The sequence below is a fragment of the Halodesulfovibrio sp. MK-HDV genome, from assembly GCF_009914765.1.
Classification (GTDB): domain Bacteria; phylum Desulfobacterota; class Desulfovibrionia; order Desulfovibrionales; family Desulfovibrionaceae; genus Halodesulfovibrio.
The window spans coordinates 230,687-288,003 of the sequence record NZ_WYDS01000003.1 but is presented as its reverse complement, the minus strand read 5'-3'; the positions used below and the strand labels follow the sequence as shown (position 1 = coordinate 288,003).

The following is a 57,317-nucleotide window of genomic DNA, read 5'->3' as shown; positions in this document are numbered from 1 at the left end:
TGTTGATGGCGTCTGTTACATGCATAAGCCGCGATTCGGATTCAGATTGGTCTTGCGTTCTCGGTGAAGCAATTTCGAGCAATGAGCCTTGCTGGTTGTGCTTTGATTCCAAGCCGGAAAGAAGGACACCAACTTTTTGATACTCATGCCCTTCCCGAAAAATTCTGCGAAGCATCTCTGAAGCATGGTGCACGAGCAATGGTGTGTAGTCTGTAGGCTTATCCAGTGTGTGGTTAATATACTCTGCATGCTGATCACCGGGGCGATGCGTGCTTGTTTTAATGAAAACTGAAAGCGTGGAGGCAAGCAGCTCTTCGCGGCGCAGCTTTTCTGCGGCTCGTACCATGTAGGCTACGGCTGCTTCCTGTGCATCTTTTTTCTCAGTGACAGGTGAACCAAACGAACGAGACGAACGGATGCTTCGACGGGTTGCTGGTGCGTCGTCTAAAGCGATAGAAGAAATACCGCGCAGCTCGAATGCTGTGTATAGCCCTGTTACGGTGAGCATTTTTTGTAGCCATGCATTATCTCTGTCCCGCAATTGCCTTGCGCTGGTAATGCCGTAATTGAAGAGCTTTTCAGAGGACTTGCGCCCTATTCCCCAAATGTCACCTACGGGTACTGTTTCCAATAAGGCATTTATCTGCGATTTGTTTTCCCATTGTTCATTCATGTTGTAGACACCTGAAGAGGAGGGAGTTTTTTTACAGATATGACTGGCTATTTTTGCAAGCGTTTTAGTGGGTGCTATGCCTATTGATACGGGAACACCTGTCCATTTGTAGACAGTATTACGGATATGCTGTGCGTATTCAGTAAGATTGTATGTAGTAAACCCATCAAGACGTAGAAAGGCTTCATCGATAGAATAAATTTCCATGTCAGGGCAAAATGTTCTCAGCGTCTTCATAACGCGTTCAGATAAATCACCATAGAGAGGGTAGTTCGAAGAAAATACCGTAACGTTATTCCGCTGAAGAAACCGCTTCTGCTTAAAATAGGGCGCAGCCATTTGCACGCCAAGTTTTTTTGCTTCGTTGGAGCGTGAAATGATACAGCCATCATTGTTAGAAAGTACAATGATAGGCTTTCCGATGAGGTCAGGCCTAAACACCCGCTCGCAGGAACAGTAGAAATTATTACAATCTACCAATGCGTAAGCTGCAACGGTCACTTTTTCTTCCTGAGCGCATGGATAACGGACGTAGCAACGCCCCACACTTCAAAATTCTCGTTGTGTGTTACTTCTACTGGCTTGTATTCAGGATTATCCGGCATAAGCGCAACCCGCCCGTTTTTCTGCCATAGGCGCTTTACGGTTAATGTACCATTGAGCATAGCAACCACAATTGAGTTGTGTGTCGGCGACACCGAGCGATCTACCACGAGAAGGTCATCCGTATGGATTCCGGCACCATTCATGGAATCACCTTTTATACGCAGAAAAAAGGTCGCCGGTGGATTGTTCACGAGCAACTTGTTCAAATCGAGCGCACCTTCCAGATAGTCATCTGCCGGAGACGGAAACCCAACGTGTGCGCACGACGTATGACTAGGTTTGCCTCTATCTGAGCTCACGCTATTTTCTGGAAAATCAGTTGTCCTTTTCATATATCTACCTCTCTTCGCACACTGCAATTGCAGCCTGCCTCTATGTACCGTAGACTACGCTAGTGTTACGGGCTATGCGAGTGCAACGACGGCATATGTACATATTCACTTTTACTCAACCGTATTTATGAAAAATTTATCACTCAATTCATTTGATCCGCGCTTAAAAATCATCCTTGCTGCCGCTATCGGAATGCTCACGTGGCATGTTCCGGTGTACGCGCTTTGCATATATGCATTTGGTATTCTTATTCTTGGAATCAGCAATCGTGTGCACATCAATCTTGGTCAACGCGCTGTTGCAACATACATTTACTTTATTGTTACGTGGGCAGGAATTAAATTCGCACTGGATTGCACTCCCCTCCTCCAAGGCATAACGCCGGATTACCAAACAGCAGCACTGGAAGCAGGCACGCTGGCTCTGCGACTGACCATCCTTATTGGGATTGGGATTCTGCTTGCAACAACAAGCTCCGCTCGTCAGCTTGGGCTTGCCCTTTCGTGGTTTCTGCGCCCTATACTTGGTAAACGTAGTTGGGAACCGGCGTTAAGCTTAGCGCTTATGATTCACTTCATTCCGCTTATCCAACGCACGTTCACACAGGTACTACAGGCTATGGAGCTACGAAATCCCCCGCGTTCTAAATGGCAACGTTTCATCCTTGTTCCCCAAGCGGTGCTACGCATTTGTGCTCAAAAAACATGGACACAAACAGTTGCAGTTGCGGCACGTAAGCTGGATTCCCCTGAAGCCTGGGTTCCTCATTTTTCTGTATGTTATAGGGATATTATAATTTCTTTATGTATCCTTCTTGCTGCAACATCACCCCTTAGTTTGATCCAAATATAATTTGAGTTTTTTTCTATCCGCAACACTTTTTATCTGACACCTATTTTGTTCGTGATGAATTTTATTTGCGTATGATTTTATTTGACACAGTTTTTATTTGACACTCAAGTTTTTCGAGCGTAGTCCTTTTTTCAGAAAAAAAACAAAAGGACTTTCATATGCTGTTTGACTCTGTATTTGTTATGGCACTGCAAAGTGCCCTTGCACTTGGTTTTATTCATGGCATCAATCCGTGTGGCCATTCATGGCTGGTTCTTGCTCCATTTACATACGGAGCCAAAGACGGAAAGCATGTCTTTTCCATTACTTCTGGTTTTATTCTTGGCACCACCCTCGCGTGCATTGCCATAGGATTTTCCTTAGGTTCCATCTCACTCGCTATCCCTGCATCTTTTAAAACTGCTATTGATGTTATCACCGTCGGAGTTTTGATCGTACTTGGGCTCATCCTTATTATTAAGCCCCACCTGCTTCACAGTCATGATCATGAACATGATCACGGACATAATCACGACCACGGACATGACCACAATCATAGTCACGAACATGCTGAAGCCTGCTGCGGCACTCACCATCATCACGAAAAATTACAACCACTGACTTTCGGAAATGCAGCGCTTGCTACAGAACCTGCATACGTTCTCGGACAACCCGTCAGTGCTGCAACAATAAGTCAAAGTGAATTCGTGATGGGGCAGAAGGTAAGCACACAAAAAAAAGAGCAGACACACAGCCATCATCATGGTTGCGGTTGCTCAACAAGCAGTAAAATTACAAAAGTTACGTTTTGGGGGCTGACAGTCTTCGGCTTCCTCAATATGATCGTCCCCTGCCCGACCGTTGCGATAATGTACACATACGGTCTGGATTCAGGAAACATCCTGAAAAGCACACTGGTATTTTTAAGTTACGCTGTTGGCACAGGATTAACACTTTCCGCTGTCATTTTTGCAATTTACAAAGCAACAAACGCATTGAACGCACTCAATAAACCGTGGATTGAACCACTCGTTATGCGAACCGCAGGAGTGCTGACAATCGTATTTGCTGTATATTCATATTTAGCTGACACAAGTATGATCTAAAGGAGATCAGTGATGGAACTTGATGAGTTGAATCACGCCATAGTGGAGTTTTACGAAAAATTATCCTCTTGGGAACATGATGTTGTACGCGAAAAAGGGCTTACCCTTCCACAAATTCATGCTCTTGAGATTCTCGGTATACATGAATCCATGCGAATGAAAGAACTCGCAAATTGGATGGGTACGACCACAGGTACCCTTACAGTACTGATCGATCGACTCGAGAAAAAAGATTACGTGCGCCGTTGTCCGCATAAAACCGACCGTCGTTCGATCATTATTGAACTTACCGACACAGGCAGACAAATGTTTTTAGAGCATGATAAACTGCACATGCAGTTGACTGAAACCATGGTCTCCGACCTTTCACAGGAAGAACGAGATTGTCTGAAACAATGCTTTGAAAAAATGAATAAAGCTTTTTAATGCACTGGGCCGAACTCATTGCTATTTCAATTGCGCTTGCAGTTGACGCTTTCGCTGTAGCGATCGCTGCAGGTGTACGTTTAAAAGGTGCTAACGCACGTCAAACATTTCGGATGGCATGGCACTTTGGCTTTTTTCAGGCTGCGATGCTTATCGTGGGCTGGCTCGCTGGAGCCTCCATAAAATCCTACTTAGACGCCTACACTCATTGGATTGCCTTCGGGCTTTTACTTTGGGTTGGTATCAGGATGATTATGGGAGCCCTTAAGCACCCAACCAGAGAAGAAGCCGCTGAGCATTACGATCCAACCAAAGGCGCATCACTCATCATGCTTGCTATCGCAACATCTATTGATGCACTTGCTGTGGGATTGTCGCTTTCCGTTCTCAACCATCTAATATGGTTCCCTGCGTTTGTTATCGGTGTCACAGCAGCACTGTTTACACTGGCAGGTTTGCACATTGGAAAGCTTATCGGCAATACTTCATCGCTAGGTAAATATGCAGAAGTCGGCGGTGGGGTTGTTCTCATCCTCATTGGCATTGATGTCATAATGTAAAAAGAAAGGGTGGAGCTTAATGCTCCACCCTTTTTACTTATGCTTTCATTTCTTCAGTCAACGATCGTAACTCAAGTACCATCTCTTGTAGATCTTCTACAGCAACGATCGCAGCGCCAAGGGTTTGCACCCCTTCATCCGTAATCGTACTTATCTCTGAAGATGACTTACTTATCTGTTCTGAAGTTGCAGACTGCTCTTCCGTTGCAGTCGCAATGGCAGTGATTTCACCGAGAGCCTCATCCATCATTTCCTTGATGGAAACAAGTAACTCACCGGAAGCCTCTGCCTTAGCAGTACCTTCGCCCACTGCAGCGATAGCTTTTTCCACACCACCCGCAACGTTCAGTGTAGAACTCTGGATGCTGTTAACAGCTTCACCAACTTCACGGGTTGCCGTGGTGGTTTTTTCTGCAAGCTTGCGAACTTCATCAGCAACAACCGCAAAACCTTTACCGGCTTCACCGGCACGTGCCGCTTCAATAGCTGCGTTAAGCGCCAGCAGGTTTGTCTGATCAGCAATATCTGAAATTACACGAATAACATTCCCGATGTCATCCGCATGTTTTCCTAGATCAGCCATCTGTTCATTCAACTCTGCCGCTTCGTTATTCACTTTGCTAATCGCATGAATCGTTTCGTTCACAACAGATGAACCTTCATCCACACGATCGCTACAGACTCCTGTGCTGGAAGCCGCGTTACTTGCATTCTTCGCAACCTCTAAAACCGTAGCATTCATCTCTTCAACAGCAACAGCAGTCTCAGAGGCACGTTCCTGCTGAATATGTGCGCCGCTGGTCGTCTCGTTAATCTGACCCAGTAAATTACTCGCAGCAGATTCCAAGGAAACAGCCACAGCGTCGACCCGGTCAGCAACTTCAAGGGTAGCATTATGCTGTTCGGAAATACGCGCTTCTGTTGCGCGTATTTCTGTTAAGTCATAGTACAAACCAAACGCGCCAAGAATATTACCGGAAACATCGTAAATCGGTGTCACAGTGTAGTAAACAGTAAGTGTTTTCCCGTCCACACGCGTAATGACGCCCTCTTCCCGTGTTTCTCTTCCGTCCCGAACAGCCTGAAGCAATCTAGTTTCACTACTTGCGTCATCAAAGAAAACTTCACCGGAAGTCTTTCCTAGATATCCATCAGGAGTTCCGGTTCTACCAAATAACTCTACAAGCTCTTTGTTCATGAATGAGAAACAACCCTCTGTATCCACAACACCGCACGGAAAGTTAATCCCCTTCAGCACACCTTGTGACATACCAAGCTGTTCTTTCAATTCAACGGACATCTCGCGAAGATGTTCAGCCAGTATCTTTAATTCGTGTCGGAAGTTACCTTCCAGTTTTGCTTCAAAATCACCAGATGCAATTTCTTTGGAATATTCACCAAGAGCTGCCAGCGGTGTTGCAAAAACTTTGCGGATACCGAAAAGCAAAATTATGGATGCAGCCAGCAAAGTAAACACGCCTATACATATAATGATAAAACGCTGCCTATCCGCTGTTGCAACTAACTCTTTACGAGGGACAGTTGTGCTGATGTACCAACCAGTCTTTTCGTTTTTCACAAAACGCTGAGACTTTTCAGTTCCCTTATAGGTGTAACTAAAAAAGTTTTTTCCAGCGGCCTCTGTTTGAATAATTTTATCATAAACAGAAGAACGTTTAAAAATAACCTTATCATTCGGGTGCGCCACAATTGTGCCTGCGGCATCAATCAAATATGCATATCCTGATTTACCAAATGAAACCGGATCAATATATCGTTCACCAAAATTACCAACATCTGCAAAGACAACAACGCCACCGATAAGGGTGTTATCTACAAAATCATATAATCGAGCACCCATACCGAGCAGGCGACGCCCAATCACATCATCAGAAATAACATGTTGTGTTATGAATAATTCATCGCTTCCGTCCAAAAGCTTTGCTTTCCACAGTGCAGCCCGTTCCACATCGCCATTCAGCGAAGGGCCACTGCGGGTAACGCCGGAAGTAATTTCCCCTTTTGTATTAAAAACAAAAACGGCCTCCACATCACTATTCAGCTTCAGAATATTATCCAGAAGCTTACGCCCTTCTTCACCTTCCACCCATGCGCTGTTGATAACGTCTTCATGACCAGCAAGGTAGGTGACGAGTGAATTAATATTGGCAGTAAATTGCTTTAAGGAGGTATCTGCCAGCACCGTTTCTCTGTCCATTGCTTCAAGCTGAATATCTTCAACAATTTCGTTTGTTGAAGAGGAAACATACAGCACGATACATAAAACTGAGACTGAAACGATGAGTAAAACTGTTGCAACAAGTTCAGTAGCAATACTTTTTATGCGCACATTAAACCCCTATTTTACCGATAAAACTTAAACCCCACGTAAACGATTTCCATGACCATTTTTGATCCTGCACACTCGTATAGATTTTGAAAGAAAACGCACATTTTTTCTTTCGTACAACCATCCATAAGTATGTGTTATCACGCAGTTGGAGAACCGTATCGTTTCTCATCGGTTAAAAGAAGCAAAACTTTAAATAACAAAAGCAATCACCTACGCTATAAAAAGCATTCAATATCTATTTTTTAAAGTACGCTATGAACTCCTGATTACCCTTAGGCCCCTTGATGCTGGATGGAACAACCCCCAGCAATGTAAGCTTTAATTCATTTATGGCAAAACCTGTTACGTCATCTATTGCCTGTTGGTGCAAAGCAGGATCACGCACAACGCCTTTGTCGGTCATACCAGGTCCTAATTCAAACTGAGGCTTAATGAGCATAGCCACTTCACCACCATCACGAAGCAGAGCAACGCAAGGAGGAAGAACAAGCTTCAAGGAGATAAAAGACACATCACCTACAACGAGATCAAGCGGCTCTGGAATAATTGTGTCATTGAGATTACGCAGGTTCGTACGCTCGAGATTAATAACACGCTCGTCCTGACGCAGCTTTTCGTGCAATTGGCCGTAACCAACATCCACTGCATATACTTTTGTAGTACCATGCTGAAGCAGGCAATCAGAGAATCCACCCGTGGACGCACCGGCATCCAATGCCACCTTACCCGCAGGATCAATTCCAAAATGTTCAATCGCTGTAAGCAGTTTATAAGCACCGCGACTAACAAAGCGTTCAACGCCCTTAACTTCGAATAGAGATTCTAAATCCATTTTTTGACCCGGCTTTATAACCGGCTCTGGGTTACCGTTGCGAATAACGTACACTTGACCTGCCATAATAAGGCGTTTAGCCTTTTCACGGCTATCTGCCAGACCCGCATCAAAAACAAGTTGATCGGCTCGTTCTTTTTTTGCCATATTATTTGCCTTGACATTGAAGCAAGGGAGGCATACGCACTCCTTGCCGGTTATAATTACAAGATCGCGCGGGACATCTTAGACTGCGACGAGCCAGCTATGTATTTAAACCATAGCGTGTTCGGCTCGGTAAAAATTGCTTTGCACCTCGGTGAGATACGAAACAAATTCATTCACCCCGAGGCAGGCAGACTAGTTAAATGCAGTTTTATGATGCCACGCTTATAAACCAAAGCGAACTGTCAACTACATCATCGTTTGTGGAGACTCAATATATTTTTCTTGCCTTCCAAACGCAACTGACGTAAGAAAATCCGTTCTGCATCTTCGTGAGGAGTTTTATATGAAAAAAGATACCCATCCTAAAGTGTTCCAGGCAAAAATCTCTTGTGCATGCGGCTATGAATCCGTAGCACGTTCTACTAAAGGTGACGCAGTAGCAGTTGAAATTTGCTCTCAGTGCCACCCGTTCTACACTGGTAACCAGCGTTTCGTTGATACCGCAGGTCGTATTGACCGTTTCCGCAAGAAATACGCAAGTTTCCAGAAATAGCATTTTTCTCGCATTTTTTGAGGCCGTCGCCAGACCGGCGGCGAATCTTCCTCCCCTTAAAGGTTTGCTTTTTGGGGAGGAGTATTCTTTAGCTCGACTGCGAGGAACAGATGACTACTCTCCGCAAAAATTTCCGCTCTATTTTATCAGCCATACTTTCTGCAGCCCGATGCAATGTCGGTGGTCAGGCAGTTATGGAAGGCGTCATGATGCGCAATCAGGACCGATTAGCTATTGCAGTTCGCAAAGCTGACGGCTCGATTATTGTGGATCAACGCCCTTGGTTTACCTTTTCAAAGGCTGATTTTTTCAAGCGTCCTTTCGTACGCGGCTTTCCTATTCTTATTGAAACATTGGTCAACGGCATTAAGGCTCTCAATTTTTCCGCTACACAAGCTGTAGACGGCGAAGAGGAAGAAGAACTTAAACCGTGGCACCTCACCCTTACACTCATCTGTTCTGTTGGCATCGCACTGTTCCTTTTTGTTGTGCTGCCACACCTGTTCTCCATCGGGATGAACTACTTAGGGCTTGGTGGTGATGTTGACGGGCTTTCGTTTCAGATATGGGACGGCTTCTTCAAATTCAGCATCTTTTTGGGATACATCATTAGTATCTCATTCATCCCTGACATTAAGCGTGTTTTCCAGTACCATGGCGCCGAACATAAAGTAATCTGGGCGTTTGAAGACGGAAAAGCTGTAAGCCCCGGTTCTGCAATTCTGCATAGTAGATTGCACCCGCGCTGCGGCACCACCTTCATGCTCTTTGTTCTGTCCGTAGCCATCATTCTGCACACCATTCTGGTTCCAGCAATGCTTATGGTCTGGACACCTGAATCGACATACGTAAAACACGGTTTCATTATCTTCTTTAAGCTGTTGCTCATGGCGCCTATCAGCGCATTTGCATATGAACTCATTAAGTACAGCGCAAAGATTAATGACACATTTTTAGGCAAACTCCTCAGCGCTCCGGGTATGATGCTGCAAATGCTCACCACCCATGAACCAGATTCAAAGCAGCTTGAGGTTGCCATTGTTGCACTTAAGGAAGCTCTCGGCGACGAGGCTCCTGACGATATATATACCCCTGAGTATACAGTAGCGGAGAAAGAATAATGTTAGCCAAGTTAGAACATCTTGAGCGCAAATTCGAAGACCTTGAAATGCAGCTTAGCTCTCCTGAAGTCTTTGGTGACCAGGAACGCTACCGCAAGCTGACCAAGGCTCATTCAGATCTTAAAGACATCGTTGAAGCATTCCGTAAATACCGCATCATGCAAGAGTCTCTTTCTGAAAATAAAGAACTCATGGGTGACAGCGATCCGGAACTTGCCGAAATGGCAAAAGAAGAAGTTAAAGAACTTGAGCGCAATATTCCTGAAATGGAAGCTCACCTTACAGTTTTACTTCTTCCTAAAGATCCAATGGATGAAAAGAACACCATTCTGGAAATCCGTGCAGGTACCGGCGGCGACGAAGCAGCACTGTTTGCTGGTGACTTGTTCCGCATGTACTCCCGCTACGCTGAACGCATCGGCTGGAAAGTCGAACTACTCAGCACCAGCGAAACCGGAACCGGTGGCCTCAAAGAGGTTATCGCACTTGTTAAAGGTGACAAAGTATACAGCCGCCTCAAGTTCGAATCCGGCATCCACCGCGTGCAGCGAGTTCCTGCAACAGAAACTCAGGGTCGCGTTCACACTTCCGCTGCTACAGTCGCAATTATGCCTGAAGCAGAAGAGGTTGACGCAAACATTCGTAACGAAGACCTTCGATACGACGTTTTCCGTGCTTCCGGCCCTGGTGGTCAGTCCGTTAACACAACTGACTCCGCTATCCGCGTAACACACCTTCCAACTGGCCTTGTTGTTTCCTGTCAGGATGAAAAATCCCAGCACAAGAACAAAGCCAAAGCGCTTAAAATCCTCTCCTCCCGCTTATTGCAGAAGGTACAGCAGGAACAGCATGATGAACTTGCTGAACAGCGCAAATCTCAGGTTGGCTCCGGTGACCGCTCCGGTCGTATCCGTACATACAACTTCGGACAAGGTCGCTGTACAGACCACCGCATCAATCTGACCATGTACAAACTTGACGCCATCATGGATGGCGACATCAACGAGCTGATCGACGCTCTTATCACTGCAGATCAGGCTGAGAAGCTCAAATCTCAGGCTGACGCATAACACGAGGGCATTATGGCGGTACAAAAACCCGCACAGCTCACCATTCAGTCGATTATTACAGCCTTCTCGGAATACCTTTCCGGGAAGGCTGTTGATTCTCCAAGACTTTCGGCTGAACTAGTGCTCCGCAAAATTCTCGGCATCTCCCGTCTCGATATTCTTATCAACTCCAAACGTGAAGTTTCCACTGAAGCATACGCTGAAATGGAAAAGCTCATCCTCCGTCGAGGCACTGGTGAACCTGCCGCATACATCATGGGCGAACGTGAATTCTACGGGCGACCGTTTCATGTCAATTCACACACCCTTATTCCCAGACCGGAAACTGAACATCTCATCGAAGCCATTGTAGAGCGATTCTCCCATAAGGGTGCATTCCGTTTTGCAGATTTGGGCACTGGAAGCGGCTGCATTGCCACAACCATCGCCGCAGAATTACCTGAAGCATTCGGGGTTGCTGTCGACCTTTCTGAAGGGGCAATAACCACAGCAAAGCAGAATATTCATGACAATCAGGTTGCAGATAGAGTCACATGTATCCGTGCCGATTTCACCACACCGTTGTTCAAAAACAACACATTTGACCTAATTGCCACAAATCCGCCGTATGTTAGCCAGTCCGAATATATAACTCTGGATCGAGAAGTTCAGCAATTTGAACCATCTTCAGCACTCGTCCCTGGAACAAGTGGACTTGAACATGGGATACCACTTATTGAACTTGCTGCAACATGGCTTAAGCCTTCAGGATTTTTCATTATGGAAATGGGATTTTGGCAAGGCGCTGATTTAATGAAAGAATTTTCGAAAAACACTGACATATGGCGCGAAACAGCTGTCATAAAAGACCTATCTGGTCATGACCGATTCGTCTGCGGATATAAAGCGTAGTACTGTGCTAAAAAGTCACAGTGTGCTAAAAACACACAGTTAGCTGCACTAGCTTCAGTATAAAAAAGACAACAAATTCACAATACTAAACATAACACTCTCTCTGGCACACTCTTTGCTTATACAGGGCTGGAGGGAATATTTAATGCTACAGAAGACAATTAATAAATCTATCGGATGCTCAGGCGTCGGTGTGCATAGCGGTAAAATAGTAAAACTTACTCTTCACCCTGCCACTGAAGACACAGGCATCATTTTTCACATACATGGCGAAGACGGCGTGAAGGTCATTGCACCAACACCACAGCTTGTTACTGCTACCCAGCTCGCAACAGTTCTCGGAGTCGGCAACACTTCTGCCGCTACCGTAGAGCACCTGCTCGCAGCAATTCACGGTATGCAGATCGACAACATCCGTATCGAAATTCAGGGCGGCGAAGTTCCAATTATGGACGGCTCAGCTGCTTCTTTCATATTTCTGCTTAAAGATGCCGGACTGCGCGAACAGAATCGACCTCGCACAGTAAAACGCATCAAGAAAGCAATCAATTTCGAACGTGATGGCAAACGCATCAGCGCCAAGCCGCACAAAGGTCTCTCCATCGACTACACAATCGACTTCGAGCACCCGCTAATCGGCGTGCAGACAATGTCCGTTGAAGTCACACCTGAGACATTTGCTACAGACATCGCAAAAGCACGTACCTTTGGCTTCTTCCGTGAAGTTGAATACATGCGCTCAAAGAAGCTCGCTCTTGGCGGCTCCCTCGATAACGCAATCGTACTTGATGACTATACTGTACTGAATGAAGATGGCCTGCGATTCCCTGATGAATTTGTTCGCCATAAGATTCTTGATTTCATCGGCGACATGGTAATGCTGGGCTCCCCTCTTGAGGGACACTTTGAAGTGTACTGCTCCGGCCATGCACTGAACAACCAGTTCCTGCGTACCATCGATGAAAATGCAGACATTTACCTTGAAAGCGTCACCGCAGAGGCTCCTGTAGCAGTTGAAGCTCCAGAAGTTGCTGCATCCGTGGCCGCACCAGCTGTAGCATAGAAAACCTCCCCCTCCTTTTTTGAACTCAGGGCCGCCTTTTGGCGGCCTTTTTCTATCCTACGTCTCGCATCTATATATATGTACCTAATCATCCAGCTGGACATGCGTTGCTTTTTAGGGGCATATTCAGCGCACTCGCAAAACCCATTGCGGGTATAAAACATAGATTATATTCCACTTTAAGAGTGGAAATATATAAAACACGTGTAGTACCACTTAGACTATAGTGTGTCCGCATCACTATTTTGCGGTAAAATTCACAGCACCTATGCAGCCTTTATCCAGATTATAGTGGACAAATGCGGTAAAAAGAAAGAGTGTCTGCACTTGTTACTTAGACAACCACTGTCTAAATGGCTAATTAGAAGAGAATCTTCACAGTTTTTGCTTTTTTTCAACTACCTGATTTATCAAGCTTTTTAAAAAAGAGGCAAAATAAATCAAAAAAAAAGTGTTTTTTACTTGCCAAAACTTTGGTGACTATATAGACACTCTCTCGTTGCTGGCGTGGCTCAATTGGTAGAGCAGCTGATTTGTAATCAGCAGGTTGCGGGTTCAAGTCCCATCGCCAGCTCCAGTACAGGTGGGGTTCCCGAGTGGCCAAAGGGAACAGACTGTAAATCTGTCGGCGTATGCCTTCGGAGGTTCAAATCCTCCCCCCACCACCAGTTGCTAAGTAGCAGGCTGTAGGAGACTCAAGTCGGAGAACTACGGCACTTATAAGCGGGAATAGCTCAATTGGTAGAGCATCAGCCTTCCAAGCTGAGGGTTGCGAGTTCGAGTCTCGTTTCCCGCTCCATTAGCCTGAGTTCTCCCTATAGCTTTTTGAATAAGAGAAGCTCTCATAGCTCAGTTGGTAGAGCGCATCCTTGGTAAGGATGAGGTCAGCAGTTCAATTCTGCTTGAGAGCTCCATTAATTATTTTCGGATAACCGAGAAAATTCATTGCCAGGGAGATCTACTCATGGGTAAACAAAAATTTGAACGCAGTAAGCCGCATGTTAACATCGGCACTATTGGTCACATTGACCACGGTAAAACCACCCTTACAGCAGCTATCACTAAAGTTGCTGCACTTAAAATGGGCGGCACTGCTGTAGCTTTTGACGAAATCGATAAAGCTCCAGAAGAAAAAGAACGCGGTATCACTATCGCAACTGCACACGTAGAGTACGAAACTGACAAACGTCATTACGCTCACGTTGACTGCCCAGGTCACGCAGACTACATCAAAAACATGATCACCGGTGCAGCACAGATGGATGGTGGTATCCTCGTTGTTGCAGCTACAGACGGTCCTATGCCTCAGACTCGTGAGCACATCCTGCTCGCTCGTCAGGTTGGTGTACCATCCCTCGTTGTTTTCATGAACAAATGCGACATGGTTGACGACGAAGAACTGCTTGAACTCGTAGAAATGGAAGTTCGTGAACTTCTTTCTTCTTACGATTTCCCAGGTGACGACATTCCTGTAATTCGTGGTTCTGCACTTAAAGCTCTCGAAGCAGATTCTGCTGACGACGCTGCTGCAGGTCCTATCCTCGAACTCCTCGACGCTTGTGACTCTTACATTCCTGAGCCAGAGCGTGACATCGACAAACCTTTCCTTCTTCCTATCGAAGACGTGTTCTCCATCTCCGGTCGTGGTACAGTAGTAACTGGCCGTATCGAACGTGGTGTTGTAACAGTTGGTGAAGAAGTTGAGATTGTTGGTATCAAAGATACTCGCAAAACTACTTGTACCGGCGTAGAAATGTTCCGTAAACTTCTCGACCGTGGTGAAGCTGGCGATAACGTTGGTCTTCTCATCCGTGGTATTAAACGTGAAGAAGTTGAGCGTGGTCAGGTTCTTTGTAAACCTGGTTCCATCAACCCTCACACCAAGTTTAAAGCTGAAGTATACGTACTTTCTAAAGATGAAGGCGGACGTCACACTCCATTCTTCACCGGCTACCGCCCTCAGTTCTACTTCCGCACAACTGACATCACTGGCGTAATCGCTCTTGACGAAGGTGTTGAAATGGTAATGCCAGGCGATAACGCTGTATTCAACGTAGAAATGATTCACCCAATCGCAATGGAAACTGGTCTTCGCTTCGCTATCCGCGAAGGTGGCCGTACCGTAGGCGCTGGTGTTGTTTCTGAGATCGTGGAGTAATTCATGCGCGTTAATATCCAGCTCGCTTGCACAGAGTGCAAACGACGCAATTACGCGACCGTAAAGAACAAGAAAAACACTACTGCTCGTGTTGAATTGAACAAGTATTGTCCTTGGGACAAGAAACACACTCTTCACCGCGAAACTAAGTAAGTAGTTGTTATAAGAACGCAGGGGTGTAGCTCTAACGGCTAGAGCGCCGGTCTCCAAAACCGGATGTTGCGGGTTCGAATCCCTCCACCCCTGCCATTTTCTTCCTTCTTACAACGGCGAGGCGACAATGGCAAAAAAGCACTCCAAAAAAGCTGACGCGAAAGCTACTGAAGCTAACAAAGCAGTTCAGTTTAAAGAGTTCTTCGAAGAGTCCCAGGTCGAAATTAAAAAAGTAGTCTGGCCCTCCCGAAAAGAGACAGTGACAACCAGCATCGCAGTGCTGGCTCTTGTTGTTGTTATGTCTCTATTTCTTGGCTTTGTAGACCTTAGTCTTACAAAGCTCGTAGAATACATTCTTTCCTAAACGGATATTCCTATGACCGAGGAACAAGCACCCGTAAGAAAAGCTCGTTGGTACATTATCCACACCTACTCAGGTTTTGAGCAGCGTGTAGAGCAGACCATCGCTCAGATGATCCGCACCGGCGAAGCTCAAGGTGACATTGAGGAAGTTGTTGTACCTACTGAGAAAGTGGTAGAACTTGTAAAAGGTGAAAAACGCACCTCAACTCGTAAGTTTTATCCAGGTTATGTTATGGTCAAAATGATCATGACTGATCTCTCTTGGCATCTTATTTCCAACATTCAGCGGGTTACTGGCTTCATTGGCGGCAAAAACCGCCCTACCCCTATGCGGGATTCAGAAGCAGCGCGTATCCTCGCTATGATGGAAGAACGTCAGGAACAGCCTCGTCCTAAGTTCAACTTTGAACGCGGTGATGAAGTACGCGTTATTGATGGACCGTTCGGCGGTTTCAACGGCGTCGTGGAAGATGTAAACTACGACAAGGGTAAGCTCAGAGTATCCGTATCTATTTTCGGCAGACAAACACCTGTCGAGCTGGACTTTGTTCAGGTAGATAAGGGATAAACAAGCACAATAAAGCACTTATCGCCACGCAAGTGGCGTTTGCTATAGAGGTATAGTGGTATGGCTAAAAAAGAAATTGCAAAAATTAAGCTTCAGATTCCTGCTGGTGCGGCGAACCCGTCTCCTCCAGTAGGTCCTGCTCTTGGTCAGCACGGCCTTAACATCATGGAATTTTGTAAGTCGTTTAACGCAAAAACCATGGATCAGAAAGGCATGATCATTCCTGTAATCATTACAGTATTCCAGGATCGTTCATTCACTTTCATCACCAAAACCCCACCTGCATCCGTGCTGCTTATTAAAGCTGCTAAAGTTGCTAAAGGTTCTGGCGAACCAAACCGTGATAAGGTTGGTTCCGTTACCGATGCACAGATCGAAGAAATTGCTACACTCAAAATGCCTGACCTTAACGCTGCAGACATTGATGCAGCTAAAAAGATCATCGCAGGTACTGCCCGTTCTATGGGCATTGATGTTAAATAGCATTCTGTAAATCAGTTGGACTGCCGTTCGCCGTGGTTATATTACCCCGGCTATTTTATCTTAGATCGAGCGGCAGGAGATTAACACAGAGAAGAAAAAGGATATTACTATGCCTAAGCATGGGAAAAAATACCGTAAAGTGGCTGACGGCCTTGAGCTTACAGCACGTTTTGCAGTTGATGAAGCGATGGCCAAAGTAGTTGATTCTGCTTATGCAAAATTTGATGAAACTGTTGACGTTGCTATCAACCTCGGCGTTGATCCTAAATACTCTGACCAGATGGTTCGTGGCGCATGTTCACTTCCACACGGTCTTGGTAAAGATGTGCGCGTAGCAGTATTCTGTAAAGGCGAAAAACAGGCTGAAGCTCGTGAAGCTGGCGCTGAAATCGTTGGTGCAGAAGAGCTCGTAGCAGAAGTTAAAGCCGGTAACCTCGACTTTGACAAAGCTATCGCAACTCCAGACGTTATGGCTCTCGTAGGTCAGATCGGCCGCGTACTTGGCCCTCGTGGTCTTATGCCTAACGCAAAAACTGGCACTGTTACTTTTGATGTAGCAAACGCAGTTAAAGAAATGAAAGCTGGCCGCGTTGAATTCAAAGTTGACAAAGCTGGTATTCTTCACGCTCCAATCGGTAAAGTATCCTTCGGTGCTGAAAAGCTCATGGATAACCTTAAAACCGTTCTTGAGAACGTGAACCGTCTCAAGCCATCATCCGCTAAAGGTGCTTACATGAAGGCTATGTCCCTCTCAAGCACTATGGGTCCTGGCTACAAAGTAGACCCTACTCTTATTCGTAAATTCACCGACGCTTAATTGATTCGGTAGATTATATTTAGGTAGGAGCGAAGCTTTCCGTTTCGCTCCTACTTTTTGGCAGAGGACTGGAATTCTGAGTCGAAGACAGTAGGCATTTATAAGACCTACCGAGACAATTTGGCTTGGTTTTCCATTGGCAAATCCCCCTTAGTCTAAGGAGACTAACGTGAACAGGTCTGAAAAAGCCGCCATTATTGAGCGCCTGAAAGAAAAAGCTGAAGGTGCTTCTATTGCGGTTGTGACTGATTTCAAGGGCTTGCCGGTGGAAGAGATGACCGTGCTCAGAAGTGACCTTCGCAATGCTAGTGGTGAATACCACGTTGTGAAGAACACTCTGGCTCGCATCGCAGTCACCGGTGGTGATCATGAAGTTCTCGCTGATACATTCAAAGAGAACTCAGCTATCGCCCTTGGTTTCGAAGATCCCGTTGCAGTTGCTAAGGCTGTCGTTGAATTCGCTAAAAAAAGCAAACACCTCGTTGTTAAGCATGCCTCACTTGAAGGCAAGCTCCTCACCGAAGCTCAGCTTGGCGAACTCGCAAAGCTCCCTGGCAAGCAGCAGTTGCTTGGTATGGCGCTTGGCACAATGAACGCCGTTCCAACAAACTTTGTTGGCCTTTTCGCCAACATTCTGCGCAACTTCCTCTACGCTCTGAATGCTATCAGAGATCAGAAAGAAGCTGCATAAGCAGAACTTGTATTAACTAAAATTATTAAGCCAAAATTACTTTAAGGAGACTACCATGTCCGTGACCAAAGAACAGGTTGTAGAATTTATCTCTAGCATGACCGTACTCGAACTTTCCGAATTCATCAAAGAACTCGAAGAAACCTTCGGCGTTTCCGCAGCAGCTCCAGTAGCAGCAGCAGCAGCAGCTCCAGCAGCAGCTGAAGCAGCTGAAGAACAGACTGAATTTGATGTTATCCTCAAAGCTTGTGGCGGCAACAAAATTGCTGTTATTAAAGCAGTTCGTGCTCTTACAGGTCTTGGCCTCAAAGAAGCTAAAGAAGCTGTAGATAGCGCTCCTAAAGCAATCAAAGAAGCTGCATCTAAAGAAGATGCTGAAGCTGCTAAGAAAGCTCTCGAAGAAGCAGGCGCAGAAGTAGAAGTTAAGTAATTCTACTTTTTACTGCTGAAGCGAATTCAGGCGCGGGCGGGAATTTATTCTCGTCCGCGTTTTATTAGCTCTGATGTACAGGGGTAGACCAAAAAAAAGCTTGCACAAAATCTAGTCGTGAACTAGATTACGCATTTGGTCGACTTGTCTTTGTTACGTAACGCTAATTAACAATTGGGCGACACGTTGCTGACCATTTCCGAACGTTTACCATCCCGAATTTTTTCATTTAATACAGAACATGACCGAGCGGACATGTTCTGCTTTCTGCTGCTGAATTTGCATGCCTCAAGCAGCACCTACCAGTTGCCCAGTCTTTCCGGACACCTAAGTCCACCGGGCACCCCTTTTTCGCATGCGCATGTATCCGTTTCGGAGATAATCCGCCGACTTTGGTTAAGCAAACGCGCCATTTTCAGATGCTTCTTAGCCGCAGTGGCATCATCTTTGGCAAACCGTCTCTTTTGAGGTGTAAATATGGGCCAACTTTATAAAAAATTTGGTAAAATCGAAGTAACGCTTCCTATCCCGCATCTTCTTAACTTGCAGGTAGATTCCTACAAGAAGTTTTTGCAGGAAGGACGTACTGACAGACTGCCTGACGAAGGTCTTGAAGGTGTATTCCGTTCTGTCTTTCCTATTGAAGACTTTAACCGTACTGCAAGCCTAGAGTATGTTCGCTATGATATCAGCGAACCTAAATACGACCAGGCTGAATGCATTGCAAAAGGTCTTACCTACGAAGCACCAATTCGCATTACCGTGCGTCTTGTTGTGTACGACGTAGATGAAGAGACCGAAAATCGCACCATCCGTGACATTAAAGAACAGGACATCTATTTTGGTACCCTGCCTTTAATGACCGAGAAAGGTACCTTTATTGTTAACGGTACCGAGCGTGTAATCGTTAACCAGTTGCAGCGTTCCCCTGGTATCATCTTTGAGCATGATTCAGGTAAAACGCACTCCAGCCGTAAAGTACTTTACAGCTGCCGCATCATTCCAATGCGTGGCTCCTGGCTCGATTTCGACTTCGATCATAAAGATATTTTGTACGTACGAATTGACCGTCGTCGCAAAATGCCTGCAACTATTCTCTTTAAAGCAATGGGTATGTCTCGCGCAGAAATCCTCGATTGCTTCTATGAGAAAGAGTACTTCCGTTTTGAAGACGGTAAAGTCTTGTGGGAAGTTAAAGATGACATGTACCGCAAGGAAATTGCGCACGTGGATCTTGGCGATGGTGAAAAAGTATTCGTGAAACAGGGCAAACCAATTACCAAGCGTACTTGGCGTCTGCTTCTCGAAGCTGGTATCGAAGCAATTGAAATTGCTCCTGACACCCTCACCGGTCTCTTCCTTGCTGAAGATCTTGTTGATGAAAACACAGGTGAAGTTCTCGCTGATGCAGCTGACGAACTTACTGAAGATCTCGTAGAACGCATCCGTGAAGCTGGCGTGAAACGCATTCCAGTTCTTCACACTCGTGGTGCGGACGTATCTTCTTCCATGCGCGACACTCTTCTTCTTGATAAAACAGAAGATTCTGAGTCCGCACGTGTTGAAATCTACCGTCGTCTGCGCCCTAGTTCACCTCCAACTCCGGAAATCGCAAGTACATTCTTCGAAAACCTTTTCCGTAGCGGAGACTACTACGACTTATCCCCAGTAGGTCGTTACAAGATGAACCAGCGTCTCGATCTTGATCGCAAGAACGATATGCGCACCTTGTCAGACAACGATATTTTCACAGCAATTAAGATTCTGTGTAAATTGAAAGACTCTCACGGTCCTGCAGACGATATCGATCATCTCGGTAACCGTCGCGTACGTCCGGTAGGTGAACTGGTAGAAAACCAGTACCGCATCGGCCTCGTACGTATGGAACGTGCTATCAAAGAACGTATGAGCCTGCAGGAAGTAGCGACACTTATGCCGCACGACCTCATCAACCCTAAACCGGTTGCTGCAGTGCTTAAAGAGTTCTTCGGTACTTCCCAGCTTTCACAGTTCATGGACCAGACTAACGCGTTGTCTGAGGTAACTCACAAACGTCGTCTGTCTGCACTCGGACCTGGTGGTCTTACCCGTGAACGTGCTGGCTTTGAAGTTCGAGACGTACACACATCTCACTACGGCCGTATTTGTCCTATTGAGACTCCTGAGGGACCAAACATTGGTCTTATCGTGTCTCTGACTACGTACTCCAAAGTTAACGACTTCGGTTTCATTGAAACCCCGTACCGCATTGTTGAAAACTCCCGCGTTACTGATGAAGTTATCTACATGGATGCTACCACAGAGCAGGGTCAGGTTGTTGCGCAGGCAAACGCAGAAATTGATGCTGATGGTAACTTTGTAAGAGAATTTATTACAACTCGTTACCACGGTGATGTTCTCATGTCTCCACGTGAAGACGTTACCCTTATGGATATCTCCCCAAGCCAGATGGTTTCCATCTCTGCTGCGTTGATTCCATTCCTTGAGCACGATGATGCGAACCGCGCACTCATGGGTTCCAACATGCAGCGTCAGGCAGTGCCATTGTTGCGCTGCAACAAGCCTATTGTTGGTACCGGCATGGAAGGCCCTGTAGCACAGGACTCCGGCGCATGTATTATTGCTGAAGGCGAAGGCGTTGTTCGCTTTGCCGATGCTGACCGTATTGTTGTTTCTTACTCCGACGGCCTCTACCCAGAATCCGGTGGCGTTCGCAGCTACGATCTTCAGAAGCATCACAAATCTAACCAGAGCTCATGCTTTGGGCAGAAGCCAACTTGTAATCCTAACCAGTCAGTTGTCCGCGGTACTATTCTCGCTGACGGCCCTGGCATTGAAGATGGCGAGCTGGCACTGGGTAAAAACCTCGTAGTAGCGTTTATGCCTTGGTGTGGTTACAACTTCGAGGACTCCATCCTCCTCTCCGAACGTATGGTTAAAGAAGATGTCTTCACTTCCGTACACATTGAAGAGTTTGAAGTTGTCGCACGTGACACCAAGCTTGGACCTGAAGAGATTACCCGCGATATTCCAAACGTAAGCGAAGAAATGCTCCGCAACCTTGATGGTAGCGGCATCATTCGCATCGGTGCAAACGTATGCCCGGACGATATCCTCGTAGGTAAGATTACTCCTAAAGGTGAGACTCAGCTCTCTCCTGAAGAGAAACTCCTCCGGGCGATCTTCGGTGATAAAGCACGCGACGTTAAGAACACCTCCCTGAAAGTTCCTCCAGGAATCGAAGGTACTGTAATTGACGTTAAAGTGTTCAACCGTCGTTCCGGTGAGAAAGACGAACGCACCAAAAATATTGAAGATTACGAACTTGCTAAGCTTGATCGTAAAGAACAGAGCCACATTTCGGCCCTTACCATGTCTACCATGACTAAAATTGTGGCAGAAGCGGAAGGCAAGCAGCTTGCTCTCAATATTGCAGGTAAGCGCAAAGGTGAAGTTCTTGCAGAAGCAGGTCACGTAGTAACAGCTGAAATCCTTAACGAAGTACCAGTTAAGAAACTTTCAGATCTGTTTAAAGCTAAAGAAGTAAACGAAGCCATTGATCACTTCATTGAAGAATACGATCAGCAGGTTTCCTTTATTAAGAATATCTACGATACCAAGCGTGAAAAAGTGTCTGAAGGTGATGATTTGCCTCCAGGCGTGCTCAAGATGGTTAAGTGTTACATCGCCGTTAAGCGTAAGCTTAGCGTAGGTGATAAAATGGCTGGCCGTCACGGTAACAAAGGTGTTGTTTCCCAGCTTCTTCCGATCGAAGATATGCCATTCTTCGCTGATGGTTCTACAGTAGACATCGTACTTAACCCACTGGGTGTACCGTCTCGTATGAACATCGGACAGATCATGGAAACTCACTTAGGTTGGGGCGCACTCAAACTTGGTGAGCAGCTTGCAGCACTTCTCGAAACCGGAGAACACCTTAAAGATGTTCGTTCCCGCGTTAAAGGTGTCTTCAAGTGTGATTCAATCAACCTTATGGTTGACGAAATGGACGATGATGAATTCACCAAATCCGTTCGTCGATTGAGTACCGGTATTGTTACTAAGACTCCGGTATTTGATGGTGCACGCGAAGATGAAATCTGGTCCTGGATTGACGATGCAGGCATGCCTGCTGACGGTAAGAACGTACTGTTCGATGGCCGTACCGGTGATCAGTTCGAAAACCGCGTAACTACAGGTGTTATGTACATCCTGAAGTTGCACCACTTGGTTGATGAAAAAATCCATGCCCGTTCAACTGGTCCTTACTCACTCGTTACGCAGCAGCCACTGGGCGGTAAAGCTCAGTTTGGTGGCCAGCGTCTTGGTGAGATGGAAGTATGGGCACTGGAAGCACATGGTGCAGCTTACATGTTGCAGGAATTCCTGACCGTTAAGTCTGATGACGTAACCGGTCGTGTTAAGATGTACGAGAAGATCGTTAAGGGTGACAACTTCCTTGAAGCTGGCATGCCTGAGTCCTTCAACGTACTTATTAAGGAATTGATGTCCCTCGGTTTGGACATCACCCTGCATCAGGAAGAGGAACAAAAAGGTCCGCGCACCTTCCTTGCTGACTAAATAGAACGGGTTTGCCTTGCTTGGCAGGGCAAACCCGATTTTAGGATACTGTTACAGTTCCCAAAACCCGCATAAAACCTTTATGGGTGGGGTAACAACTATGACTTTAGATGATCTTTTCTCTGCACGAAGCAATACAGCTCAAGCTGCAGATATTCACAACCTGAAGGCTATTCAGATCTCAATTGCTGCCCCTGAAGCAATTCGTGAGTGGTCTTATGGTGAAGTGAAAAAGCCAGAAACCATTAACTACCGTACGTTCAAGCCTGAACGCGACGGTCTTTTCTGTGCAAAAATCTTCGGCCCAGTAAAAGATTACGAATGCAACTGCGGAAAATACAAACGCATGAAGCACCGCGGCATCGTCTGCGAAAAGTGTGGCGTTGAAGTTATTGCTTCCAAAGTTCGTCGTGAGCGTATGGGTCACATTGAGCTTGCTGCTCCTGTTGCACATATCTGGTTCCTGAAGACTCTGCCTTCCAAGATTGGTACATTGCTCGATATGACAATGTCCGACCTTGAAAAAGTATTGTACTTCGACTCTTTTGTCGTTCTTGATCCGGGTCAGACTTCCCTTGCTAAAAATCAGGTTATCTCAGAAGACCATTACTTCCAGGTAATCGATCACTACGGCGAAGACGCAATCGTAGTAGGCATGGGTGCTGAAGCTGTTCGCGGTCTCATCGAAGAGCTCAATCTTGAGACTCTGCGCCATGAGTTACGTGAAGAATCACAGACTACCCGTTCTCAGACAAAAAAGAAAAAGCTTACAAAACGACTGAAGATTGTTGAGGCTTTCCTTGAGTCCAACAACCGTCCTGAATGGATGATTATGGAAGTTGTTCCGGTAATTCCACCAGAACTCCGTCCACTCGTTCCTCTGGATGGCGGACGTTTCGCTACTTCCGACCTTAACGACCTTTACCGTCGTGTTATTAACCGTAACAACCGCCTGAAGCGTTTGATGGAACTCGGTGCTCCTGAGATCATCATCCGTAACGAAAAACGTATGCTTCAGGAATCAGTTGACGCACTCTTCGACAACGGTCGTCGTGGTCGCGCAATTACTGGTACTAACGGCCGCCCTCTTAAATCCTTGTCAGATATGATTAAGGGTAAACAGGGTCGTTTCCGTCAGAACCTTCTCGGTAAACGTGTTGACTACTCTGGTCGTTCCGTAATTGTTGTAGGTCCTAGCCTTAAATTGCACCAGTGCGGTCTTCCTAAGAAGATGGCTCTTGAGCTCTTTAAGCCGTTTATCTACTCCAAACTCGAAGAAAGAAACCTCGCCTCTACTATTAAGAGTGCGAAGAAAATGGTTGAACGAGAAGAGTTGGTAGTTTGGGATATCCTCGAAGAGGTTGTTCGCGAATACCCTATTCTCCTTAACCGTGCGCCGACACTTCACCGTCTTGGTATCCAGGCATTTGAACCTACCCTCGTTGAAGGTAAGGCTATTCGCCTGCACCCTCTCGTATGTTCCGCGTACAACGCTGACTTCGATGGTGACCAGATGGCTGTACACGTACCTCTTTCTGTGGAAGCACAGATTGAAGCACGCGTACTTATGATGTCTACAAACAACATTCTTTCTCCAGCTAACGGTTCTCCTGTTATCGTTCCTTCTCAGGATATCGTTCTCGGTCTGTACTACATGACTGTTGAACGTTCATTTGAGATCGGCGAAGGCATGGAATTCTGCGCACGCTGGGAAGTTATATCTGCTTATGACCATGGTCAGGTTTCTCTGCACGCACGTATCAAGGTTCGCCTTGACGACGGTACTGTAGTACAGACCACCCCTGGTCGCGTAATCGTTTCACAGATTCTGCCAGAAGGCATGGGCTTTGAGCGCGCTAACGACGTTATGACCAAGAAAAACATTGGTAAACTCGTAAGTTCTGCATACCGCGAATGCGGCATTAAAGCTTCTGTTCTTCTTTGTGACCGTCTCAAAAACTTAGGTTACGAGTACGGTACCCGCGCCGGTGTTACCATTGGTGTAAAAGACCTTGAGATCCCAAGCAGCAAAAAAGGCATCTTGGAAAAATCTCAGGCGGAAGTTGATGAAATCGAACGCCAGTACCGTGAAGGTATTATTACCCGCACAGAGAAATACAACAAAATCGTTGATGTTTGGACTAAGACCACTCAGGACGTGTCCAACGAAATGATGAAGCACATCTCCCGTGATATCATCAAAGACGAGAAGACTGGCAAAGAAGAGGCTAACCTCTCCTTTAACCCAATCTTCATGATGTCTAACTCCGGTGCTCGAGGTAACCAGGACCAGATGCGTCAGCTCGCAGGTATGCGTGGTCTGATGGCGAAACCGTCCGGTGAAATTATTGAAACACCAATTACATCTTCATTCCGTGAAGGTCTTTCCGTGCTTCAGTACTTCACCTCTACTCACGGTGCTCGTAAAGGTCTTGCGGATACCGCGCTTAAAACCGCGAACTCCGGTTACCTTACCCGTCGTCTTGTTGACGTTGTTCAGGACGTTATCATTGGCGAACATGATTGTGGCACAGTTGACGGCCTTGAACTTGGTCACCTCATTATTAGTGGTGAAATCAAGATGCGTCTTTCTGAGCGTGCAATCGGCCGTGTTGTGCTTTATCCGGTACTCGATCCGATTACCAAGGAAGAAGTTATTCCGGCAAACGGCCTCATCAACGAAGAACGCGCACAGCTTCTCGATGATCGTGGCATCAATACAATCACCATCCGCTCTGCGCTTACCTGTTCTTCTGAACACGGTATTTGTGCACTGTGTTACGGCCGTGACCTTGCTCGCAGTCGTCTTGTTAACTGCGGTGAGACTGTCGGTATTATTGCTGCTCAGTCCATTGGTGAGCCTGGTACACAGCTGACAATGCGTACGTTCCACATTGGTGGTACCGCGTCTACTCAGATTGAAAAATCCAGTATTGAAGCTCAGCACGCAGGTCGCGTTGTGACCTCCCGTGTTAAAGCTGTTACAAATAAAGATGGAAAACACCTTGTACTCGGTAAATCCGGTCAGGTTTCCATCGTTGACGAACAGGGCCGCGAACGCGAAAAATACATCCTGCCTAACGGTTCTCGTTTGAACGTTGTTGATGGTCAGGAAGTAGTTAAAGGCGATGTTATCGCTGATTGGGATCCGTTCAACGAACCATTCGTTTCTGAAGTTCCTGGTACAGTTAAGTTCACCGATATTATCGATGGCAAAACCTTCCAGGAAAAAACTGACCTTGCGACTCAGATGGCAACACGTACCATTATTGAGTACCGTACAACCAACTTGAAACCGTCCATCTCTATTTGTGATGAAAACGGTGAGCCTAAATTCCGCGGTGAGAGTTCAATCCCTGCGGTTTACCAGCTCCCAGTTGGCGCGATTATCATGATTCAGGATGGTCAGCTGCTTGAAGCGGGCGATATCATTGCTCGTAAGCCGCGTGAAACATCCAAAACCAAAGATATCGTTGGTGGTCTTCCACGAGTTGCGGAACTCTTCGAGGTTCGTAAACCTAAAGACCTCGCAGTTGTTACCGAGATCGATGGTATCGTATCATACGCAGGTGAAACCAAAGGTAAGCGTAAGCTTATGGTTACTCCTGAGGTTGGCGAATCCAAAGAATATCTCGTACCAAAAGGTAAGCACATCACCGTTACCGAAGGCGACTTCGTTGAAGCGGGCGAGCAGCTTACTGAAGGTCAGCCAGAACTTCATGATATCCTCCGCATTAAAGGCGAGAAATTCCTCGCTAACTACTTGTGTGAAGAGATTCAGGAAGTTTACCGATTCCAGGGCGTAGGTATTGACGATAAGCACATTGAAATTATCGTCCGCCAGATGCTCAAGAAGGTATCCGTGCTTGATCCAGGCGAAACCAGCTTCCTCGTTGGTGAGCAGGTTGATAAGCAGGAATTCCGCATCGAAAACAGAAAAGCAGTTGGCGAAGGTCGCACACCGGCTAATGCAGAACCTCTGGTTCTTGGTATTACCCAGGCGTCCCTTACAACTTCTTCCTTTATCTCTGCGGCTTCCTTCCAGGAAACCACAAAGGTTCTTACCGAAGCATCCTTGCGCGGCAAACGCGACAGATTGCGCGGTCTCAAAGAGAACGTTATTGTGGGTCGTCTCATTCCGGCTGGTTCCGGTTACCGCGACTTCGTTTCCGCAAACATCGAAGTACCTCAGCAGGAAGAACGTGCCGACAAGTTCCTCGACGAACTTGACGAGCCTGTTTATCCTGGAAACGTATAAGCGTTTACTAGTACTCAAAGCCCCCGCATCATCTGATGCGGGGGCTTTTTTTGTTGATAATATATTTCGATATTTGACTCCAGGCACAAGTCATGGTTTTCTAATCGTACCTTCCCATTTTACTACGCTTTACAGGAGACTTCATGGCTGAAAAATTTACGCAAACACTAACTCGTGATGATCTTCCCGCTTTTTTCAGAAAACTTGCTGACGCTTGCGAATCAACTCCTTCAGAAGGTTTTCCGGATTGCACAAAGGCAAAAAAAGATCCGGCTCTCGATAAAAGACGAATATGGACAGCTTACTGCTAAACTGAAAATGAGTGCCTATATTGATGAGTGCGACCAATGTGATGAATGCGAATGCGGCGGCAAAAGACCGGATGGCCTTCCACAATACAAACGCCTAAAAAAGCGTATGGCTACCAGTTTCAAAGTTATTTTCAAGGCATTGCATCTCAACTCCGTTCCACCGGATGAAGCCGTTGCCGACTTCATTGCCGACTCACGCCTTATGACCAAATATCCGGGCAAAGGTGATCCACTCTATGCTGAATATAATAAACTCACAGATATACTCGAAGAAGCATGGCAAACTAAGAATCTACAAAAATTTCATGAAACTGTAGATACTATGAACCACATGAAAACACAGTGTCATCACCAATATAAGTAGTGTCTTGCGGTAAGGGGGACACCATGAAGTTCACTGATGAGCAAGAAAAAGACAATGCCAAACTTTTGGAAAAACTCCGTAATTATTCTGAAGAAATTACGGAGGACGATCATGCAATTTTTCTAAAGATGATCTCAACGAAGTTGGATACATGGCAGGTCGACCAGATACTTAATCCAGACGAAGTGTATCCGCGGCAGCAGCATGTTCTTGCGACTCACTGGCATCCGGAGTTTGTTCCAATGGAACTCAACAGAGAACGTATTGAAAAAATGTTCCCCAACCGCAAAGACGAACTCATTATTCCAACGCAGCATAATGAGCTTATGACCTACGGTTCGTATACTGGTGCAGAGGTTGATTGTTACGCCAGCGGCTTTCAGGAAAAAGTCCAACTGCTTATCCATTTTGAGTCAGGCAAACTCAAAGATAAGGATACAATGCTGCGCGCAATGCTTGCCCACACCCGCAAGTATAGAGCCAGCCAGTTGTTCGACTTCATCAACTCCTTCACGAAACCAATTGAAGACCGCCTGCACAAAGCTTCACGTAAAACTGGTGTAGAGCCTGTCGCAGTTAAATTTGCCTGCACTGTTGTTGGAAAAATAGAACGAATGCTTGATGAACATTGGGAAGAGGTTCCTGAATTTTCAATCCGCAACAAGCTTATTCGAAATTACATTGATGCACTGCGTCCGCAGTTTGGACACCAGTTTATCGATCGCGTCCAAACCTTTGTGAAAGAAGTAAAGGAAATCGTCAAAGCAAGCTTCCCTCTCGAATACTTTTACAGAGCATCTGAAATAATAGAAGAAACCCGGTATATTGGCGGCACAATCATTATTCCCCATCCGGAACAATTCTGGCCGATATTGTTAGGACGGTACAATGTGGACGGCTACGAAGTCTGGAATCCTCAGTCCCACCGCTATACCGAGTTCCTGATTGATGTCGTTAATGAGCACAACAAACACCGCAATGGCTCTTGCAAAGACCTGCTTATTCTTATGGGTGATGATTGCCATCAAGGTGAGAAAACACGGAAAAAAGACGAGCAGGACCCAGAAAAAACGGAACGTGAAATTGGTGTTCAACCAGCATGGGACGATCTCAATATTCAAAAAAAACTAATTCGGGGTGGTATTACACGCCAGAATGTAATTGAAGAATACCGGTGCCGTCTCTCCAGCTAACACAATAATCTGCAACGCTACTGGAAACGAATATGCATGATGACAAGTTCTCGTTCGAATCCATTCAGGATTCTACATCTATTGTGGAATTGCTTGAATCTATTACACAAGGATTCAGAGACGGATCTATTGCGCTCTCTTCAGAGAAAAATTCCATTAATCTAAACCCTGATGGATTGTTGAATTTTTCCATTAAAGCTAGACAGAAGGCTGAGGAAAGTAAGCTTGAATTACGTACCGCTGGAAAAACAACAATGGCACACCATACTAAAAAAAATTCCATTACGCATTAGCAGTGAGTAACCATGCTGACGTTTGAAGCTCCGCACGATAATTTCATTTTCCTTCTGCTGGAAGTTCAAGGACAAATAGACGCCACGCAGCAATTTTTGTTGCGTCCAACTCGCGTATTACGGCAACAAATTTCTCTGTGTTGTGACAGAACTGCCAACATGCAAGCTGTTATAGAGACAAAATGTTATTCAAAACTACACTCTACTCACGCACTGTCGCAAGGTCAGGTAAGCCGCCTCCGTGCAATCCAAAAAATGGCTACACACTTGCATCTTATCTCCAAGTTCTGCGTCAACATTACAAAACAGATGCACTATCTTACGATCCACAGCAGACTTGATCCTGAAGAATTCACGCCCTTCTTTACAGACATTCAGAGCGCGCTGAAACTTATCCAGCCGACACTCGATGAGGGCAGTCTTTCAAGAGCACTTACAATATGTCGGTTCGAGCATACGATTGATGAAAAATATGAACGTGTATTTTCAAAACTCATTGATGAAATTGATTCCGGAAAAAACGCATCCGGCCATGTAACCGCAATTTTCATATATCGGTATCTTGAACGTATTGGAGACTCTCTGCTTCGCATAGGTGAAGCTCTCATATGCATAACTGTCGGCAACACTCTCAAAGTTTCGCAGTTTGATTCACTTCAGGAAACGCTCGCACAGTCCGGCTTTACAGGTTCTATGCATGATGTTGATTACAAAGCTATACTTGGAAGCCGCTCCGGTTGTTGCATTGGAGTAGTTGAAACCATGCAGCCTTCAGAAACATCAAAGCAAGGTTCAATTTACAAAGAAGGATCTATTTCCAAAATCAAGCTGGAAAAAGAAAATATCGAACGCTGGCAAACTCTTTTTCCTGCACTTGTTCCAAACATATACGGATACCATGAAGGCCCTGACAATGCGGCACTCCTTGTAGAACTACTGCACGGCTGCACTCTGGATGAAATAATTCTTCAGGCAGACCGAAGCGTCATGAATGATGCGCTCACAGTTCTCAAACACACAGTTGGAAATATATGGGAAGTTACCAGACAAGATACGAAAGTTCCTACTAACTATATTCAGCAGCTCTCAAGCCGACTCTCACCAGTGCTTAAAGTACACCCGTCTTCAGTGCGAGATTCTCTTTCAGTCGGTGGAGTAAAAGCATTTTCTACAGCTGAGCTGATTCAGCAGTGTTCGTCCCTAGAAAAAAGCCTCACAGCGCCGTTTTCCGTGCTTATTCACGGAGACTTCAACATGAACAACATCGTATACAACAGCCAGCTTCAAACGGTGCGTTTCATCGATTTATACCGCTCCCGCAATTTTGATTACGTTCAGGACGCATCCGTTTTTCTTGTTTCCCTTTTCCGACTGCCTATTTTTGAACCACAGCTACGCGACAGACTGAATCACGCCACAGAACAATTCTACGCCTTCACTCGCCAATTCGCTCTTGATCAGAACGATGCTACATTTGAAACTCGCCTCGCTCTCGCCCTCGCCCGCTCATTTTATACCTCCACCAGATTTGAACTGAACCAGACTTTTGCCAAACGAATGTACATGAGTGCGTATTACCTTATGGAAAAACTTCTTAGCCATAACAACAACTGGGAAACGTTCAGCCTTCCCGAAGAAATTTTATTCTACTAAAAAGCGACTCTCAATTTCTTTGCCACTTTTTGATGAATATTTTTTTACACTCAGAAATAAGCATGATCCACAAAATTTCGGATTTATACATTACGCTCCAGCACTAGTAACGAAATGAGGTCACATGAAAATAGGCGTGGTTGGCACTCCTGATGGATGGTCTTCAGAATTTCTAGCCGACACTGTTGCCGAAAAAACAGGTTATCGGCTGCTTATCGATATGAAAGACGTACGTCTTGATCTGCATAACAATACCTGCTGGTTTGAAGGCATTGATCTAAACACACTGGACGCACTTATTATCAAGAAAGTCGGTGCGTGGTATTCCCCCGCACTGCTGGATCGGCTCGAGATGCTGCGTTTTCTTAATGAGCAGGGGCTGTCTATTTTTTCCAAACCTGCCAGTATGATCTCCGTGCTGAACCGACTATCCTGCACCACGTCACTGAAACTGGCTGGTATCCCTATGCCACCGACAACACTTACAGAAAGTATTGAAGAAGCTCTATACGCAGTTGCAGAGTACGGAACTGCCGTGTTTAAACCGCTTTATTCTTCCAAAGGCCGCGGCATGATAATCGTTTCAGATAGTGACGATGTACGTACGATAGTAACTGACTATGCCGCAAAATTTTCCATGATGTATATTCAAAAGGTTGTTGACCTTGAAGAGGACAAAGATCTCGGAGTTGTCTTTATCCAAGGGAAATACTTAACGACCTATGCCCGCTGCAAAGGGGATTCATGGAACACCACAACGGCATCCGGAGGCCATTACGCAAGCTTTACTCCGTCACTTGAAATCATAGAACTTGCACGCAAAGCACAACATCCCTTTAAACTTGATTTCACCTGTGTGGATGTTGCCATAACACCGGATGGTCCTGTGGTCTTTGAAGTTTCTGCATTTGGAGGATTCAAAGGGGTTCTTAAAGCACGAGGAATAAATGCGGCACAATTGTATGTTGATGCGGTCATAAAGGAGATTTCATGAACGTAGATTTCACGAATTTTTCGCTAGTACTCAATGCGGTACGCAGTAGGTATCCAGCGACACACAAGCTGCAAATTGCCTTCAACAACTTTGTTGTCGATGTCTTTGTAAACAACAAGTCTTTAGCCGTTGCTCTTGAGCATTACTTTGCTGAATTTATTGTGAAGAATCCACAACGTGCTGTGAACACAACAGTGACAGTTCATGATGCACCGCCACTTTCTTTCCCTTATGCATTTACACTTGCCATGCCTGCTTCACCGCACAAGAAGATTAAACATGAATGGGCAGAGCTTGATGAAGGCCGCGTTATCCACCACCGCATAACAGATATGTATTATCTCATCGGGAACGGAGAAAATTGCATTGCGGGCCCTTGCTTGGAACGAAAGAATCAGGTGGTCAATTTCATTAACAGCCGCTTTATTACTAATCAGGTTGATAATGGATATTTGCTCGGCCACGCTTCGGCAGTCACTTCCAATGGACGAGGGCTGATCATTTGCGGTAATTCCGGTGCTGGAAAATCCACTCTGGCACTGCACATGCTTACAAACGGTGCGGACTTTGTCAGTAACGACAGAGTGCTGATACCTAACAGTGGATCAAACCCGTTTTACGGCACACTCCAGCAGCCGCGCATTAATCCAGGAACAGCATTAAATAACCCAAGCCTTCAACGCATACTTTCCCCTGAGGAACGCATTGAATTTGGTAGAATGTCTCCTGAAACATTATGGCAGACAGAATACAAGTACGATGCCATTATTCCTGAATGCTACGGGAACCACAGATTCATTCCCCATGCTCCACTCAGCGCAGTAGCGATTATGGACTGGCGGCGCAACAGCGAACCCATGATGATTGAAACACTGACAGCTCAAGAAGCACGGCACTTTATTACTCATATGATGAAGAAAAATGATTTGCTATATGTACCAAAAAATAAAGGCTATACAGACCCAACGATTAACGACTATATACAGGCGCTCAAAGACAAGCCTATTTTCGTTCTGCATGGCGGTGTAGACTTTGCTCAAGCCACAAAAAAACTCACAACCTTCCTGAACACAGGGTCGACAGGCGCATAACCAATAATGCAAGATATTGAAATAACCAGAACGGTCACAATACCTGACCCTCTTAAAATTGAACGCTACCGAACTGCACCGCAAAATGGGCCGCGCATTCTCTTTTTTAGTGGGGGCACTGCATTACAGGGAGTTTCGCGTGATATAATAAAATACACGCATAACTCAGTGCATCTTATTACCCCGTTTGATTCCGGCGGGAGTTCTGCTGTTCTGCGTAAAGAGTTTTCCATGCCTGCTGTAGGTGATATCCGTAACCGACTGATGTCCCTCGCGGACGACTCCGCCCTCGGAAATCCAGAAATTTACGCATTCTTTACGCACCGTCTGGACAAAAAAGCTTCGCAAAAAGACTTACGCCAAGAACTTCAGCGCTTGTCCGGCGGCAGTCATCCACTCATCAAGGCTGTGCCGTACCCAATGCGTCGGTTTATTCAAACCAGCATGAGCTCCATAGAAAGCCATATTTCAGATTCGTTTGACCTTCGCGGTGCAAGCCTTGGTAACCTTGTACTCGCAGCAGAATATCTCAACAATGATCGCCAGCTTTCACCGGTAATCTATCTTTTTTCTAAATTGGCTGAGGTGCGCGGAACAGTGCTTCCTACTGTAAACGTCACCGCCCAGCTTGCAGTGTTATTAGAAAACGGTGAATCGGTTGTGGGACAGCACCTCATTACTGGCAAAGAGGCTAAACCGCTTACAAATAAAATTGAAAATATCTGGCTGACCAAATCGCAACACGACTCCTCGCCTATTTCTATTTCTATCTCTAAACATACAAGTAACCTCATCAACAAGGCTGAGCTTATTTGCTACCCTATGGGCAGCTTCTACTCCAGTGTCATAGCAAACTTGCTCCCCAAAGATGTAGGAATAAGTATCGCCAAGACCAAATGCCCCAAAGTTTTCATCCCTAACACAGGCACTGATGTAGAACTTATCGGACACACACTTTCCGAACAGATCGAAATTCTTCTTTTTCATTTAAAGAAAGACGCACCCGCTGATATTACCACGAGTGACGTGCTTAATCTCATTGTGCTTGATTCCGATACTACCCGGTATAATGGCTCACTCAACAATGATATGCTGTCGCGCGAAGGCATTACTGTGGTATCCTGCGATTTGATCACAGAACAAAGCTCACCATACATAGATGCCGCAGTGCTAAACCGGATGCTCTTATCTCTTTGCTAGCACTGCCAGCATGAGGAGAGACACATGGAAAAAAAGAAGATCCACATTTCCGGAAAGATGCCCTGTACTCTTGCATTGTCACATATTGACTGTTTTTTAGAAGGATTACGCGACGGCTCTGTTGTTGTTGAACAAGGTACAGAAAAGATTGTTCTACACCCACATGCAGAAATCAATATGGATATAGAAGCGCGTACCAAAGGTGACAGGCAACGTCTTGTCATTACACTTGATTGGAATGTCCCTGAGACAGCAACTCACGGGCATGATAAAAGCCACCATCCCCACACAAAGCATACTCACGGACACTGCAAAGATTCCGCCAAACATCTTCACGCACATGGCACCGAACAGCATGATGAACTGTATGACGGGCATCATGGCGAACATCATGTGACGGACAACTTCGATCATCCAAGAGAATACGACGAGCACGGTTTCCATTCCCACTACCATTGCCACGGAAAAGACGAACATCAGCTATGTCACTCGCATGAGCACGCAGGTGGACATCACGAACATTTGCAGGAAAAAGGGTGTTGTGAAGATAGAGAGCACGAGCCACATAAAGGCTGTTGTGCCGAACATGATTACGGCAAAAATTTACCAGATCACGAACAGCACAAACATCATCACCATGACCACGATCAACGAGGAAACGGAATCCACGTGCATGGGTACAAAGGATGTTGCCAAGAGAAAAAACATGCGCCGCATGCAGGCTGTTGTTCAGAGCATAACTACGGACAGGATATCGATAAGCCCAAAGACAAAGGCCACGATAAAATGAAACACGGGAGAAATGGAAAAAAGCGCTAGCCGGAACACCCGGCACCTCACATCCTTCTTCCGGTGTTATCCATGGAGAAGGTTATAAAGTCTGGCATATTAAACGTGAAGCATACTTCGACCACAAACATCCGCAGCATTTCATAATGCATAAAATGTTTCATGGCACCCAGACACACCACAAACCTCATGGAAAAGGCGAAAATTACCATCGCCGGAACCACACAGCGTTCACAACCCGTCCTCACCATCAGTCCTCTAAAGACCAATAAAAAAAAAGCTCCCCTTACTAAGTAAAGGGAGCTTTTTTTTATTCCAAACATTCAGCACAGTAAGTGCCAGAAAATAGATGAAGGTCTAGAGGTAGCTGGCAGTTACGATCACGATGCCGCACATAAAACTTAAAACAAGAGCGGGCTTACCACCAACTACACGGTAAGATTTATTCAATCCGGCTGCGCGCATTTTCCAAACCATTACGCACGGAATGAAGATGGCGATAATGGTGAAGGCAGCACCTGCGTGAGCAAGAGCAGCAATAAAACCATTCGGCGCTAACAAGGAGGCTGCGAGCGGTGGAAAGAATACCATAGCAGTTGTTCCTGCACGACTTACTTTGTCATCCTTACGGCGGAAGGTTTCTGCCACAAGATCAAACAAGGCAAAGGCTACGCCAATAAATGAGGTTACTAATGCAAGAGAAGCAAACAGGGAAAGAATAGACGAGACCCATGTGGAGCCGCCACTCATCTGGCTGATCAAAACATCAACGTTATCCATTACAGCAAGCTGATCAGGCGTTGCGCTGCCCAGAGCAAGGGTCAACCATGCAAAGTAGCAAATAAACGGAATGGTACTGCCCACTCCAAAAATACGGATGAGTGTTTTTCTATCATCACCGATGTAGTTAACAATACTTGGGATACACGGATGGTAACCAAAGGATGTAAACAGAACAGGCAAAGACATTATCAATAATTTTGCTTTTGGCTGACCGATAGCAAGGTTCTCAAGATTCAACTGCCCACCAAGTGTGGCAAAGCAGGCAACCATAGCCACAAGCATTCCGATAAAGAGGTACTTGTTTGCTGTAACAACAGAGTGTGTGCCGGAAAAAAGCAAGGTAGCACTTATGCCTGCAAAGATCAGGGTACCCATGCGTGCATCTAAGCCCGTATTACTGGCGATAATGCCGCCCATACCGGTAAGGTATGCAACAAGAAGACAGTAAAATAAGAAGAAAACACTACCTGTACCCAACAGCTGACCGGGACGACCAAGAATTTTGCGGGTCATGAAGTTTAAGTTAACGCCCTTGCCGAACTCAAGATTGATTTCAAGCAGGAGCAGAGCAACGTACATTGCTACAATCCACATAAACAACAGAACCAAAGATCCTGTTACGAATCCGAGACTTCCGATAGCCATTGGAAGCCCGAGCATCCCCGCACCGATGGATGTACCGGCAACAATGCTGACGGCACCTAAATTCTTTGAAAGCATACCTCTCCCTTTTTCATAGTACAACATCACACCCCAAGCTGCCTCTATGAACAACAGGCAATATGCTTCTATGTAATACTGTGTGTCTTTTGCTTCTTCACATTGCATACACTATACACACACAACATGCATTTTTTGACATTTTTGTACATAAAAAGACTGCAACAACAGCCCCTTTCATGACGAAGACAATTTCTACACAGACTAATAGTGTAAATCAAGTGCATTTCGTTATAGATGAAGTTCACATTATTGTTATTCCATGTACTACAACAGTGCATTTTACATGCTATTTACATGACAAAACAGATTGTTACAGTTTCAAACGTACTTTTGCAGTACCTACTACACACAATGAGACCATCATTCAATATACTGATTTTATATTTCTTTTTTTATGCACTTTTAGGCATGAAAAAATCTACTTTGCCACATTCAGGGAAAGTAGATTTTGTCATGCCCATGCCACACAATTGCTTTCAAAACTCTCGGCAAAAAAAGACCAGCAGCACAAAGCATGTGCGGCTGGTCTTTTAGTAATGCTAGTTACTACAAGCTATCTAGAAATATCCGTTTATACCGTATTCTTCTTGAACAAGTTTATGAACCGTATCCTGACGATGACAGGCAACTTTATGATCGTTACCTACATCAATAAGAGCCGGTTCATCCGTGCGACACACATCAATGCAGAACGGACAGCGAGTATGAAAGCGGCAGCCGCTTGGAGGATCAAGCGGACTAGGCACATCACCTTCCAAAACAATACGGTTTGAAACCGCAGCGACTTCCGGATTTGGAATACCGGAGAGAAGCGCATGAGTGTATGGATGTAGCGGATTGCAGAACAGCTCATCTGTTCGGCAAGTTTCAATACATTTACCCAAATACATTACAGCAATACGTGTGGAGATATATTTTACCACCAACAAATGATGTGTAACAAACAGATATGTAAGATTCAGTTCCTTACGCAGCTTATCCAACAGATTCAAAATCTGAGCCTGTACAGATACATCCAGCGCGCTTGTAGGTTCATCAAGTACGATAAACTCAGGTGACGCCGCAATGGCACGTGCAACGGCGATGCGCTGACGTTGACCACCGGAGAACTCATGTGGATACCGCATCAAGTGCATACGGGAAAGCCCGACCATCTCCAGAATGGAAACAATCTTTTCTTCCAGTTCACGTGCACCGAGTTTTTCCTGCTCCTTAATCGGTTCCGCAATAATATGCTTGATAAGCATGCGCGGATTCAAAGACGTTGTCGGGTCCTGAAACACCATCTGTAATCGACTGCGGATACCTGCGTTTTTCATCTGTCTGTTAGACATCTTCGCAAGATCCATTGGTTCACCATCTTCAGGATAATAGATAGCCTCACCACCTGTAGGTGCATGCAAATTGATAATGGCTTTACCCGTTGTGGTCTTACCACAACCGGATTCACCTACAACTCCCAGACATTCACCGCGATAAATCTCCAGGTCAATACCGTCCAACGCTTTAACTGAGTTCACCTGACGCTTAAGCACACCACCGAATACCGGATAGTGCTTCTCAAGCCCTTTGAGCTCGATTATCTTCTTTTTCATAACAGCCCCCCAATCTGCTGGTCTGCGTAATGGCAGGCAACAAGATGTCCTGGAATCAATTCTTTCAGCTCCGGATTCACAGTAGAGCATTTGTCCATTGCATTTGGACAACGAGGATGGAATCGACAGCCGGATGGAGGATGTACAAGGTTCGGCACGCTACCTTCAATGGACTGCAACTCGCCTTCCTGATTAAACTTAGGAACAGAGGTAAGTAGCGCCTCTGTATACGGATGCAACGGATTGGAGAAAACATCCTTCACGTCACCGGTTTCACACAGAGTACCGGCATACATCACCCCTACTTTCTCACAAGTTTCCGCAACAACACCAAGGTCATGCGTAATGAGAAGAATGGATGAAATGCTCTCTTTTTTCAGATCATTCAACAGCTGAAGAATCTGCGCCTGAACAGTCACATCAAGGTTTGATGTAGCTTCATCGGCAATGAGCAATGTAGGGTGACAAGCAAGCGCGATGGCAATAACAATTCGCTGCTTCATACCGCCGGAAAGATTATGCGGATAACGGGTAACAATCTCTTCAGGATTCGCAATACCAAGCTTTCCGACAATGTCGATTGCGCGCAGTAATGCTTCTTTCTTTAACGGTCTTTCCCACATTTTCAACAAAGGAATCTGGGAACAAAGCTTTAAGAAACCTGACTTAGGATGCTTTGCCGCAATCCCCAGCATTTTTCGATAAAATTGAGTTAACAATCCGTACGAAACTCCGGCATCAATCTCATCACATATTTTTTTACTCATCTCTGCGACACGGTGGAAAAGATAACTTTCTGCAACTTGATACCCGACGGTCAGCACAGGGTTCAGCGCTGCGTTCGGTTCCTGAAAGATCATGGAGATAGAATCACCGCGGATGCCTTCCATTTCTTCTTCTGAAAGCGCCAACAGATCAATAGGCTCTGCACCGGATTTTTCAGAAAACAACACCTTTCCGTTTTCAATAACACCGGGAGATTGAATGACACGAAGCATAGAACGAACAGTTACAGACTTACCACAACCGGACTCGCCTACAAGCCCGTAGGTACAGCCATGGTCGATTGTCAGACTGAACTTATCCAGTGCCCTTACTACACCTTCATAGGTATAAAAGTTCGTAGTAAGATTTTGTGCTTTAAGTAAAACAGCCATGACTAGCGTCTCCTCAGCTTCGGATCAAATGCATCACGCAGGGCATCACCGAGCAGGTTCCACGCCAGTACGAAAAGGATAATACAGATACCGGGGAAGAAAATGGTGTACCAGAACTGAAGTGGATCATTTACAGGGCCTACAATGTAGTTACGTGCAAGTGCAACCATCTGCCCCCAGTCTGCATACCCTTTCGGCGCACCAAGACCCACAAAACTCATAAACGATGCGCTGATAACCATTGAGCCCATATCCATGGACCCCATAATCAGCACAGGGTAAATTGAGTTGGGCAGGATATGACGCAGAATGATTTTGAAATCGGATACGCCCATCAATTTTGCAGCCTGCACAAATTCCTGGTCACGCAGCTTCAAGACTTCAGAACGGATAACGCGCACATACCATCGCCATTCCACAAGGGCCAAGGCAATCATAATGTTTTCCAACCCCCTCCCGAACGCAACAACGATTGTCATCGCCAGTACAAGGAGCGGAATAGACCACACTATGTCTACAAAACGCATGAGGAATTCATCGAACCACCCACCATAGTAGCCAGCGAGCACGCCCAAGGTAACCCCTACAAAACCTGCGATACCTACAACGAACAGACCAATCTTAAAGGCGGTTCTAGTTCCCCAGACAACCCCATAAAAGATATCGTACTGACCGGAGGTGGTACCCATAATAAAACGCTCTGAAGGCGCTTTAGGTGTGGGAGAAAATCCTTTGTGCGGCATTTTGTACGGTGCATGTGCGTATTTTGGCGGAGCGATATATGGAGCCGCAATAGCAACTCCAATAAAGAACGCCAGCAGCACAACGCCGATAACAGCAGTCGGGTTTCTAAAAATACGAGCAAGAGTAAATTTGAGCTCACGAAGACGTGGGTGCTCATGTGCCTGTACCGCGTTCATAGCTGTACTAGTTTCCATAAGCATCCTTCCTAATGAAGCCTGATTCGTGGATCAACATATGCGTACATAATGTCAATAATCAGGTTTGAAGTTACAAATACAAGCCCCACAAACATACACACGCTCATAAGCACCGGCATATCAAGCTGTGTTGCCGATTCTGCGAGCCACCACCCCATGCCTTGACGGCTGAATACAACCTCCACGGCAATAGAACCTTCCATAGAAAGCGCCACAAGTTGCCCTGCAACAGTAATTACAGGGATAAGGGCGTTCTTTTTTGCGTGTTTTTTATAGATCGTTTTAAAATCTGCGCCCTTGGCTTTTGCCGTAATTATGTAGTCTTTGTTCATTTCTTCAATCATGCCGGAACGCATGACTCGCATGAGCAAAGCAACAACGACAATAACCTGTGTGATAACAGGCAAGACTAAGTGCCTAAGCGCATTGAGGGTAATATCAAGCCTGCCGTTTAGCAGACCATCAAAGGTGTACATGCCAGTATATCGGACAAATTCATCCGGATGATTGGCAACCCATAAAGACAATTTGCTGGAGAGAATCCCAGGGGAGAACATGCCCAGATACCCGTAAAACACCATCAACAGAATAAGAGCGAACAGGAACGTTGGTAACGACCATCCGACAATCGCAGCGATACGCGTTGAATGGTCAAAAAAGGAATCTCGATGAACCCCCGACATTGTCCCAAGCCATATACCGACGATGATGACAAGGGGTGATGCCAACAGGTTAAGTTCAAGTGTAGTTGGGAAGTAGGTCCAGAAAGCCTGTGCGACCGGACGCGCCGCAACAAGCGACCAGCCGAGGTTTCCTTTTGCAACTTGCTGTACCCATTTGCCGTACTGAACATAGAAAGGCTTATCCAATCCATATTCCTGAATGATAAGCGGAATATTCTCAGCTTGCTTAGGTGAAGTCACATAAGCAGCAGCGCGTCGTTCTGGACTGAAGGTGGAGAGCAATCCAAAAATAAGGATTGATACACCGAACAGAACAAACACTAGAAAGAATAGCCGCCGAATAATATAAGCAGTCATGACATCCTGTGAATGCCCCGAAGGTGTGTCCTTCGGGGCATGACGTTATGTTATTATTTAGTTCTTCTTCAGCAGTTTTAAGTTTTCCCATTCGTGATCGAGCATTGGGTTTGGTATAAATCCGTCGACATTTGAACGGTACGCAAAGTGATCGACCTTCTGGTACAAAATAAGCCCCGGGGCATCTTCGAACCAAAGATCCTGCATGCGGTAATACGCATCGCGTCGTTTATCAGGGTCAATTTCAAAACGTGCGTATTTTGCAAGCTTATCTACTTCGTCATTTTTGTATGCCATGAACTTACCGTACGGGCCGGTGGATGCCATAAAGGTAGTAAGGAAGTTATCAGGGTCAGGGAAATCTGCACCCCAACCAATGATGAAGAGCGGATACATGAACTTGCGGTACCCTACAGTGTAATCTTTCCAGTCTACGTTGCGTACTTCAATCTGGAATTTAGGGTTCAGGGACATAATGTTTTCAGCAATCATAAGTGCTGCGGCTTCACGCTGGGCATTACCTGTATTGTGGGTAAGAACCATTTTGAAGCCTTTATCCCAAACTTTCCCGCCCCATGCTTTTTTCATTAGTTCAGCAGCTTTTTCCAAATCGTATTCGTACACAGGCTCCTCCTTGGAATAAGGAAGACCTTTTGCGTTTGGAGTAGTAGGAATTGTAACATTACCGTTCCACACATCCTCGATGTACATTTGGCGATCAAATGCATGAAGGAATGCTTTACGCACGTTAATATCTGCAAAGAAGTTCGGCGGAATACCTTCACCGTCAAGCTTGCCGGAACCAATATTCGGATTCGCTTCAGGATTTATTTTTTGACAGAACATTGCTCCGGTAACGGAGAGTTGAGGAACAGAAAACAGCTTTACGTTGTCCATATCCTGAACTTCTGAGAGGTACTGAGCATCAACAGTAACGCGGTCGGCATCACCATTTTGAAGAGCAAGCTTACGTGAGCTCCACTCTTTATTGTAGCGGATGATTGCGGTTTTAAGCTCAGGCTTTTCACCCCAATAGTTATCGGTACGCTGGAAAATAAATTCGTTGGAAGGAGTCCATTTTAGCATCTTATACGGGCCGGTACCGTTTGCAATTTTTTGCAATGGTTCAGCACCAAAAGCAGGTCCATTGAAGTTAGCTGCATTTTTCACAGTGCCATCCCAGCCGCCGTTTGCGATTGTCCATTCTTTATCAAGAATGACACCACCATAGGAGTAGGCAAGAACAGCAAGTAGTGGTGGAAATGGTCTCGGGAGATGGATAATAACGGAGTCACCTTTGACTTCGACTGATTTATCAATCTTCTCAAAGATACCATCAATAATTTTACCGTCTTTACGGGTACTAGATACTCCGGCAACAGCCTCAAGCATCATCCACATCGGGCCGCCTTCCTGGTCAACTACCATGTGGCGTTTGATGGAATACGCTACGTCTTCCGCGGTAAGTTCATTACCATTATGAAATTTTACGCCCTTACGGATTTTAAATTCGTATGTTTTACCATCATCACGAATACCACCATTTTCAGCGGATGGAACCTCAGTGGCAAGAACAGGCCCGAATTTGTCAGTCGCAGAGCCATCAAAAAAAATGAGAGACTCATAAATATTCATAATACGTTGATGTGACACAACATCATACGCACATGCAGGATCAAGTGTTCGGACTGTACCATAGCTTTCAAACACAAATGTATCTTTCGGGGATGCTGCAACAGCAACAGATGCCATCAAAAGCACACATGCAAGTACTGATATAATTCGTTTCACCCTAACCTCCTTAATGCTGAACAGGAATAACGCTCCATTCAGCGGTAACAAGTAACAAGTGGCAGTAACAACACAGTATAAAAATCGATTAACTCATGACACAGTCTCAACTCTATCGCAATTACTTAGCAACATTAACTTTCTATACAACAATGTAAAAACTTGATGTTTTCAAACAACAAAACGTCCAAAGAATACTTTGGACGCATCATATTGTGCTGATTCTATACACTTCGTACTTGTTTTTTCGGCTACTACCCCACACTCTAGCTTTTATCTACGTTACAAAACTTTCTTTTTCATACAATAGCAACCAGCCAAGCTCTCTCAAATCAATTTGGTTGACGTGTCACCAGCAAACAAAACAGCCTTGCCCAAGATGACTTTGCTTTTGCGATTACTCTTTCCCGACTGCAGAAATTTTTTACCACAACAACGCAATCCCCCATCAACAGCAAAGGGCTTTAAAACCGTAAAAAACTACACTAATGCGGTAGCATATGATCCAATAAATACAGATTGATACATCAATTATGAAAAAAGTTATTCTTTCCCTACAAACTCGCAACATATTGCAATAAAAGGACAACACAATAAAAACTGAAATTTTGTCAGAGACTAACAACTTATAGACGTGCACAGGTGTGCAAAGGAGATAAGACTTGGCATATAGCTTTCACAAAGAAAGGACTGTAAAAAAGCATAGTGCAAAACTTATATTCTTTTTCTGCCCGCAATAACAATCCTCTATTATTGCGGTATTTTTTTTATTGTGCAGTTGCACACCAGACTGTTTATGTTACTTTTTTTCTTCATAAACATACTCACTACAAAAAAGTTCTTTCTACGTCTTTTGGATCAATACAGAACATTTTTCTTATACAAAAATAGATATATCTATTTGCATACCAATTGCATTGTAGAAAAAAATATTAAAACAATTAAAAGTATGTAACTAGATTCGTACAACTGGGGGGTTGTATGAAAAAAACACTTTACAAATCAATTTTTCTGCTAATCGCGTTACTTCTCTTGGTCGGATGTAATCAAACAATTGAAGAGTCTACATCTGACAACACGTCTAAAAAAGAAGATGCGACCTCTGACTCGACACCTGTAAAAGATGCTGTGATTTCTGGCGCTGTTGTTGCTGCTCCAATTGATAATGCCAGAGTTGATGCATATGTTGATGGAGCATGGATTCCTGTTGGCATAACTAAAAAAGGGCATATTCACTTTTCTGACATGGAAAAGATTACAACATACCCTGTTATACTGCGTGCAAACAAGAATGGAACAGGGCAGAACTCAAAAACATACGATGATTTCAAAGCAGAATTACGTGGAATAATGATGTCTAAAGATGACATTGCATATCTCACTCCGGTCACAACACTCGCTGCAAAAATATTTGAGCTTAACGGAAGTTCTGTTGATGCGGCGAATAAAGCAAAGAGAAAAGTCACTTCCCTTGTCCAACACACTCTTGGATTTCAGGATATCGATCCCTTTGCAGACCCTCTCGGTGACGGATTACTCAAGCATGAAGTTCTGCAACAGACATTCATGGTAGTTCTAAATCTTGGAAATGAGACAGATCACAGTGCCATGCTATCTTTTTCGAAAGGTATCGATAAATGCGCTATCAGCATGCAAAACAACACGTTTTTAGGCGCAGCAAAGCAATCTAACGCAATGCTTACCAAAAGCATTGCAGAGTACCTCACAACACAGCTTGCCAACATTCAAAGTCGCGTCTGTATCCTGCTGTATGATCAAGAAAAAAATCCAGATGAACGTGAAAAAGAACGCGTTCAGTTCAGTAAAACAATCCATGAGATTATGACATCTGAACTCCGTAATGATGAAGTTTCAGAGTGTTTTATTCTTACTAAAATTCTTGAGGGAAGCGATGCGTTTGAACAACTTACTCCTGAAGTCGCAACTCCCCAACAAACCAACGTTATCCCGCTTACATTCAAAGTATCTCTTTTAAGCAACGCAGATAACGTATCTGGCATTACAGAAGAATTAACCAAGTTGCCGGTTCCAACCTTCGCAGGTGGATTCAAAATATCTGCGGTTCCAGAAAAAGGAACATTAAACGAAGGGCAGCTAGTCTCCTCGAATGAGGATCAAAAAATTACCGCTGGTGACAAAACATATGCCAACGGAACCGAGTTCAGTTTCTTTTTTGATTGTAAGACGTCTCCCATTGACTCAAAACATTACATCACATTCACTGCTGTCGACAATCCTGCTGTAACATATACCATAACCTTCAAGGTCAAAGCTCAAGATACTGTTGCCATTAAGTCCGTCACAAGTACTGGGGCACCAAAACTTTTCATCTTTGATGAAGGTTCGCATATTACTATCCACAAGGACTCGGTTGCAACAATAGCTGATCAACAACTCGTCGCAAGTGTTACACCTGCTTACGGCACAGTGACTTCTGAAGATATGTCCGATGCAGTTATGATACAATTCAAGGCTCCAGAGGGGTTCGCATTCCGTGGCGACAATATCACGCGAACAACAATGATTCTTTCTGTCATGCCCACAGCAGTGGATGATTCATTCACCTTCGCTATACCAAACACCGTTGATATTATTGCAATTGAAGATTCGCCCATCGGAGAAAAAGTAATTCCTATCGAAGTTTTGGATCAAAAAACAGGCAACCGACTTGCTCAAACCTCTACTGCTGTCTACTTCGTTCCTGCAAGTTCAGTAGGCCGTGTCGCGAGCATTTCAATAACAAAAGAACCCTTAGCCGATATCACATACAATAGGGACGTTGCCGATACTGATATCGTGCTAGAGCCTTTCATACTCAGTTGTGAATTGAAAACATGGTACGACGTTGCTGAGGTTCCAAAGGACCAGCAGCCTGCTTCCCCAATGACACAAATCCCATCTCTCTGGAAATTGCGTTTCGATCATGATCCTACAGAGGACAAAGGATTCAAAGATGCTAATGGCATCTATAACAACGAAGTTGATATTGAACGTTATGCATCTTCTTTGGCGGTAAATCCGATAAAATTTGAATTTCATGATTTTACAAGCTTTGGCGGAAGCGATTGCCGGCTAACAGTCAAACCGTTCTCTGCTTCCGACACCATCAGTTTGTATTTTACGTATACTGATGATCCGGAAAATGAACAGGTGGCTACAGGCAGTATTATTCTCAGGGAGCAGCTCTAGCAATACTGTACGTAAGTTATCCGCGTCACTTTTCAAATACTCATTCAGCAATCATTTGTTTCTCCCTAAATTCAAATATTGCAGGCGTATTCCGATGCAAAACAATATGGCGAGCCTTTTTGGGCTCGCCTTTACTTTACCAATACGTTCTCAATGAATCCACAAAGCACGTTGTCATCCCTAAACGTCAGCTATCCATTTTGCTTAACAAAGCCCGAAGTCAGAAAAATCTCTCGCCATCATGCTTAAAACAAAAAGCAGTGCAAGTTAAGGCAGTTATCCTGCTGAGCATCTTGCTGCCAGTTCAAATTCACCATAGTGCCTATTTCAGTATCATCACAGGCGGCATCAGGCGCGGCTCACTCATTATTGGAACACCATCACCGCCTTCCCCTATCCGAAAAGAAAGGAATTTCCGTTCTTTTTCAAGAGTCAAACGCTCTGTTTCTTCCACTGTATTAATGATGCGGGCAGAAATGAAAATATACAGATGAGTTGTTGCGCTGGATTTTTTCTTCTGTTTAAAAAGCCAGCCGAGTACAGGAATATCCCCCAACCAAGGCGTAGAAGAATTATTGCTGGAATCATCTTTACCTAACAACCCCGCTATAACAGCAGTCTGACCATCCACCATACGAATAATGGTTTCCACCTCTCGCTTACGGGTGGTCGGCGCAATAATACTTTGCCCCTGTCCCAAGGCAATCAACGAATTTACAACGCGACTGACTTCCTGATTAACATTAAGAAGCAATGTCCCGTTCGATCCAATCCTTGGAGTAATTTTCAACTTCACACCCACGTCTTTGTAATCAACACTCTGCGTGCTGACACTGTTAATTGTTGTGACCACAGACTGTTTAACAAACGGAATGTTATCGACAATATCAACCCGTGCTTCTTCATTATTCAAAGTTAGTAACTGTGGCGTTGAAAGAAGAGTAAACGCGTTGTTCCCTTTCACAACACTTAAAATGGATTGAATGCTATACGGGGTGCCACCAATGCTGAATGCATCCGTCAGTACAGCGCCAATCGATGAGCCTGAAGGGAAACCAACAAAACCTGCTGAGCCCTCATTAGGTACTGATATAGAACCGTCACCATGATTAGCGCTGCCGATCAGGCGTGTGTTACCACCGCCCAGTGCTCCAGCCCAGTTTACACCGAAATTAAAACTGGAATCACTTGATGCTTCCATGATTGCTGCTTCGATAAATACCTGCCGGCGGGGCAGATCAAGTTCCTTAATTATACCCACAAGAATATCAAAATCGTCTGGTCGGGCGGTGAGTAAAAGGCTATTGGTTGCGCTATCAGCCACGACCTTTACTTCGCGGGAAAGAACTTTCTGTTCGTTTGTTCTCCCTTGTCGTTCAACCAGCGTATTCACAATCTTTGCCACGTCTTCTGCTTTGGCATTTACCAAAGCCAGTGTGTGAATACCGCTCTTTCCTTTCGGAGTCTTAATATCCAGAGTGGTAACTAGCGACTCCACAATCAGTATTGTTTCTGGATCGGCAAGAGCTACAACGGCGTTGACTCGCTCATCTGCCAAAACAATGGAAATAGACTTTTTACCAAGCTTTATCTGCTTTTTTACCTGAACTTCGACAATGGCATTAATGCGGACAGCAACGCTTTTAGCGTCACCAAACTGGAGAGGAAAATTTTTAACCTGTGAAGAAAATTTTTCTTTATCGATGGATTTAATCAATTTCGAAACTTGAAGATTTAGCAAATACGGCGCGGTAACAATAAGTAAGTTATCTGGTGCGTAGGCGACTACAACACCATTTGATCCCACCACCCTTGTTAGTACCTTGGAAAGCTCGATGGCGCTCGAATATTTAAGCCTGACAACCTGCGTCTCAAGTTGATTACTTTCCGGTGCATCATCATCGTCAGCATATAGTGATGCCTGCGTAGAAAGAGCCTCCGTTTTGGCAAGAGCCATGGGCAAAATTTTATACGTGCGCCCACTTGGCACTATGGAAAATTTATTGACCTTTAAAACGGATTCAAAAACTCTGTACGCTTCAGCAGCGTCCATTTTTGTAGAAGAATAAATTGTGACATTGCCACAGACACGGTTATCAACAATAAAATTTTTTCCCGTAAGTTCACTTATGAACCTAATCAGCACATGAATATCAGCATCCCTAAATCCCATGCTGATATCTCTCCCTTTTGCAGCGATTCCCACCCGCACATGTCCAAAGGACACAAAGCAGACAATCAACACTGCAAAAAGAAAACAAACTATTTTTCTGACAATCATCATTCTTAATTCACGAGCCTATACGTCAAGGTTTGGCGTTTTCCCTTGAGAATCCTATCCAGAGCAATCACTTTTTCATCTAGCATTGCCGTAAAGACATCTGCCCAAGAAACGACACAAGCGACCTTCCGGTCACCTCAACAAGCACATCGTCTTTACGTATCCCCGCTGTATGAAAAATCTGCTAACCCAAAAAGCTCACTTCAAACCGACGATTCCCCAGCATTACACGGTGCAACTGAATACTTTGAGCAATCGATCCCGCTCCCCCAACTCTTTTCTTTACAACACGTCAAACAAGCAGATGCAGCTCTTCAGACACATATCCCTGCTTTCTTCAAAAAATACGGTGAATGTATGTATAAGAAATAGGCCACTGTAACTTCCCCAAAGTCACCTTACAAAGAATTTCGCCTTTCCCCGTTGAAAGCCTGTCATGTAATTTTTGCTATGTGTAAGAACAGATAATTTCGGAAGAATACTGTTAAAACACAAAACTACTATAATAGTGAGCTGCAAAATATTTTCCATAAACTGTTTGAATTTATAAGATATAAACAAAAAAAAACGACCACAGCCTTTTTTAAGTTCATTCAACTTAGCTATATTTTTTCTTTTGAAAAAAAGCTTATGCTATTCAAAGCATAACGAAACATTAAATACAAAAAATAGCTCTTTTATGTATTGATACGTATAAAGCTCTATGCAGTATTATTTCAAAAATTTTTATAAAGAATTTATTTACACAATGCATTGTTTATTCACCTGTAAATATAGCAATAATCATTTTTTTAAAATTCAATATTGCATGAGAAAAACATAACAGAGTAAATCCGAAGCAAAATATCTTCAGTCAGTCTATTTATTGGTAACTACAAATTCAGTATTCTTTTGTAATACACTAGATCTTTTACTGAGATATTCGGCGACTCGTTCATTCCAAAAGATCACTACCCACTGGCTGAAATAAGAAAACAAGCGCTGAAGTTATTGTTGTCCTCGCATTTAGAAAAAACACTGATGAAGTCTCCATCCTTAATTGCTTTACAAAACAACACGTAACAGACTACAAACATTTACTTTACGCATACAAGCATTGCCCAAACCTGCGAATAATGGGGGTTTTACTAGTGCTAAACTGCAAAGTTGCCGCTTCCCCTTTTCCTTTTTTCAAGCTTGTCCTACAGTCACTCCGTGTTCTTTCATTACGTATGGAGTAAGTGCAGTGTCTGACCAACCGACGATTACAAATAGAGTCACGTTATTACTGGTCTTTATGTTTTTTTTCTCTGCGACCATCGGCATCACATACATTTATTACATGAATAAAGTGAAGCAAGACGCGATCGTAGAATCCCAAACAGCCATGCTTACAGGTTACAAGCGAAGCATTGCCTACTCCATCCGCACCATTTCAGATTTGTTGAGTAATCAACTCAAAAGCATCCCGAAAGAAGAACAACAGGCTCAAATTCAAAAAGCTATTAAAGACCTGCGCTACGACACAGACGGGTACTATTTTGTGTACAACACACAAGGCATAAACATTGCCCACCCACTCCATGAAGAATTCATCAACACCAATCGCCTCGAACACGAAGACCAAAACGGTCACAAATATATTGCCGATCTTGCAAAAGCCGCCGAAAAAGGCGGCGGATACACCACCTACTGGTTCTCCAAGCCAGGGCAAGAAATTCCACTCCCAAAGCTCGCATATGCGCAAATGATCCCCGGTACTGACTTCTGGATTGCCACGGGAACCTATATTGACACCATTGATGCCGAACAAAACGCACTTGCTACGAAGTTAGAAAGTCACGTTCAGAAGGCGATTATAATCGTTTCAGTGGGTACAACTTTTGTACTGTTCTTTTTAGTTGTTCCGGCAAGTTTCTATATGATCAACACCATTGTTCAACCATGGAAACAAATGGAACGAGAGCTGCGGCATGCACAGAAAATGGAAGCCATCGGTATTTTTGCAGGCGGTATTGCGCACGATTTCAACAACATTCTGGGGGCGATAATATCGTGCAGTGAGCTTGCGCTCATCGACATGAAAGAAAGTATGTCGGCGCATGAAGATTTGCGGCGAATTTTACAGGCAGCCAACCGCGGTAAAGCACTGGTGCGGAAAATCAAAGCATTCAGCACACGCAACAGTACCCACGTACAGCTTATGCGTCCTGCTACTGTCTTGCAGGAATGCATGCGTCTTCTTGAATCATTCATCCCAGCGACCATTGATGTTTCTGTTCGCAACAGATGCAATTCCGCTCTTATTTATGCTGACCCAGACCAATATTTACAAATACTCATGAACCTGTGCACTAACGCTGTTCAAGCCATGGACGGAACAAAAGGCAGTCTGCATATTGAGTTATCGGTGCGTGAAGTAAGTCTTCCTGAAGCACAGGAAATGAAGATTTCTCCATACCATTATGTTGCTCTCTCAGTTCGCGATACAGGAACCGGCATTCCGCAGCACTTAATCGATCAAATATTTGATCCATTCTATACAACCCGTAAAAAAGTAGGGGGAACAGGACTAGGACTTTCCGTAATATCTTCTATTATTAAGCAAAACAAAGGACACATCAGCGTTGAAAGCACACCGGATGTGGGAACATCCTTCACAGTACTTCTGCCGTACGCAGGAAAATCTGAAGAAGAAGCACCACAGCCGCTCAACGTAATTCAAGTTCAGGGCGGAACAGAGTCCATCCTCTTTGTGGATGACGATAAAGATCTGGCCTACCCTGTAGAAAAACTATTTTCCCACTACGGCTACAACGTATCACTTTTCACCAACAGCAGAGATGCACTTGCGGCGTTCAGCGCTGCCCCCGAAAATTTTGATCTGCTGTTAACAGACCAGATGATGCCACACTTAACTGGTACAGAACTCATTAAAGAGATCCATTCAGTTAAGCCGAACATGCCGACGATTTTATATAGTGGATTGGAAGGAAGCGATTTATGCGCTGAAACTCCATCCGAATGGGAAGACCTCGGTGTAACCAAGTTCTTCTCAAAGCCGTTCGAGCCCGCGCTCCTGTGTGAAGCGGTGCGCCATTTGCTCGACGAATCCTGCTCAACAGATAAGGAACCTCATGAATACACCAGCAATACTCATAATTGATGATGATCCTGACGTAACGTATGCGCTTTGCCGCGCAGCACGCCATCTCGGGTATGCTGCGGACTCAGCTGCTACGATTCATGATGCCCTGCAAAAAGCAACACAGAAAGAATTTGATGCTGTGTTTCTTGATGTCCAGCTGCCAGACGGAAACGGCATGGACATTATCACCGACATTATGAATCAACCGGCACATCCGGAGCTCATTATCATAACCGGTAATGGTGACCCTGATGCTGCGGAACTGGCTATCTCCAATGGCGCATGGGATTATATAGAAAAGGGTGATTCAATCCACACGATTATGGACACCCTTTCCAACGCATTGGAATATCGTTCCGACAAACTTTCATCCCGAAAAGTTCGCCAGATTCAGGCACTCCGCAGGGAAAACATTATTGGCGAAAGCAGCGCAATCACACGCAGTCTGGAGCAAATTGGAAAACTTGCGGCCAGCGACATGAACGTTCTGCTTTCCGGCGAAACAGGAACAGGTAAAGAACTTTTCGCACGCGCCTTGCACAACAACAGCGCGCGCAGCAAAGGACCCTTTATCGTCGTAGACTGTGCAGCCTTGCCCGAGAATTTGATTGAAACCATTCTTTTCGGGCACGAAAAAGGCACCTTTACAGGTGCGTTGCAGGATAAAGAAGGCCTTATTCTGCAAGCGAACAACGGTACTCTCTTCCTTGATGAAATAGGAGAACTGCCTCTTGCCACCCAAAAAGTTTTCTTGCGAGTTCTTCAAGAGCGAAAAGTTCGCCCACTTGGCAGCAAGAAAGAAGTACCGTGTAACTTCCGACTCATTTCCGCGACCAACAGAAATCTCGATACAATGCAGAAAGAAAACACATTTCGAACAGATTTAGCATTCCGTATCTGCTCTGCAAAAATCACACTTCCGCCATTACGCGAACGACGCGAAGATATTTCACTGCTCATCGACCATTACATGACGCTCTTCTTCAAGAGGAATGGACTCAATTCCAAGGCATTCAACCCAAGCGTTCTCACCACACTGGAAGATTACGATTGGCCAGGAAACATTCGAGAACTGGTCAATGCCGTTGAGTTTATGGTCTCAACATCCCGCAATGAATCACGTATTTTCATCAAGCATCTACCGCCTGCTCTTCGTGCTCGTCTTGCTAAAAGCAGAATAACCCCGCACGAATCTCCTAAAGAAGGATTGCCTTCAAACTTCTCCTATGAAGCCAGCGATGAAGGACTTCCTACCATGCAGGAACACAGGAATGCAGTGATCGAAAAAGCAGAGCACAGCTATCTAACACAGCTACTCAACTCTACTAGAGGTTCCATCAAACAGGCTGTCGAGCTTTCAGGGTTATCTCAGTCCCGCTTATATGCGTTGCTCAAAAAACATCATATTAAATAAGTCGACTTGGTTTATTTAGGGGGAGTTTGCCTCCGGCGGCTTAAGAACCTTTTATTAGCGAGACCAGCATGTTTTTTCCGTAGCCTCGCGGCTTATTCATCACTATCTTTCTCAAAATTAAATGGCTGTCCTACATATGTAGGACAGCCATTTTATATTTATGAGACATTCTTTTCTTATCAAAGAGGAGAGTTTTCCTGCCCCACAAGAAAATTACTGTTATATTTCATTAATCAAACAATATTAAGTGTCTGTTTTTATTCAATTTGCGCTTTTTATATTTTTTGGCATGCTCCATGCTCTTAAGCAGGTAACAACGACCCAAATTAATGGGTTACCGCTCAACACTAACGGTGCAGAACTAAGCAGAACTGTTTGAAAGTTATCATCAACAGTTCTTTTATCCCTCTGCACCACAAGTTACCTGCTAAGGAGAGACCATGGATGCTAGTACGCTTACGCTACATGTAAGAAAAAACGGAGCCGGAGTAGGACGCCTTGACGTCATGCAAATGTTGTCAGGAGTTTTGCTTATAGTTTTCCTTTGGGCGCACTTAATGCTCGTATCAAGTGTACTCATAAGCCCCAAAGTAATGGATGCCATTGCGTGGTTCTTTGAAACCACCTACATGGCACAGGTTGGGGGCCCACTTATCGGCCTGCTTATTTTTACACATTTCATTCTCGCTGCTCGTAAAATGCCTTGGCGTGCAGAGGAATCAAATGCTTTCGTAAAACATAGCGTAATGATGCACCACAAAGACACCTGGCTCTGGCTTGCTCAGGTTGTAACAGCTCTTCTTATTCTTGTTATGGCCTCCATTCACATGTGGGTCGTTCTTACAGATCTTCCTATTACTGCAGTAAAAAGTGCTGCACGTATCCAGAGTGGAACTTGGCTTCCATTCTACCTTGTTCTTCTTCCTCTTGCCGAAATTCATGTTGGCATCGGCTTCTATCGTATTGGCGTAAAGTACGGGTTCATTACTAAAGCAAACCGCAAATGGTACCAGCGTCTTGAAAATTACATGATGATTGGTTTTATCTCCATTGGTCTGATTACACTTATCCGCTTTTTGTTCCTTACGGTTTAACTGCCAACTAGATTAACAGGATTATCTCATGCAAATTATTTATAGTGATTTACTCTGTATAGGCGCAGGACTTGCCGGGGAACGCGTTGCTGTAGAAGCTGCTAAGGCTGGTTTTGATGTAACTTGTCTTTCAATCGTTCCACCGCGCCGTTCTCACTCATCTGCTGCTCAGGGTGGCATGCAGGCGGCACTTGGTAACGCAATTATGGGTGACGGCGACTGTCCGGACATTCACTTTGCTGATACCGTAAAAGGTTCTGACTGGGGTTGTGATCAGGAAGTTGCACGAATTTTTGCAGACACCGCTCCGATTGTAATGCGTGAAGTTGCTCACTGGGGTGTGCCTTGGAACCGCGTAGAAGCAGGCGTTCATACTTACTACAAAGGTGGTAAGCCATTTGACGCTGAAGAAAAACTCGATAAGCACGGCCTCATCCACGCTCGCGCATTTGGTGGCACCGCAAAATGGCGTACCTGTTACACCGCTGACGGTACAGGCCGCTCTGTTTTGAACACACTTGATTCTATGTGTTTACGCTATGCAGTAGGTATTCATGACCGTACTCAGGCTGAAGCACTTATTCATGATGGTGAAAACTGCCTTGGCGCAATCGTTCGTTGTCTGAAAACTGGTGAATTAAAAGCGTATCTTGCTACAGCAACATTGATTGCTACCGGTGGTTACGGTCGCATCTACAGAGCTACTACCAACGCAGTTATCTGTGACGGTGGCGGCCAGATTGCAGCACTTGATACCGGACTCGTACCAATGGGTAACATGGAAGCTATCCAGTTCCACCCAACTGGTACAGTACCTACCGACATTCTCGTAACAGAAGGTTGCCGCGGTGATGGTGGTACCCTGCTGGACGTAAACGAATATCGCTTTATGCCGGATTACGAACCGGAAAAAGCAGAACTTGCTTCCCGTGACGTTGTATCCCGCCGTATGCAGGAACACATCCGCAAAGGACTCGGGGTTAAATCTCCATATGGCGATCATCTCTGGCTTGATATCCGCCATCTCGGTGAGAAACACATTACCACTAAGCTCCGTGAAGTATACGACATCTGTACTAACTTCCTCGGTGTTAACCCGATCCACGACCTCATCCCAGTCCGCCCTACTCAGCATTATTCTATGGGTGGTATCCGTACCAACAGAGACGGCGCAGCCTACGGCCTTAACGGTCTATTCTCCGCTGGTGAAGCAGCATGTTGGGATATGCACGGATTTAACCGCTTAGGCGGCAACTCCCTTGCAGAAACCGTTGTTGCTGGCCGCTATGTTGGTAAGAAAATTGTTGAGTTCCTGCAGGGTCACACTGTTGATTTCAAGCAGTCTGCCATTAACGATGCCCACACAAAAGTGGCAGCACGCATTATGGAAATGACCAAGAGCAGTAGCAAACAAGAAAGCGCTATCCAGTTGCGTGACGAAATGCACAGCACCATGATGGATAACGTTGGTATTTTCCGTAACGGTAAAGACCTGCAAGCAGCAGTAGATAAGCTTGAGGAACTGGTCGACCGTTCCAAAAATATCAAACTTACAGGCACTGCAATTGGCTTTAACCCTGAAATCTCATTGGCTCTCAGAATGCCGGGCATGCTCAAACTTGCTCAGTGTACTGCATACGGCGCTCTCATGCGTACTGAATCCCGCGGCGCGCATACTCGTGAAGACTTCCCGGCACGTAACGACAAAGAATGGCTCAACCGTACTTTGGCGTACTGGAAAGATGGCGAGACCCGCCCTGAACTGAAATATGAAGATGCTTCTCCATACTTTGAAATCCCTCCAGGCGAGCGTGGATATGGCGGCGGTCAAATTATTACTGCTGACATTCCTGAAGAAAAGCTTCGTGTGCCGAACAAAGGTGCGGATAAAAAGAAAGCAAAACAGACCAAAAAAGCTAGCTAAGGAGTTATAGTATGAGCCGTCGTCTACATATTGAAGTATTCAGATACAACCCACTTGATCCAAATTCCGAACCGCACATGCAGTCATTCTACGTAAATGAATATGACTCCATGACACTGTTCATCGCGCTTAATATTATCCGTGATGAGCAGGACCCTACCGTTCAGTTCGACTTCTGTTGTCGTGCCGGTATCTGCGGTTCCTGCGGCATGGTAATCAACGGCAGACCGGGTCTTGCATGTCATACACAGACAAAAGATCTGCCTGATCATATTGTTCTGCATCCACTTCCAGTATTCAAACTCATCGGTGACCTTTCCGTTGATACAGGAACTTGGTTCCGTGATGCTGGCTCCCGTATCGAAGCATGGGTTCATAACGACCATGACAAGTTCGATGCAAGTGCAGAAGAAGTTCGTATGGAAAACGATTTAGCCAGCGACATTTTTGAGCTTGATCGTTGTATTGAATGTGGTTGCTGTGTTTCAGCATGTGGCACCGCCCGCATGCGTGAAGACTTCCTCGGCGCCACATCTATCGCCCGCATTGCCCGCTTCTACCTTGACCCTCGCGATGAGCGAAATGAAGAAAACTACTATCAGGTCATCGGTAACGATCAAGGCGTATTCGGCTGCATGGGTTTACTCGGTTGCGAAGATGTTTGTCCTAAGCATATCCCGCTTCAGGACCAGCTTGGCATTATGCGTCGCATGCTTGCCATTCATTCCGTAAAAGGAATTCTTCCAAAACGTGTTCTTGATAAACTCAAACACAAAGGATGCTGCCATGAAAGTCATTAAGGCTGAACAGATTCATGACGCTGTTGTTGATCTGGTTTTAAAGGCTGCGCGCTACCTTCCGGAAGACGTAAAAACCGCCATCCGTGTTGCACGTAACAGCGAGACCTCTGATTCTGCAAAAGAAATCCTCGGTCAGCTTTTAGAAAACGCAGAACTTGCCAAGGTGTCAGGACTTCCGCTCTGTCAGGACACAGGCTTAGGCGTTTTCTATGTAGAAATCGGTGACCAAGTTCAGATTGAGGGCAACATTACCGAGATCATCAATAATGCAATGATCGACGGGTACGAAAAAGGCTTGCTTCGCAAATCTTCCTGTCATCCGCTCACTCGTAAGAACACCACGGACAACAGCCCGGCAGTTATCCACTTTACCCATGTTGCAGGTGACAAACTGAACATCAAGCACATGGCTAAAGGCGGCGGCTCTGAAAACATGTCCCGCTGCACCATGCTTACACCGGCTCAGGGCTGGGAAGGCATTA

46 protein-coding genes and 5 tRNA genes (1 of these 51 cut by a window edge) are annotated in these 57,317 nt (G+C 45.1%); 40 read left to right on the top strand and 11 right to left on the bottom strand.

Annotation, left to right across the window (positions count from 1 at the left end):
- Positions 1-1,174, bottom strand: a 1,174-nt coding sequence (locus tag MKHDV_RS03960; RefSeq protein ID WP_160712465.1) for a Y-family DNA polymerase, incomplete at its 3' end; no start/stop codon positions are given.
- Complete coding sequence (locus MKHDV_RS03955; RefSeq protein WP_160712463.1) at positions 1,171-1,611, bottom strand: LexA family transcriptional regulator; 441 nt, start codon at positions 1,609-1,611, stop codon at positions 1,171-1,173. The genes MKHDV_RS03955 and MKHDV_RS03960, both read right to left, overlap by 4 nt.
- A 127-nt stretch (positions 1,612-1,738) precedes the next feature.
- Here MKHDV_RS03955 and MKHDV_RS03950 point away from each other — a divergent pair, with 127 nt between their 5' ends.
- The 4 genes from MKHDV_RS03950 to MKHDV_RS03935 all read left to right on the top strand — a co-directional run bounded on the left by MKHDV_RS03950 (position 1,739) and on the right by MKHDV_RS03935 (position 4,535).
- Positions 1,739-2,464 carry an energy-coupling factor transporter transmembrane component T gene (locus tag MKHDV_RS03950; protein ID WP_160712461.1) on the top strand — a complete coding sequence of 242 codons (726 nt, stop codon included), beginning with the start codon at positions 1,739-1,741 and terminating at the stop codon, positions 2,462-2,464.
- A gap of 158 nt (positions 2,465-2,622) precedes the next feature.
- A complete protein-coding gene (locus MKHDV_RS03945; protein WP_160712459.1) occupies positions 2,623-3,549 on the top strand; it encodes a sulfite exporter TauE/SafE family protein in 927 nt (308 codons plus the stop codon).
- 12 nt (positions 3,550-3,561) lie between these two features.
- Positions 3,562-3,975 carry a MarR family winged helix-turn-helix transcriptional regulator gene (locus MKHDV_RS03940; RefSeq protein ID WP_160712457.1) on the top strand — a complete coding sequence of 138 codons (414 nt, stop codon included), beginning with the start codon at positions 3,562-3,564 and terminating at the stop codon, positions 3,973-3,975.
- A complete protein-coding gene (locus MKHDV_RS03935; protein ID WP_160712455.1) occupies positions 3,975-4,535 on the top strand; it encodes a manganese efflux pump MntP family protein in 561 nt (186 codons plus the stop codon). Before MKHDV_RS03940 ends, MKHDV_RS03935 begins: the two co-directional genes overlap by 1 nt.
- Before the next feature lie 37 nt (positions 4,536-4,572).
- Here MKHDV_RS03935 and MKHDV_RS03930 read toward each other — a convergent pair whose 3' ends face one another.
- Positions 4,573-6,885, bottom strand: coding sequence for a methyl-accepting chemotaxis protein (locus MKHDV_RS03930; RefSeq protein ID WP_160712453.1), 2,313 nt, complete (start codon positions 6,883-6,885; stop codon positions 4,573-4,575).
- Positions 6,886-7,123: 238 nt separating this feature from the next.
- Positions 7,124-7,867 carry a TlyA family RNA methyltransferase gene (locus MKHDV_RS03925; RefSeq protein ID WP_160712451.1) on the bottom strand — a complete coding sequence of 248 codons (744 nt, stop codon included), beginning with the start codon at positions 7,865-7,867 and terminating at the stop codon, positions 7,124-7,126.
- Between the two features lie 343 nt (positions 7,868-8,210).
- Between MKHDV_RS03925 and rpmE the strand changes: the two genes are divergently transcribed.
- The 29 genes from rpmE to MKHDV_RS03780 all read left to right on the top strand — a co-directional run bounded on the left by rpmE (position 8,211) and on the right by MKHDV_RS03780 (position 34,985).
- A complete protein-coding gene (gene rpmE / locus MKHDV_RS03920) occupies positions 8,211-8,420 on the top strand; it encodes a 50S ribosomal protein L31 (RefSeq protein WP_160712449.1) in 210 nt (69 codons plus the stop codon).
- A 110-nt stretch (positions 8,421-8,530) separates the two neighbouring features.
- Positions 8,531-9,541, top strand: coding sequence for a DUF1385 domain-containing protein (locus MKHDV_RS03915; RefSeq protein WP_160712447.1), 1,011 nt, complete (start codon positions 8,531-8,533; stop codon positions 9,539-9,541).
- Complete coding sequence (gene prfA / locus MKHDV_RS03910; protein ID WP_160712445.1) at positions 9,541-10,611, top strand: peptide chain release factor 1; 1,071 nt, start codon at positions 9,541-9,543, stop codon at positions 10,609-10,611. The genes MKHDV_RS03915 and prfA overlap by 1 nt, the downstream gene beginning before the upstream one ends.
- Positions 10,612-10,623: 12 nt before the next feature.
- The gene (gene prmC, locus MKHDV_RS03905; protein ID WP_160712443.1) at positions 10,624-11,502 is read left to right on the top strand and encodes a peptide chain release factor N(5)-glutamine methyltransferase; all 879 of its coding nucleotides are present in this window, start codon (positions 10,624-10,626) and stop codon (positions 11,500-11,502) included.
- Positions 11,503-11,647: 145 nt separating this feature from the next.
- On the top strand, positions 11,648-12,565 hold the full coding sequence (gene lpxC, locus MKHDV_RS03900) for a UDP-3-O-acyl-N-acetylglucosamine deacetylase (protein WP_160712441.1): 918 nt from the start codon (positions 11,648-11,650) through the stop codon (positions 12,563-12,565).
- A gap of 501 nt (positions 12,566-13,066) precedes the next feature.
- A tRNA-Thr gene (locus tag MKHDV_RS03895) sits at positions 13,067-13,142 on the top strand.
- A gap of 5 nt (positions 13,143-13,147) precedes the next feature.
- Positions 13,148-13,233 (top strand) — tRNA-Tyr (locus MKHDV_RS03890).
- Between the two features lie 55 nt (positions 13,234-13,288).
- Positions 13,289-13,364 (top strand) — tRNA-Gly (locus tag MKHDV_RS03885).
- Positions 13,365-13,403: 39 nt separating this feature from the next.
- Positions 13,404-13,479 (top strand) — tRNA-Thr (locus MKHDV_RS03880).
- Positions 13,480-13,529: 50 nt separating this feature from the next.
- On the top strand, positions 13,530-14,723 hold the full coding sequence (tuf, locus tag MKHDV_RS03875) for an elongation factor Tu (protein WP_160712439.1): 1,194 nt from the start codon (positions 13,530-13,532) through the stop codon (positions 14,721-14,723).
- A 3-nt stretch (positions 14,724-14,726) separates the two neighbouring features.
- Positions 14,727-14,876: a 50S ribosomal protein L33 gene (gene rpmG / locus MKHDV_RS03870; RefSeq protein WP_066856494.1), complete on the top strand. Its 150-nt coding sequence runs from the start codon at positions 14,727-14,729 to the stop codon at positions 14,874-14,876.
- A gap of 19 nt (positions 14,877-14,895) precedes the next feature.
- A tRNA-Trp gene (locus MKHDV_RS03865) sits at positions 14,896-14,972 on the top strand.
- A gap of 31 nt (positions 14,973-15,003) precedes the next feature.
- Positions 15,004-15,240: a preprotein translocase subunit SecE gene (gene secE / locus MKHDV_RS03860; protein WP_160712437.1), complete on the top strand. Its 237-nt coding sequence runs from the start codon at positions 15,004-15,006 to the stop codon at positions 15,238-15,240.
- 12 nt (positions 15,241-15,252) lie between these two features.
- On the top strand, positions 15,253-15,807 hold the full coding sequence (gene nusG, locus MKHDV_RS03855; protein WP_160712435.1) for a transcription termination/antitermination protein NusG: 555 nt from the start codon (positions 15,253-15,255) through the stop codon (positions 15,805-15,807).
- Between the two features lie 60 nt (positions 15,808-15,867).
- Positions 15,868-16,290, top strand: coding sequence for a 50S ribosomal protein L11 (gene rplK / locus MKHDV_RS03850; protein WP_160712433.1), 423 nt, complete (start codon positions 15,868-15,870; stop codon positions 16,288-16,290).
- Between the two features lie 109 nt (positions 16,291-16,399).
- Entirely contained in the window at positions 16,400-17,107 is a 708-nt protein-coding gene (gene rplA / locus MKHDV_RS03845) for a 50S ribosomal protein L1 (protein ID WP_160712431.1), read from the top strand.
- Positions 17,108-17,276: 169 nt separating this feature from the next.
- Complete coding sequence (rplJ, locus tag MKHDV_RS03840; RefSeq protein WP_160712429.1) at positions 17,277-17,798, top strand: 50S ribosomal protein L10; 522 nt, start codon at positions 17,277-17,279, stop codon at positions 17,796-17,798.
- Between the two features lie 55 nt (positions 17,799-17,853).
- Positions 17,854-18,228 (top strand): 50S ribosomal protein L7/L12, encoded by a 375-nt coding sequence (gene rplL / locus MKHDV_RS03835; protein ID WP_160712427.1) that lies wholly within the window; start codon positions 17,854-17,856, stop codon positions 18,226-18,228.
- A 477-nt stretch (positions 18,229-18,705) separates the two neighbouring features.
- Positions 18,706-22,809, top strand: coding sequence for a DNA-directed RNA polymerase subunit beta (gene rpoB, locus MKHDV_RS03830; RefSeq protein WP_160712425.1), 4,104 nt, complete (start codon positions 18,706-18,708; stop codon positions 22,807-22,809).
- Between the two features lie 100 nt (positions 22,810-22,909).
- A complete protein-coding gene (gene rpoC / locus MKHDV_RS03825; protein ID WP_160712424.1) occupies positions 22,910-27,067 on the top strand; it encodes a DNA-directed RNA polymerase subunit beta' in 4,158 nt (1,385 codons plus the stop codon).
- Positions 27,068-27,210: 143 nt separating this feature from the next.
- On the top strand, positions 27,211-27,378 hold the full coding sequence (locus MKHDV_RS03820; RefSeq protein WP_160712422.1) for a hypothetical protein: 168 nt from the start codon (positions 27,211-27,213) through the stop codon (positions 27,376-27,378).
- A gap of 7 nt (positions 27,379-27,385) precedes the next feature.
- A complete protein-coding gene (locus tag MKHDV_RS03815) occupies positions 27,386-27,742 on the top strand; it encodes a GAK system XXXCH domain-containing protein (protein ID WP_160712420.1) in 357 nt (118 codons plus the stop codon).
- A gap of 23 nt (positions 27,743-27,765) precedes the next feature.
- Positions 27,766-28,935 (top strand): hypothetical protein, encoded by a 1,170-nt coding sequence (locus MKHDV_RS03810; RefSeq protein ID WP_254060404.1) that lies wholly within the window; start codon positions 27,766-27,768, stop codon positions 28,933-28,935.
- Between the two features lie 32 nt (positions 28,936-28,967).
- Positions 28,968-29,228 carry an amphi-Trp domain-containing protein gene (locus MKHDV_RS03805; protein ID WP_160712418.1) on the top strand — a complete coding sequence of 87 codons (261 nt, stop codon included), beginning with the start codon at positions 28,968-28,970 and terminating at the stop codon, positions 29,226-29,228.
- 12 nt (positions 29,229-29,240) lie between these two features.
- Positions 29,241-30,881, top strand: a complete 1,641-nt coding sequence (locus tag MKHDV_RS03800) for a PhoU domain-containing protein (protein ID WP_160712416.1) — start codon at positions 29,241-29,243, stop codon at positions 30,879-30,881.
- Positions 30,882-31,005: 124 nt separating this feature from the next.
- On the top strand, positions 31,006-31,875 hold the full coding sequence (locus MKHDV_RS03795) for a GAK system ATP-grasp enzyme (RefSeq protein WP_160712414.1): 870 nt from the start codon (positions 31,006-31,008) through the stop codon (positions 31,873-31,875).
- Entirely contained in the window at positions 31,872-32,966 is a 1,095-nt protein-coding gene (locus tag MKHDV_RS03790) for an HprK-related kinase B (protein ID WP_160712412.1), read from the top strand. Before MKHDV_RS03795 ends, MKHDV_RS03790 begins: the two co-directional genes overlap by 4 nt.
- 6 nt (positions 32,967-32,972) lie before the next feature.
- Positions 32,973-34,166, top strand: a complete 1,194-nt coding sequence (locus MKHDV_RS03785; protein ID WP_160712410.1) for a GAK system CofD-like protein — start codon at positions 32,973-32,975, stop codon at positions 34,164-34,166.
- Positions 34,167-34,190: 24 nt separating this feature from the next.
- A complete protein-coding gene (locus MKHDV_RS03780) occupies positions 34,191-34,985 on the top strand; it encodes an amphi-Trp domain-containing protein (protein WP_160712408.1) in 795 nt (264 codons plus the stop codon).
- Between the two features lie 327 nt (positions 34,986-35,312).
- On the opposite strand, the gene MKHDV_RS03775 is transcribed toward MKHDV_RS03780, so the two are convergent.
- From MKHDV_RS03775 to MKHDV_RS03750, 6 genes are all read right to left on the bottom strand, one after another.
- Positions 35,313-36,458: an amino acid permease gene (locus tag MKHDV_RS03775; protein WP_160712406.1), complete on the bottom strand. Its 1,146-nt coding sequence runs from the start codon at positions 36,456-36,458 to the stop codon at positions 35,313-35,315.
- Between the two features lie 560 nt (positions 36,459-37,018).
- Positions 37,019-38,056: an ABC transporter ATP-binding protein gene (locus MKHDV_RS03770; RefSeq protein WP_160712404.1), complete on the bottom strand. Its 1,038-nt coding sequence runs from the start codon at positions 38,054-38,056 to the stop codon at positions 37,019-37,021.
- Positions 38,053-39,213 (bottom strand): ABC transporter ATP-binding protein, encoded by a 1,161-nt coding sequence (locus MKHDV_RS03765; protein ID WP_160712402.1) that lies wholly within the window; start codon positions 39,211-39,213, stop codon positions 38,053-38,055. Before MKHDV_RS03765 ends, MKHDV_RS03770 begins: the two co-directional genes overlap by 4 nt.
- Positions 39,214-39,215: 2 nt before the next feature.
- Positions 39,216-40,151, bottom strand: coding sequence for an ABC transporter permease (locus MKHDV_RS03760; RefSeq protein ID WP_216846848.1), 936 nt, complete (start codon positions 40,149-40,151; stop codon positions 39,216-39,218).
- An 11-nt stretch (positions 40,152-40,162) separates the two neighbouring features.
- Positions 40,163-41,194 (bottom strand): ABC transporter permease, encoded by a 1,032-nt coding sequence (locus MKHDV_RS03755; RefSeq protein ID WP_160712400.1) that lies wholly within the window; start codon positions 41,192-41,194, stop codon positions 40,163-40,165.
- Between the two features lie 57 nt (positions 41,195-41,251).
- Positions 41,252-42,985 (bottom strand): ABC transporter substrate-binding protein, encoded by a 1,734-nt coding sequence (locus tag MKHDV_RS03750; protein WP_160712398.1) that lies wholly within the window; start codon positions 42,983-42,985, stop codon positions 41,252-41,254.
- Between the two features lie 981 nt (positions 42,986-43,966).
- On the opposite strand from MKHDV_RS03750, the gene MKHDV_RS03745 reads away from it, so the two are divergent.
- Positions 43,967-46,195 carry a hypothetical protein gene (locus MKHDV_RS03745; protein ID WP_160712396.1) on the top strand — a complete coding sequence of 743 codons (2,229 nt, stop codon included), beginning with the start codon at positions 43,967-43,969 and terminating at the stop codon, positions 46,193-46,195.
- Between the two features lie 322 nt (positions 46,196-46,517).
- Here MKHDV_RS03745 and gspD read toward each other — a convergent pair whose 3' ends face one another.
- A complete protein-coding gene (gene gspD / locus MKHDV_RS03740) occupies positions 46,518-48,368 on the bottom strand; it encodes a type II secretion system secretin GspD (RefSeq protein WP_254060403.1) in 1,851 nt (616 codons plus the stop codon).
- A 1,333-nt stretch (positions 48,369-49,701) separates the two neighbouring features.
- Here gspD and MKHDV_RS03735 point away from each other — a divergent pair.
- The 6 genes from MKHDV_RS03735 to MKHDV_RS03710 all read left to right on the top strand — a co-directional run.
- Positions 49,702-51,621: a cache domain-containing protein gene (locus tag MKHDV_RS03735; protein ID WP_160712394.1), complete on the top strand. Its 1,920-nt coding sequence runs from the start codon at positions 49,702-49,704 to the stop codon at positions 51,619-51,621.
- On the top strand, positions 51,593-53,017 hold the full coding sequence (locus MKHDV_RS03730; protein ID WP_160712392.1) for a sigma-54 dependent transcriptional regulator: 1,425 nt from the start codon (positions 51,593-51,595) through the stop codon (positions 53,015-53,017). Before MKHDV_RS03735 ends, MKHDV_RS03730 begins: the two co-directional genes overlap by 29 nt.
- 440 nt (positions 53,018-53,457) lie before the next feature.
- A complete protein-coding gene (locus MKHDV_RS03725; RefSeq protein WP_160712390.1) occupies positions 53,458-54,111 on the top strand; it encodes a succinate dehydrogenase/fumarate reductase cytochrome b subunit in 654 nt (217 codons plus the stop codon).
- A 28-nt stretch (positions 54,112-54,139) separates the two neighbouring features.
- Positions 54,140-56,035, top strand: a complete 1,896-nt coding sequence (locus MKHDV_RS03720; RefSeq protein ID WP_160712388.1) for a fumarate reductase flavoprotein subunit — start codon at positions 54,140-54,142, stop codon at positions 56,033-56,035.
- Between the two features lie 11 nt (positions 56,036-56,046).
- On the top strand, positions 56,047-56,835 hold the full coding sequence (locus tag MKHDV_RS03715; protein WP_160712386.1) for a fumarate reductase iron-sulfur subunit: 789 nt from the start codon (positions 56,047-56,049) through the stop codon (positions 56,833-56,835).
- Positions 56,822-57,317 carry the 5' portion of a fumarate hydratase gene (locus MKHDV_RS03710; RefSeq protein ID WP_160712384.1) on the top strand. 341 nt of this gene lie beyond the right edge of the window, so only the first 496 of its 837 coding nucleotides appear in the window; the start codon lies at positions 56,822-56,824; its stop codon lies beyond the right edge, outside the window. The genes MKHDV_RS03715 and MKHDV_RS03710 overlap by 14 nt, the downstream gene beginning before the upstream one ends.

Bases quoted from the DNA above. Each gene is read 5' to 3' on its own strand.
- prmC (WP_160712443.1), top strand. From the start codon at position 10,624: ATGGCGGTACAAAAACCCGCACAGCTCACCATTCAGTCGATTATTACA.
- nusG (WP_160712435.1), top strand. From the start codon at position 15,253: ATGACCGAGGAACAAGCACCCGTAAGAAAAGCTCGTTGGTACATTATC.
- MKHDV_RS03820 (WP_160712422.1), top strand. From the start codon at position 27,211: ATGGCTGAAAAATTTACGCAAACACTAACTCGTGATGATCTTCCCGCT.
- MKHDV_RS03720 (WP_160712388.1), top strand. From the start codon at position 54,140: ATGCAAATTATTTATAGTGATTTACTCTGTATAGGCGCAGGACTTGCC.
- MKHDV_RS03780 (WP_160712408.1), top strand. From the start codon at position 34,191: ATGGAAAAAAAGAAGATCCACATTTCCGGAAAGATGCCCTGTACTCTT.
- MKHDV_RS03725 (WP_160712390.1), top strand. From the start codon at position 53,458: ATGGATGCTAGTACGCTTACGCTACATGTAAGAAAAAACGGAGCCGGA.
- rpoB (WP_160712425.1), top strand. From the start codon at position 18,706: ATGGGCCAACTTTATAAAAAATTTGGTAAAATCGAAGTAACGCTTCCT.
- prfA (WP_160712445.1), top strand. From the start codon at position 9,541: ATGTTAGCCAAGTTAGAACATCTTGAGCGCAAATTCGAAGACCTTGAA.
- MKHDV_RS03815 (WP_160712420.1), top strand. From the start codon at position 27,386: ATGAGTGCCTATATTGATGAGTGCGACCAATGTGATGAATGCGAATGC.
- MKHDV_RS03790 (WP_160712412.1), top strand. From the start codon at position 31,872: ATGAACGTAGATTTCACGAATTTTTCGCTAGTACTCAATGCGGTACGC.
- MKHDV_RS03770 (WP_160712404.1), bottom strand. From the start codon at position 38,056: ATGAAAAAGAAGATAATCGAGCTCAAAGGGCTTGAGAAGCACTATCCG.
- MKHDV_RS03955 (WP_160712463.1), bottom strand. From the start codon at position 1,611: ATGAAAAGGACAACTGATTTTCCAGAAAATAGCGTGAGCTCAGATAGA.
- MKHDV_RS03715 (WP_160712386.1), top strand. From the start codon at position 56,047: ATGAGCCGTCGTCTACATATTGAAGTATTCAGATACAACCCACTTGAT.
- rplK (WP_160712433.1), top strand. From the start codon at position 15,868: ATGGCTAAAAAAGAAATTGCAAAAATTAAGCTTCAGATTCCTGCTGGT.
- rplA (WP_160712431.1), top strand. From the start codon at position 16,400: ATGCCTAAGCATGGGAAAAAATACCGTAAAGTGGCTGACGGCCTTGAG.
- MKHDV_RS03765 (WP_160712402.1), bottom strand. From the start codon at position 39,213: ATGGCTGTTTTACTTAAAGCACAAAATCTTACTACGAACTTTTATACC.
- MKHDV_RS03940 (WP_160712457.1), top strand. From the start codon at position 3,562: ATGGAACTTGATGAGTTGAATCACGCCATAGTGGAGTTTTACGAAAAA.
- lpxC (WP_160712441.1), top strand. From the start codon at position 11,648: ATGCTACAGAAGACAATTAATAAATCTATCGGATGCTCAGGCGTCGGT.
- MKHDV_RS03925 (WP_160712451.1), bottom strand. From the start codon at position 7,867: ATGGCAAAAAAAGAACGAGCCGATCAACTTGTTTTTGATGCGGGTCTG.
- secE (WP_160712437.1), top strand. From the start codon at position 15,004: ATGGCAAAAAAGCACTCCAAAAAAGCTGACGCGAAAGCTACTGAAGCT.
- gspD (WP_254060403.1), bottom strand. From the start codon at position 48,368: ATGGGATTTAGGGATGCTGATATTCATGTGCTGATTAGGTTCATAAGT.
- rpmG (WP_066856494.1), top strand. From the start codon at position 14,727: ATGCGCGTTAATATCCAGCTCGCTTGCACAGAGTGCAAACGACGCAAT.
- MKHDV_RS03935 (WP_160712455.1), top strand. From the start codon at position 3,975: ATGCACTGGGCCGAACTCATTGCTATTTCAATTGCGCTTGCAGTTGAC.
- MKHDV_RS03810 (WP_254060404.1), top strand. From the start codon at position 27,766: ATGAAGTTCACTGATGAGCAAGAAAAAGACAATGCCAAACTTTTGGAA.
- MKHDV_RS03730 (WP_160712392.1), top strand. From the start codon at position 51,593: ATGAATACACCAGCAATACTCATAATTGATGATGATCCTGACGTAACG.
- rpoC (WP_160712424.1), top strand. From the start codon at position 22,910: ATGACTTTAGATGATCTTTTCTCTGCACGAAGCAATACAGCTCAAGCT.
- MKHDV_RS03950 (WP_160712461.1), top strand. From the start codon at position 1,739: ATGAAAAATTTATCACTCAATTCATTTGATCCGCGCTTAAAAATCATC.
- MKHDV_RS03800 (WP_160712416.1), top strand. From the start codon at position 29,241: ATGCTGACGTTTGAAGCTCCGCACGATAATTTCATTTTCCTTCTGCTG.
- rplL (WP_160712427.1), top strand. From the start codon at position 17,854: ATGTCCGTGACCAAAGAACAGGTTGTAGAATTTATCTCTAGCATGACC.
- MKHDV_RS03760 (WP_216846848.1), bottom strand. From the start codon at position 40,151: ATGGAAACTAGTACAGCTATGAACGCGGTACAGGCACATGAGCACCCA.
- MKHDV_RS03805 (WP_160712418.1), top strand. From the start codon at position 28,968: ATGCATGATGACAAGTTCTCGTTCGAATCCATTCAGGATTCTACATCT.
- MKHDV_RS03785 (WP_160712410.1), top strand. From the start codon at position 32,973: ATGCAAGATATTGAAATAACCAGAACGGTCACAATACCTGACCCTCTT.
- MKHDV_RS03945 (WP_160712459.1), top strand. From the start codon at position 2,623: ATGCTGTTTGACTCTGTATTTGTTATGGCACTGCAAAGTGCCCTTGCA.
- MKHDV_RS03755 (WP_160712400.1), bottom strand. From the start codon at position 41,194: ATGACTGCTTATATTATTCGGCGGCTATTCTTTCTAGTGTTTGTTCTG.
- rpmE (WP_160712449.1), top strand. From the start codon at position 8,211: ATGAAAAAAGATACCCATCCTAAAGTGTTCCAGGCAAAAATCTCTTGT.
- MKHDV_RS03915 (WP_160712447.1), top strand. From the start codon at position 8,531: ATGACTACTCTCCGCAAAAATTTCCGCTCTATTTTATCAGCCATACTT.
- MKHDV_RS03745 (WP_160712396.1), top strand. From the start codon at position 43,967: ATGAAAAAAACACTTTACAAATCAATTTTTCTGCTAATCGCGTTACTT.
- MKHDV_RS03795 (WP_160712414.1), top strand. From the start codon at position 31,006: ATGAAAATAGGCGTGGTTGGCACTCCTGATGGATGGTCTTCAGAATTT.
- tuf (WP_160712439.1), top strand. From the start codon at position 13,530: ATGGGTAAACAAAAATTTGAACGCAGTAAGCCGCATGTTAACATCGGC.
- MKHDV_RS03775 (WP_160712406.1), bottom strand. From the start codon at position 36,458: ATGCTTTCAAAGAATTTAGGTGCCGTCAGCATTGTTGCCGGTACATCC.